We start from the raw sequence: 56,595 nt of genomic DNA, 5'->3' as shown, positions 1-56,595 counted from the left end.
GCCCTCGTCAACATGGGCGGGCTGGCGCTCGGCCCGCTCGTCGGCGGGGTGTTCGCCGTGACGGTGCGCGAGCCCCTGGTCGTCCCGTACGCCGTGTTCCTCGTCCTCCTGGTCGTCCTCGGGATCGGCGTCGCGCTCGTCCCCGAGACGGTCGAGCGGCGCGAGGTCCTCCCGGCCTACCGTCCGCAGCGCCTGGCCGTGCCGGCCGCCTCCCGCGGCGTCTTCCTCTCGGCCGCGGTCGGCGCGTTCGCCGGGTTCGCCGTGTTCGGCCTCTTCACCTCGCTGGCGCCGACCTTCCTCGCCGGGCGCTTCGGCGAGACCTCCCACCTCGAGGCGGGCGCGGTCTCCTTCGGGGTCTTCGCCGCCGGAGCCGTCGCGCAGCTGGTCTCGATCCGACTGTCCTCGCGGACGGCGCTCCGCCTCGCGGCCGTGGCGCTGACGGCCGGGCTGCTGCTGGTCGCGACCGGCGCCGTGATCGTCTCGGTGCCCGCCTTCATCGTCGGCGGGGTGCTCGCGGGAGCGGGCGTGGGCCTGCTCTTCCGCCTGGCGCTCGGAGTCGCCGGCTCGCTCGCCACCGACGAGACCCGCGGCGAGGTGCTCGCGGCCGTGTTCCTCGCCGCCTACCTCGGCCTCGCGGTGCCGGTCCTGGCGATCGGTGCCGCGCTCGCGCTCCTGCCGGCCGTCCCGGTCCTGCTCGGCTTCGTCGCCGTCGTGCTCGTCCTGGTGCTCGCGGCGATCGCGCGGATGCGGCGCACCGCCTGACGCGAGCGGGGGAGGGGCCGCGCGCTGGACAATGGAGGCATGAAGCTCTTCCCGTTCGGACGCGGCGACGCGAACCCCCTCCCCTCCGACGACCGCGGCTCGGGCAAGCTCGACGACTACGACTACGAGCTGCGCCCGAAGTCTCGGCGCGGCGACACCCTCCTCCGCCTCGCCGACTCCCGGCCGCATCAGGACGAGATCGCGCGGGTGCTCGCCCTCGGCGAGGACGAGGTCACGGCCGTGATCCCGCGCCGCACCGCGGAGGAGGAGCGCGTGGACGCTCCGATGCCGGTCCGCCTGTTCGCGGCCCAGCGCCCCTCGGGGCTCGTCGGCCAGGTGCCGCGCGGTCTCGAGAACGTGGTCGAGGCCGCCCTCGCCCGGCTCTCGGAGGCGGGGAGGTCGCCCCGCGTGCCGGCCCGCATCGTGACGGTGAGGGGCGGGCTGCGCGTCGAGCTGCTGATGCACGAGACGCGGGGCTGACGGGCGGAGGGCCCGCCGGGTCGGCGCGGTCCATGGAGGAACCGCACCGCGGCTGATAGCATGAACCGGTTCCGAATCCGAAAGCGACCGCCGGTCGACCCAGGATTCGAGCCACGGAGCAGGCCGGCAGGAAGCTGGTCCTCGGTGGTGGAGTCCCGGACAGCGGCAGCGTGCGACAGAGCACGGGCCGCCGCGGCACGAGTCGCAGGCGGCACGTCCCGCTCGCGGCACAGGTCGCGACAGCCCGGAGCTCTTCTACTGGTGGCCAGCACGAACGCCCTCCACACGACGGCACGGCGCGAAGCCCTGCCGTGGGATCGTCTCGATTCCTGACCGGACCGCTGCTCCGACGAACGCCGGCGCCCAGAAGGGGCGCCGCTGCAGACGTTAAGGAGACAGACCTCTTGGAAGGTCCTGAAATCACATTCGCCGAAGCCGTTCTCGACAACGGCTCGTACGGCACCCGCACCGTCCGCTTCGAGACCGGCCGCCTCGCGCAGCAGGCTCAGGGCGCCGTCGCCGCCTACCTCGACGAGGACACCATGCTCCTCTCGGCCACGTCGGCCTCGAAGAACCCGAAGGACAACTTCGACTTCTTCCCGCTGACCGTCGACGTCGAGGAGCGCTCCTACGCCGCCGGCAAGATCCCCGGCTCGTTCTTCCGCCGCGAGGGCCGCCCCTCCACCGAGGCGATCCTGGTCTGCCGTCTGATCGACCGGCCGCTGCGCCCCTCGTTCGTCGAGGGCCTGCGCAACGAGGTCCAGATCGTCATCACGGTCCTCAGCATCGCGCCGGACGAGTTCTACGACGCCCTCGCGATCAACGCCGCGAGCGCGTCCACGCAGATCTCCGGCCTGCCGTTCTCCGGCCCGGTCGCCGGCGTCCGCCTCGCGCTCATGTCCGACGGCTCCGGCAACGACCAGTGGGTCGCCTTCCCCAAGGCCTCCCAGCTGGAGAACGCCGTCTTCGACCTCACCGTCGCGGGCCGCGTCGTCACCAACGAGGACGGCTCCTCGGACGTCGCCATCATGATGGTCGAGGCCGAGGCCACGGAGTCCTCCTGGAACCTCATCAAGGCGGGTGCGACCAAGCCCAGCGAGGACGTCGTCGCCGAGGGCCTCGAGGCCGCCAAGCCCTTCCTCCGCGCACTCGTCGAGGCGCAGGCGAAGCTCGCCGCCGAGACCGCGAAGCCCGTCAAGGACTACCCGGTGTTCCTGCCCTACGCGCAGGAGACCTACGACAACGTCGCCGAGCTCAGCTACGACGAGCTCGTCCGCGTGTACCAGATCGCCGACAAGGTCGAGCGTCAGGACGCCGACGACGCCCTCAAGGCGCGCGTCAAGGAGCAGATCGCCGAGCGCATCGCCTCGGGCCAGCTCTCCGCCGAGGCCTACAACCAGGTCGGAGCGGCGTACAAGTCCGTCACGAAGGTGGTCGTCCGCGGCCGCATCCTCCGCGACGGCGTGCGCATCGACGGACGCGGCCTGGCCGACATCCGCCCGCTCGACGCCGAGGTGCAGGTCATCCCGCGCGTCCACGGCTCGGCCATCTTCCAGCGCGGCGAGACCCAGATCCTGGGCGTCACCACGCTGAACATGCTCAAGATGGAGCAGCAGATCGACTCGCTGTCGCCCGTCACCAAGAAGCGGTACCTGCACCACTACAACTTCCCGCCCTACTCGACCGGTGAGACCGGCCGCGTCGGATCGCCGAAGCGTCGCGAGATCGGGCACGGCTTCCTCGCCGAGCGCGCCCTCGTGCCGGTGCTGCCGAGCCGCGAGGAGTTCCCCTACGCGATCCGCCAGGTCTCCGAGGCGCTGAGCTCCAACGGCTCGACCTCGATGGGCTCGGTCTGCGCGTCGACCCTGTCGCTCCTCAACGCCGGAGTGCCGCTGCGCGCCCCGGTCGCGGGCATCGCGATGGGCCTCGTGTCCGACGTCGTCGACGGCCAGACCCGCTACGCGGCGCTGACCGACATCCTGGGCGCCGAGGACGCGCTCGGCGACATGGACTTCAAGGTCGCCGGAACCGCCGAGTTCGTCACGGCCATCCAGCTCGACACGAAGCTCGACGGCATCCCGTCGTCGGTGCTCGACGCCGCGCTCAAGCAGGCCAAGGACGCCCGCACCACGATCCTCGCGGTGCTCACGGCGGCCATCGACCAGCCCGACGAGATGGCCCCGACCGCGCCCCGCGTGATCTCGGTGCAGATCCCCGTCGACAAGATCGGCGAGCTGATCGGCCCCAAGGGCAAGACGATCAACGCGATCCAGGACGAGACCGGCGCCGACATCTCCATCGAGGAGGACGGCACCGTCTACATCGGAGCCGTCGACGGTCCGTCGGCCGAGGCCGCGCGTGCGCAGGTCAACGCCATCGCGAACCCGACCAACCCCGAGGTCGGCGAGCAGTTCCTCGGAACCGTCGTCAAGCTCGCGACCTTCGGCGCGTTCGTCTCGCTCCTCCCCGGCAAGGACGGACTGCTGCACATCAGCGAGGTCCGCAAGCTCGCCGGCGGCAAGCGCGTCGAGAACGTCGAGGACGTCCTCGGAGTCGGCCAGAAGCTGCTCGTCCAGATCACCAAGATCGACGACCGCGGCAAGCTGTCCCTCGCGCCCGTCGTGGCCGAGGAGGCCGAGGTCGAGGCTCCCGCCGAGAGCTGATCCCTCCTGCACGACCGTGACGCCCGTTCCACTCCGGTGGGGCGGGCGTCCGTCGTCGGCGGGGGCATGGGGTACGGTGGCGGGACCGCGCCGCACCGCCCCGACCGGAGGACTCCGTGACCGACCCGACGCCCCTGGCCACCGAGCCGGAGACGCCCCTCCTCTCACGCACCCTGGGTCGGACCGGCCTCCCCGTGCATCCTCTCGCCCTCGACGGCTCCGTCTTCGGCTGGGCCGCCGGGATCGACGACACCACCGAGGTGCTCGACGCGTTCGGCCGTCTCGGCGGCACCCTGATCTCGACCGCGGACCACTACGCGACCGGTCGGAGCGAGTACATGATCGGCCGCTGGCTCGAGCAGAGCGGGCTGCGCGAGCGGATGCTGGTCGCGACGAAGGTCGGCCGGCACCCGGACGCGCCGGGCCTCGCCCCGGAGGACGTCCGCATCGCGATCGAGGGGAGCCTCGAGCGGCTCGGCACCCGGATCGACCTGCTCTCGTTCGACAGCGAGGACCCCGGGATCCCCATCGCCGACAGCCTGGCGGCGGTCGCGCCGTTCCTGGCGGACGGCTCGGTCGGCGCCCTGGGCGCCGCGCACTTCAGCGGAGCCGCGATCACGGCGCTGCACGAGACGGCGACCGCGTTCGCGCTGCCGTCGCTCTCGGCCGTCGTGTCGGAGTACAGCCTGATGGAGCGCCGGACGTACGAGACCGACGTCGCCCCCGAGGTGGTGCGACTCGAGCTCGGCACCCTCGCGCGGCTGCCCCTGGCGAGCGGCTACCTCACCGGCGCCCTGCGCAGCCGCACGGACGAGCCGGAGTCGGCCCTGTTCGAGGCGGGCCTGGACTACGTCGGCCGCCACGGCTCCCGCGTGCTCGCTGCCCTCGACGAGATCGCCGGCGCCCACGGCACGGAGCCCGGCGTGGTGGCGCTCGCCTGGGTGCTCTCGCACCAGGAGGTCTCGGCGGCGATCGTCCGGGCCCGGAACGCCGCGGAGCTCGAGTCGCTGTTCGCGGCGGCCGCGCTCCCACTGACCCGGAGCGATATCGCCCAGCTGGACCGCGTCTCCGCCTGAGGCTCTCGCCCGCTGGTCCGCCGCCGTCGAGCGCCGCGCCCCGCGCCGGGCTCGGAGCGGGGCGCGGCGAGGTTCAGCGGCGCAGGATGCGCGCCTCCCACGGGCCGAGCGTCGACCCGGTCGCACCGGCGACGTTGCCGAGGACCGTCTCGGCAGCCGCCCACTCCTCGAGCAGCGGCACCTCGAGCGGCTCACCGGACACGTTCCCGACGACGAGCAGCTCGCCCGGTCCGGTGCGCGTGAAGGCGAAGAGCGCGGGGTGCTCGGGCTCCAGCAGCGCGAAGCGGCCCAGCTGCACCGTCTCGTCGGCGTGCCGCAGCGCGATCAGCGCCCGGTAGTACTCGAAGACCGACCGCTCGGCGGCCCGGTCAGCGGCGACGTTCACCTCGGCGGCGTTCGGGTTGACCGCGATCCACGGCTCGCCGGTCGTGAAGCCGGCCTGGGGGCCGTCGTCCCACTGCACCGGCGTGCGGGCGTTGTCGCGGCTCTGCGCGCGCAGCCCGGCGAGCACGGTCGCCGGGTCCTCGCCGCGCTCGTCGACGGCCTCGGTCCAGTAGTTCAGGGACTCGACGTCGCGGAAGTCCTCGATGCCGGCGAACGGGACGTTCGTCATCCCGATCTCGTCGCCCTGGTAGATGTACGGCGTGCCGCGCTGGAGGTGGAGGAGCGTCGCCCAGAGGGTCGCGGACTCGTAGCGGTGCGCGCCGTCGTCCCCGAAGCGCGAGACGAGACGCGGCTGGTCGTGGTTGCCGAGGTACAGGCTGTTCCAGCCGCGCTCGGCCAAGCCGTCCTGCCAGCGCGCGAGGTTGGCCTTCAAGGCGACCAGGTCCAGCGGCACCGGGTGGAACTTGTCGACTCCGTGGTCGATGCCGACGTGCTCGAACTGGAAGACCATGTCGAGCTCACGCCGCTCGGGATCGGTCACGAGCACCGCCTCCTCGAGGGTGACCCCGGGCATCTCGCCGACGGTGAGGAAGGAGCCCTCGCGGTGCGCGAACACGGCCTCGTGCATCTCGCGGAGGTACTCGTGGAGCCGCGGACCCACCCCTCCGACGATGCCCGCGCCGCCCTGCTCGCCGTCGACGGCTCCGACGTCCTTCGAGACGAGGTTGATCACGTCCATCCGGAAGCCGTCCACTCCGCGGTCGAGCCAGCGGTTCATCATCGCGTGCACCGCGTGCCGCACCTCGGGGTTCTCCCAGTTGAGGTCCGGCTGCTGCACCGCGAAGAGGTGGAGGAAGTACTCGTCCGTCGCCGGGTCGAGCGTCCAGGCCGGGCCGGAGAAGTAGGAGCGCCAGCCGTTCGGCTCGGCGACGTCGAGGCCGGCGCCGGCGGCCGCCTCGAGCTCGCGGCCGGGCTCGGCCGAGCGGCGCCCGCGGCGCCACCAGTACCAGTCGCGCTTCGGGTCCTCCTGCGAGGAGCGGGACTCGACGAACCAGGCGTGCTCGTCGCTCGTGTGGTTGACCACGAGGTCCATCACGATGCGGATGCCGCGCTCGTGGGCCTCCGCGAGGAGCAGGTCGAACTCCTCCAGCGTCCCGAACCGCGGGTCGATGTCCTCGTAGTCCGAGATGTCGTAGCCGTTGTCGTGCTGCGGCGACGGGTAGACCGGCGAGAGCCAGATCACGTCGACCCCCAGGTCGGCGAGGTGGTCGAGCTTCGAGCGGATGCCGCCCAGGTCGCCGATGCCGTCGCCGTTCGAGTCCGCGAACGAGCGCGGGTAGATCTGGTAGACGACGGCGCTCGTCCACCAGGGCGCGGACGTCTCCCGCTCGGGGGAGTCGGAGGTCGGGGCAGCGGTCTCGGAGGGGGTCGGGGCGGCGGAGTCCATGGTCGTGAATCTAGCCCGGACGGCCGACACGGAGGGGCCCGCCGCACCGCTCGCCGGCGCGAGTCGACCCCACCGCCGGCGCCCGTGTAACGATCTGGTGAACCGGGCGCGACCCGGCGGAGTGGCGGCTCCGGCGCTCGGATACTCTCTCCCCTGGCGGGACCCGAGCCGCCGCAGGGAGAGTGGTGGCGTGCCCAGGGACAGGACCGGCGCCGTCGTGCGGGCTCCCCGTCACAGTGCCGTCCCGCTCCCGCCCGCGGCCTCCCGCGCAGCCTCCTCGAGCGACGTCCTCGCCGAGACCGGCCCCGTCGAGCCGACCGCCGTCGCACCCTCGCACCGCCGGCCGATGGGCGACTCCGGCCACGACCTCTTCCCCTTCGTGCTCGACGCGGCGGCGCTCGGACGCGAAGACGGTGCCGCGCTGCTCGAGCGCTACGCGGCGTGGGGCGGCAACGGCGTCGTCGTCACCGACTCGAGCCTCGCGGAGGGCGTCGGCGGCTGGCCCGCCGGACACCGCGACCGGGACCGCTTCCTCCTGATCGGCCGCTTCGCCGCTCCGGTCGGCGCGCCCGCGACGCCGCGTGCGCTCGTGGACCGTGTCGAGGGGGCGCTGCGCCGCCTCCGCACCGATCGCCTCGACGTGCTGGCGGTCCGCCCCGACGGGGCCGGGCGCCTCGACGAGCTCCTCAGCGCTGTCGACGTGCTGCTGGCGCGCGGGCTGGTGCGGTCGGTGGTCGCCTCCGGGTTCTCCCCGGAGGAGCTGTTCGAGGCGCGCGTCCTGGCCGCCCACGGGCTGCCCCGCCTCGCCGGCGCGGAGGTCCGCTGGAACCTGCTCGAGCGGCCCGGCTCGGAGGGCGATCTCGGCCTCGTCGCCGCCGGCCAGGGACTCGCCCTGCTCGCGACCGTCCCCCTCGCCCACGGGTTCCTCCGCGGCGCCGAGCGCACCCGCCGCGAGCTCGGCCGCCTGCCCGACGGGGCACTCGCCGCCGCCCACCTCGGGCGCCGCGGACGCCGGGTCCTCGCCGTCCTCGACGCGATCGGTGCCGAGCTCTCGGCCGCTCCCGCCGCCGTCGCCCTGGCCTGGCTGCTCGGCCGGCCGCGGCTGACCGCCGCGACGGTCGCCCCGCGCTCACCCGCCGACGTGGACGCGCTGGTGCGCGCGGTCTCGCTCGAGCTCGACCCCGGACACCTGGCCGCGCTGGAGCGCGCGCGCCGCTGACCGCGCCCGTCCGCGACGCCCCGGGCACCTCTCCCGCCTCGGCGCGACAGCCCGGCTCGGGCCGCCGTCGCGGTGGCCTAGGGTGGGCACGATGAACCACGGAGTCGCACTGCCCCTCGACCAGCCGGAGACGTCAGTCCGGGCCGCAGGCGGGTCCACCGTCCGCCGCTCCGTCCTCCCGAGCGGTGTCCGCATCCTCAGCGAATCGGTGCCCGGTGCCCGCAGCGCCACGATCGGCTTCTGGGTCGCTGCGGGTTCTCGCGACGAGCGGCCCGGCCGCCCCGCGACCGCGGGCGAGCCCGCCGTGCCCTCCAACGTCGGCTCGACGCACTTCCTCGAGCACCTGCTGTTCAAGGGGACGCAGAAGCGGTCCGCCCTCGACATCGCCGTGTCCTTCGACTCCGTGGGCGGGGAGCACAACGCTCTCACCGCCAAGGAGTACACCTGCTACTACGCCAAGATCCAGGACCGCGACCTCCCGATGGCGGTCGAGGTGATCGCCGACATGGTGACCTCGAGCCTGATCGATCCGGACGAGTTCGAGACCGAGCGCGGGGTCATCCTCGAGGAGCTCGCGATGGCGGACGACGATCCGGCCGACGTGGCGGGCGAGAAGCTGTTCGAGGCCGTGTTCGGCGACCACCCGCTGGGCCGCCCGATCGGGGGCACCGCCGCGACCATCGGCGAGGCCACCCGGGACGCGGTCTGGGCGCACTACCGCGCCGCCTACCGCCCGCGCGACGTGGTGATCACCGTCGCCGGCGCCGTCGACCACGAGGCGCTCGTCGCTCTGCTCCAGCGGGTCCTCGTCGCCGACGGCTGGGACCTCGGCACGGCGGCCCCGCCCGTCGAGCGGCGCGTCGGCGGCCGTGCGTCCTACACCCGCGGCAGGGCCCTGTCGGTGGTGCACCGCCCCACCGAGCAGGCGAACCTGCTGGTCGGCTTCCCCGGTCTCGCCGCGGGCGACGAGCGGCGGATGACGATGGGCGTCCTCAACTCGATCCTCGGCGGCGGCATGTCCTCGCGGCTGTTCCAGGAGGTGCGCGAGAAGCGCGGCCTGGCCTACTCCGTCTACTCCTTCGCCCCGTCCTACTCGGACGCGGGCCTCTTCGGGCTCTACGCCGCGTGCACCCCGGCGAAGGCGGGGACGGTCGCCGAGCTCCTGCTCACCGAGTTCCACCGCCTCGCCGAGGACGGCGTCACCGACGACGAGCTCGCGCGCGCCCGCGGCCAGCTCTCGGGAGCGGCGGCGCTCGCGCTGGAGGACTCCGACACCCGGATGTCGCGCCTCGGACGCGCCGAGCTGACCTTCGGCGAGTTCGTCGACCTCGACGAGAGCCTGCGCCGACTCGCCCTCGTCGGCGCGGAGGACGTCCAGGCACTCGCGGCAGACTTGGCCCGGGGGCCGTCGTCGATCTCGGCCGTCGGCGCGGTCGACGAGTCGGCCTTCGCCGGGATCGCCGGGATCGAGAGCGCCTCCGCGATCTGATCCGATCGTCGAACGCCCGCTGACCGCGCACCGCCGCGCCGCACCAGGGAGGACCCCGTGTCCCACTACATCTACCTCGTCCGCCACGGCGAGCAGCAGGACGCCGAGCACGGCATGCCGGACGGCCCGCTCTCGGCCCGTGGCGAGCGCCAGGCGAGGCTCATCGCCGAGAGGCTCGGCGGAGTCCCCTTCACCGGAGCGTGGCACTCGCCGCTGCGCCGGGCCGAGGAGACGGCCGCGCGCTTCCAGACGCTCCTGCCGAGCCTGCCGCTCCAGCCGTCCTCGCTGCTGTTCGACTGCATCCCCTCGGGGCCGACCCCGGACATGCCCAAGGCGTTCGAGCCCTTCTTCGGCAGCGTGACCGCGGCCGAGATCGAGGCGGGGCACGCGCAGATGCAGGACGCGGTGGCCGAGTTCCTGGCACCGTCGCGCGAGGACCGCCACGACCTCCTCATCACCCACAACTTCGTGATCGGCTGGTTCGTCCGCCACGTGTTCGACGCTCCGGACTGGCGGTGGCTGGGCCTCAACCAGGCCAACTGCGGGCTGACGATCATCCGCGTCCGCTCCCGCAAGCCGCCGGTGCTCGTCGTGCACAACGACCTCTCGCACCTGCCCGTGGAGCTGCGCACCGGCCTGCCCGAGGCCCAGCCGTACTGAGCTGCGGGCTACGCTGAGTCGGTGACTACCTCCGTCGCCGTGGTCGGCGCGTCCGGCCGACTCGGCTCGTTCACCTGCTCGCTCATCGAGGCGTCGAGCGAGTTCTCGCTCGTCGGGCGGCTCGGCTCGCGGAGCGATCCCGCCGAGATGCTCGCGGCCGACGTCGTCGTCGACATGACCGTGCCGGCCGTCAGCCAGCAGATCGTCGACTTCGCCGTGGCCAACGGGAGGAAGGTGCTCGTCGGCACCTCCGGCTGGACCGGCGACCGGATCGCGGCCCTCCGGCGCAGCGTCGCCGAGCAGCCCGAGGCCGGCGTTGTGATCATCCCCAACTTCTCGCTGGGCTCGGTGCTCGCGACCGCGCTGGCCACCGTGGCCGCGCGCTTCTTCGACGCCGCCGAGATCGTCGAGACCCACGGCGCCCGCAAGGTCGATTCGCCCTCCGGGACCGCGGTCCGCACGGCCGAGCTGCTGCTGCGCGCCCGGGCCGAGCTCGGTCCGGTGCAGGCTCCGCACACCGACCAGCGGGCCCGCGGCCAGCAGGTCGCGAGCGTCCCGGTCCACAGCCTCCGCCTGCCCGGAGTGGAGGCGCGCCAGGAGGTCGTCTTCGGCGGCACCGGCGAGACGGTCACCATCAGGCACGACACCACCTCGCAGGCGTCCTACGAGCAGGGCGTCCTGCGCGCTCTCGACGCGGTCCGGACGACCACGGGCGTGGTGGTGGGCCTCGACGCGCTGATCGACCTGCGCGCCGCCTTCGACGCCGCGCCTCTCGACGAGCGGCCGGTCGACGAGCAGCCCGTCATCGACCGGGCTCCGTCCGGCCAGGCCGCCGCAGCGACGAGCACCCCGTGAGGACCCGCATCGGCGTCGTCCTGATGGCGGTCCTGCTCGCCCTCTACCTGTTCGTCTGCCTGCAGTACTCCGTCGTCGCCTTCGCCGCGGCGACGGTGCCCGGCATCGTGATGGGCGTCTGCCTGCTGATCCTCGGCGCCGTCGGCGTCTGGGGGCTCGTGCGCGAGCTGCTGTTCGGGCTCCGCGCCGAGAAGCTGGCCCGTCGTCTGGAGGGCGAGAACGCGCTGCCGCAGGAGGTCCTCGACTCGCGGGCCAGCGGGCGTCCGCTCCGGGAGGAGGCGGACGCGCTGTTCCCGCAGTACGCGGAGGAGGTCGACGCGCAGCCCGGGAGCTGGCGCGCCTGGTACCGCCTCGGCCTCGCCTACGACGCCAGCGGCGACCGCAAGCGCGCCCGAGGCGCCATCCGCCGGGCCATCGCGCTGGAGCACGAAGCTCCGGCCTGACCGCTCGGCCGCGACTCGAGCGCGGCTCTCCGGGCGAGGACCGCTCGGGCGGCCGGGATCAGGCGAGCACCCACTCCAGCGCCGCGCCGACCGTGCGGTGGCGGAACTCGAAGCCGTCGTCGAGCAGCCGCTGGGGGACCAGGCGCTGGCTCGAGAGCAGGAGCTCGTGCCCGGCGTCGCGCAGCGCGAGCTCGATGATCTTCTCGGGGACGGCCAGCTTGAACGGGCGGTGCAGCTGCTCGGCGAGGGTGCGCATCACGTCGTTCGCGGTCGCCGGCACCGGTCCGGCGAGGTTCACCGGGCCCGAGAGCGAGGACGTGAGCAGGTGGCGGATCGCCGCGGCCTCGTCGTAGAGGCTGATCCAGGGCCAGGCCTGATTGCCGCTGCCGAGGGGTCCGCTGAGACCGAGCTTCGTCAGGGGCAGGAGCGGCTTGAGCGCGCCGCCGTCGCCGAGGACGAGCCCGGTGCGAGCGGTGACCACCCGCGTGGCCTCGGGCGCGAGGTGGGCGGCCTTCTCCCAGCGGTCGACGACGTCGGCGAGGAATCCGTCGCCACGCGAGGACTGCTCGGTGAGCTCCTCGCCCGGGCGGTCTCCGTAGTAGCCGACCGCGGAGGCGTTGATCAGCGTCGTCGGCGGGGTCGAGGACATCCGCATCGCGTCGGTGAGGGTCTGCGTGGACTGGATCCGCGAGTCGAGGATCTCCCGCTTGTAGGACGCGGTCCACGGCAGGCGGCTGATCGAGGCGCCGGAGAGGTTGATCACGGCGTCGACGCGGTCGAGCACGCTGAAGTCGAGCATGTGCGAGGTGGGCGCCCAGTGGAACTCGTCCGGGCTCGACGGCGCGTGGCGCACCAGGCGCAGGATCTCGTGCCCCTCGGCGCGCAGCTGGCGGGTCAGCTCGGAGCCGATCATCCCGCTGGCGCCCGAGATCAGGACGCGGAGCCGGGGAGCGGACGCGTCCGGCCGGGCCGAGGGCAGCTCGGACGGCGTCGACACGTGCTCGCCCGGCGTGCGCGCGGCGCGTCGCGGCGAGCCGGAGTCCGTGGTCCCGTCGTGGTCGGAGTGCCGTGCGGATGAGTCGCTCATGGTGCCTCCCGGAGCCGGTCGCGGGCCGCCCGCGAAGCGGACCCAGCCTAGAGCCTCACGCCCGGGAGCCGGCCGAGCGCGTCGCGGGAGCAGCACTCGCCCGGAGGAGGCGGGAACCGGGGGAGAGGCTGCCGAGAGGAAGAGGGCACGAGGCCGGTGGTCTAGGCTTCGATGCCGTGACCGAGCAGACGAGCCCACGCCCCGAGCCGACGAGCAGCGGATCCGACGAGAACGCGCCCGTCTTCCGCAGCGATGTCGTCGTCGAGCTGGTCCGCGCGAGCGCCCACGACTCCGACGTGCTGTTCGCGGCCCGCGTCTCGACCCAGGGCGAGAAGACGCTCGCCGAGGCGCTCGACGGCGAGGAGTCCGACGCCGAGCTGCAGCGCAAGCGCGACCGCGGCCTGATCAACTACCTCATGCGCGACCGCCACGGCTCGCCGTTCGAGCACAACTCGATGACCTTCTACGTGCAGGCGCCGATCTTCGTCTTCCGCGAGTTCATGCGGCACCGCATCGCCTCCTACAACGAGGAGTCGGGCCGCTACCGCGAGCTCCGCCCGGTCTTCTACGTGCCCGGCCCCCGCCGCAACCTCGTGCAGGTCGGCAAGCCCGGCGCCTATTCCTTCGAGCCCGGCACCGCGGAGCAGGCCGAGCTCGTCGCCGAGGAGACGCGCCGCGTCAGCACGCAGGCCTACGAGTCGTACCGGCGGATGCTCGGCGAGGGCGTCGCCCGCGAGGTCGCCCGGATCGTCCTCCCGCTGAACATCTACTCGTCGATGTACGTCACGCTCAACGCCCGCTCGCTGATGAACTTCCTCTCCCTGCGCACCAAGCGCGAGGACTCGACGTTCCCCTCCTTCCCGCAGCGCGAGATCGAGATGGCGGCCGAGCAGATGGAGACGCACTTCCAGGAGCTGATGCCCCTCACGGCCGCCGCCTTCACGGCGAACGGCCGCGTCGCCCCGTAGCCCGCCGCCCGGCGAGGACGAGCGGGCCGTCCCGCCCGATCCGCCTGCTGCCGTCCGCGCGGGCGGCTCCGGGAACCTCCTCCCGGCGGCGCGGCGGCGACCCGCTACCCTGGCAGCGTGTCAACTCCGGAGAATCCCTTCGGCCAGGTCCTGGTCGCCCTGGTCACCCCGTTCACCGCCGACGGCGAGGTCGACTGGCCCGGTGTCGAGAAGCACATCGACGACTGCATCGCAGCGGGCGCGGACGGCATCGTGGTCACCGGGACCACGGGCGAGACCAGCACCCTGACCGACCCGGAGAAGATCCGCCTCGTCGAGGTCGGCCGCTCGGTCGCCGGGGGCCGCGCGAAGATCATCACGGGAGGCGGCTCGAACGAGACCGCCCACGCCATGCAGCTCGCCCGTCAGAGCGAGAAGGCCGGCGCCGACGGCAACATGATCGTCACCCCGTACTACAACAAGCCCACGCAGGCGGGCGTGCTCACCCACTTCCGGATGATCGCGGATGCGACGGACCTGCCGGTGATCCTCTACGACATCCCCGGCCGCACCGGCGTGCCGATCCGCTACGAGACGATCCTGCGGGCGGCCAAGCACCCGAACATCCTGGCCGTGAAGGACGCGAAGGGCGATCTCTCCGAGGTCAGCCGCGTGCTCAACCAGACCGACCTGATGTACTTCTGCGGCGACGACGCGAACGTGCTGCCCGAGCTCGCCATCGGCGCCACGGGGCTCATCGGCGTCACCGCGAACATCGCCGCCGCGCCGTACCGCACGATCGTCGACGCCGTGAACGCGGGCGACCTCCACGCGGCCACCCGCGCGCACCAGCAGCTCGAGCCGCTCGTGCGCGCCGTGATGACGCACGTCCCCGGGACCGTCGCCGCGAAGTACATCCTGCACGGCCTCGGCCGCATCTCCTCGCCGCGCGTGCGGCTGCCCCTGGTCGGCCCGGAGGAGTCGGAGGCGGCGCTCATCGAGGACGAGCTCGGCCTGGTCCGCGACATCCCGGGCGTCGACTTCCGCAACTTCCGGCCCGACCGCAACGCCGCGGCCGGCGGCGCCCTCCCGAAGGTCGCCGGCACCACCCGCTGAGCCCGAGCGGCACGTCCCGAGAAAGCACCGCTGGAGAAGGAGGGCGCATGCCCGGTCCCGTGATCATCCCCGCCCCGCTCGCTCCGGGAACGCTCCGGATCATCCCCCTCGGCGGCCTCGGCGAGATCGGCCGCAACATGACCGTCTTCGAGATCGACGGCAGGCTCCTGGTCGTCGACTGCGGCGTGCTCTTCCCGGAGGAGGACCAGCCGGGCGTCGACCTGATCCTCCCGGACTTCACGCCCATCCGGGACAGGCTCGACGACATCGTCGGAGTGGTCCTCACCCACGGCCACGAGGACCACATCGGCGCCGTCCCCTACCTGCTCCGCCTGAAGCGCGACATCCCGCTGATCGGCTCCACCCTCACGCTCGCCCTCGTCGAGGCGAAGCTCAAGGAGCACCGGATCACGCCGTACACGCTCACGGTGAAGGAGGGCGACGTCGAGAACCTCGGGCCCTTCGAGCTCGAGTTCGTCGCCGTGAACCACTCGATCCCGGACGCGCTGGCCGTGTCGATCGTCACCGACGCGGGCTCGGTGCTGCACACCGGCGACTTCAAGATGGACCAGCTGCCGCTCGACGGCCGGATCACCGACCTGCGCGCCTTCGCCCGCCTCGGCGAGGAGGGCGTCGACCTGTTCATGGTCGACTCCACCAACGCCGACGTCCCCGGCTTCACGCCGAGCGAGCGCGACATCGGCCCGGTCATCGAGAGCGTCATGGCCAGGGCGACCCGCCGCGTCATCGTCGCGAGCTTCTCCAGCCACGTGCACCGGGTGCAGCAGGTGCTCGACGCGGCCCACGCCACGGGCCGCCGCGTGGCGCTGCTCGGCCGCTCCATGGTCCGCAACATGCGCATCGCCGCGGATCTCGGCTACCTGCACGTCCCTCCGGGAGTCCTGGTCGACATGAAGAAGTCGGGCGACGTCCCCGAGGACAGGATCGTCTACATGTCCACCGGGTCGCAGGGCGAGCCGATGGCCGTCCTCAGCCGGATGGCCAACCTCGATCACCAGATCGAGCCGGGGGAGGGCGACACCGTGATCCTCGCCTCCAGCCTCATCCCCGGCAACGAGAACGCGGTGTACCGGGTCATCAACGGGCTCACCCGGCTCGGAGCGACCGTCGTGCACAAGGGCAACGCGAAGGTGCACGTGTCCGGGCACGCCGCGGCCGGCGAGCTCCTCTACTGCTACAACATCCTCAAGCCGCTGAACGTCATGCCGGTGCACGGCGAGTACCGGCACCTGGTCGCGAACGCGCAGCTCGCGCGCGAGACCGGGATCGCGGAGGAGAACACGATCATCGCCGAGGACGGCACCGTGATCGACCTGCTCGACGGCAGGGCGACCGTCGTCGGACGGCTCGACCTGGGGTTCGTCTACGTCGACGGATCGTCGGTGGGCGAGATCACCGACGCCGACCTCAAGGACCGGCGGATCCTCGGCGAGGAGGGCTTCATCTCGATCATCGTGGTGGTGGAGGCGGGCACGGGGCGGATCGTCGTCGGCCCCGAGATCCACGCGAAGGGCTTCGCGGAGGACGACAGCGTCTTCGACGAGGTCAAGCCGCGGATCGCGGCCGCGCTCGAGGAGGCGGTGCGGAACGGGGCGAGCGATCAGCACGCGCTCTCGCAGGCCGTCCGTCGCGTCGTCGGCCGCTGGGTCAACACCTCCTACCGCCGCCGGCCCATGATCGTGCCGCTCGTCATCGAGGCCTGAGCCTCCCGGCCGGCGGCGGATCGGCGCCGGCCGTCCCGGCGCGGGTCACCGGCCCTGACGGGGGCGGCGGGTACGGTGGCCTCATGGCGACCAGTACCAAGACGACCTCGCGCGGGCGCGGCAGCGCGACTCCGCGCTCCGGCGCGCCGCGATCCGGCCGGGGCTCGGGCAAGGCGGCCGCTGAGACGAAGACGGTGGCCTTCGAGTCCGCCCCGCGCACCAACCCCGCCGTGCGGCTCTGGATGGCGCTGGCCCACCTCGCAGGCGGCGCCGCGCGCGCCCTCGGTCCCGAGCGGCTGGCGAAGGAGGAGCGCCGCGACGGCGTCCCCTTCCTGCTGCTGCTGCTGGCCGTCGCGGGCGCGGTCGTCGAGTGGTTCCTCGCGACCGACCCGGTCGCCCTGGTGCTCGACGCGTGGAGCTTCGGCGGCTTCTTCGGCCGGGTCGCCTACGTGCTGCCGGTCGTCCTTCTCCTCTTCTCCCTCTGGCTCTTCCGGCACCCCCGGTCCGTCGACGACAACGGGCGGATCGGCGTGGGCGTCATCACGCTGCTCGTCGCCTCCGCCGGCATCTGCCACGCGCACCTCGGCCTGCCGCAGCCCGGCCAGGGAATCGAGACCATGGCGGCCGCCGGAGGCGTCCTCGGCTGGCTGGTGGGCGCCCCGCTCGCGGCGATCGCCACCGTCCCCGGCGCGACCGTGCTGCTGTCGCTCGTGATCCTGCTGTCGCTGTTCATCATCACCAAGACCCCGCCGAACCGCATCGGCGCGCGCTCGCGGGAGCTCTACGGCTACCTCTTCGGCGCCCCCGTGCTCGACGACGAGGAGCGCGCCCGCCTCAAGGCCGAGCGGGCCGCCGCCAAGGCCGCGGCGAAGGCGGAGGCCGAGCAGGAGGAGGACGCGCAGCAGGACGGCGGAGAGCTGCCCTGGTGGCGGCGCACCGAGTCCGGGCGCGAGGACGAGCCGACCGTGCAGACCGAGCTCCCGATCGACTCCTTCACCGAGGTGCTCGAGGGCGCCGCGCCCGCTCGCGGCCGCGCGAAGGGCTTCGACACCGCGCTCGAGGAGCGCGACGACGAGGCCCACCCGCCGACCCGCTCCTACGCCACCGAGGTGCTGGCCGAGGCCGAGACCGCCGAGGCGGCGCTCGCCCGCTTCGAGCAGACGGGCGCTCCCCGCGGCGCGACCGGTGTGGTCGACGACGACGCGACCGAGGTCATCCGGCTCGACCGCCTCGACGTGGCGCCCGCCGTCCCGATCCCGCCCGTCATCGAGACCGGCCCGATCGCGCCCCTCGCCGAGGAGGACCCGACCGCCGGCTTCGACTCCTCGTTCGAGGACGACGCGCCGTACCGCCTCCCCTCGGCGGCCGCCCTCTCGACGGGCACGCCCTCCAAAGCGCGCTCGGCGGCCAACGACGAGATGGTCCGCGCCATCACCGAGGTGTTGCAGCAGTTCAACGTGGACGCGACGGTCACCGGCTTCTCCCGCGGCCCGACCGTCACCCGCTACGAGATCGAGCTCGGCCCCGGCGTCAAGGTCGAGCGCGTCACCGCGCTCAGCAAGAACCTCTCCTATGCCGTCGCCAGCAACGAGGTCCGGATCCTCTCCCCGATCCCGGGCAAGAGCGCGATCGGCGTCGAGATCCCCAACACGGACCGCGAGATCGTCTCGCTGGGCGACGTCCTCCGCTCGCCGGCCTCGACGACGTCCACGCACCCGATGACCATCGGCGTCGGCAAGGACGTCGAGGGCGGCTACGTCGTGGCGAACCTCGCCAAGATGCCGCATCTCCTGGTCGCCGGCTCCACCGGCTCCGGCAAGTCCAGCTTCGTCAACTCGATGATCACGAGCCTGCTGATGCGCGCGCGCCCGCAGGACGTGCGCATGGTCCTGATCGACCCCAAGCGCGTGGAGCTCACCATCTACGGCGGAGTGCCGCACCTGATCACTCCGATCATCACGAACCCCAAGAAGGCCGCCGAGGCGCTGCAGTGGGTCGTGAAGGAGATGGACATGCGCTACGACGACCTGGCGTCGTTCGGGTTCCGTCACATCGACGACTTCAACGCGGCCGTCCGCGCGGACGAGATCAAGCTCCCGGCGGGCAGCAGCCGCGTCCTCAAGCCGTACCCGTACCTCCTCGTGGTGGTCGACGAGCTCGCCGACCTGATGATGGTCGCCCCGCGCGACGTCGAGGACTCGATCGTGCGCATCACCCAGCTCGCGCGCGCCTCGGGCATCCACCTCGTGCTGGCCACGCAGCGGCCGAGCGTCGACGTGGTGACCGGCCTCATCAAGGCGAACGTGCCCAGCCGCCTCGCCTTCGCGGTGACCAGCGTGACCGACTCGCGGGTCATCCTCGACCAGCCGGGAGCCGACAAGCTCATCGGGCAGGGCGACGGCCTCTTCCTCCCCATGGGCACCAACAAGCCGATGCGCGTCCAGGGCGCCTGGGTCCGCGAGGACGAGATCGCGAAGGTCGTCGAGCACGTCACCCGTCAGGCGCAGCCCGAGTACCGCCAGGACATCACCGTGCAGGCGCAGCGCAAGGAGATCGACTCCGACATCGGGGACGACCTCGAGCTGCTGGTCGCGGCGGCCGAGCTCGTCGTCAGCACGCAGTTCGGCTCGACCTCGATGCTGCAGCGCAAGCTCCGCGTCGGCTTCGCCAAGGCCGGCCGGCTGATGGACCTGCTTGAGTCGCGCGAGGTCGTCGGCCCCTCCGAGGGGTCGAAGGCCCGCGACGTGCTGGTCACCGCCGAGCAGCTGCCGGGCGTCCTCGCGCGGATGCGCGGCGAGGACCCGGGCGAGGGGCCGGCCGCGCCGTCCTCGGTCGCCCCGGACCCGTACGCGGATCCGCTGGCCGAGCCGACGGGGCCCGCCGCCACCGACTACCACGACGACGACGAGGGGTCCGGCGAGGACGCCTGGACGCTGACGGGACGCGAGTGACCGTCCCGGTCGCCCGCACTGCGAGGAACGGCGGAGCACGATGACCCACCCCACTGCACCGGCTCCGGCCGCGTCGGGCAACTGGAACCTGCCGAACGCGATCACGGTCGTCCGGATCCTGCTGGCGCCCGTCTTCTTCTGGCTCCTGCTGGCCGACGGGGGGCAGGACGGCGGAATCCGGATCGCCGCGGCGCTCCTCTTCATCGTCGCGATCGCCACGGACGGCATCGACGGGCACATCGCCCGGAGCCGGGGCCTCGTGACCGATCTCGGCAAGCTCCTGGATCCGATCGCCGACAAGGTGCTGACCGGCGCGGCGCTCGTCGGGCTCTCGATCCTCGCGGAGCTGCCGTGGTGGGTGACGATCGTCATCCTGGTGCGCGAGATCGGCATCACCGTCTTCCGGATGGCCGTGCTCTCGGACCGGGTGATCCCCGCGTCGCGGGGCGGCAAGCTCAAGACGATCGTGCAGTCGATCGCGATCTCCCTCGCTCTGCTGCCGCTCTGGGCCGTCCTCGGCGAGTGGGTCCACTGGCTGAACGGCATCACGATGACGGCCGCGGTGGTGCTCACGGTCGCCACCGGGATCGACTACCTCGCCGACGCCGCCCGCCAGAGCCGGGCCGCCCGGTCGACGCGGTGACGGCCGCGCAGCTGATCGCCGAGCTCCGGCGGCGGGGTGTCGACCTCGCCGTCGCGGAGTCGCTCACCGGCGGCGCGCTCAGCTCCGCCCTCGTGGAGGTGCCCGGCGCCTCCGCCGTGTACCGCGGGGGAGTGGTGAGCTATGCCACCGACCTCAAGGACCGGCTCCTCGGGGTCGACGCGCGCGTCCTCGGCGAGCGGGGTCCCGTCGATCCCGGAGTCGCCGTGCAGATGGCGCGCGGAGCGTCCTCGCGGCTCGCAGCCGACGGGCGTCCGACGCTCGGCCTGGCGACGACGGGGGTCGCCGGTCCGGATCCGCAGGGGGATGCGGCCGTCGGCACCGTCTTCGTGGCGGCCGTCCTCGGCGAGGACGAGCTCGTCCGTGAGCACCGGTTCGACGGAGACCGCGCCGCGATCCGCGCCGCCTCGGTCGACGCGGCTCTCGCCCTCGGCGCGGAGCTGATCTCCCGCGGCGCATGAGGCGGATACCCAGCCGGGGCCCTTCGGGAATCGGAATGCGCCGCATTGCGGCCCGGTTACAACTGGTGTCGCTCACACGCAAAGTCCAGTCATCCGGTATTAGAGTCGACACCATACGAACCGGGTAGTGAACAGCTATCCGGTTCTCTCGTCCCAGCCCCCCGATCACCCGCTCCGGAATCTCCGGCGCTCGTGCTCGCGGTGCAGGTGGACGACATGCGGTTGACGTGGAGAAGGAGGGTCCAGTGGTTCTAGTTCGTCAGGAGATCGGCGATGTCCTCAGGGACTTTCGCCTGCAGAAAGGTCGTACGCTCCGTCAGGTGGCGAGCAAGGCGAGCGTTGCGCTCGGCTACCTGAGCGAGGTCGAACGCGGTCAGAAGGAGGCCTCCTCGGAGATCCTCGCCTCTGTCGCCGACGCCCTCGACACCCCCATCTCGGTGATCATGCGCGAGGTCGGCGATCGTCTCGCCGTCATCGAGGGCATCGACACCATCCCCGACACCATCCCGGCCGACATGGTCGCCGGCTTCGACGCGGACCTCGTCACGCAGTAGTCGGATCCCGTCCCCTCCACTCACCGCACCCGTTCCACGCGAAGGGCGCCCAGGCTTCGGCCGGGCGCCCTTCGGCGTTCCCGGGGGAGTGCGGCCTCCGGGCAGCGGCTACCGTGGACGCATGCGCTTGAGCGAGTTCCGGCAGCTGGTGGACGACGAGTTCGGCGGCGCCTACGCCCGTGTCCTGGTCTCGGACCTCGTGCTGACCGAGCTCGGGGGCCGCACCGCCGAGCTCGCCCTCGCGGACGGAGCGGAGCCGCGCGAGGTCTGGCTCGCGCTCTGCCGCGCCAACGACGTCCCGGAGGCCCGGTGGCACGGCGTGGATCCGCGGAAGCGCCACCGTTGACGCTCCCGGCGCCGAAGCCGTGTTCGACACGCCGACGGCTCGTGCTCGAATCCGTGTTCGAACGGGTCTAGGCTCCTCCACAGAAGCAGGAACGGCCCCGTCTCCACGGAGTCGCTCTCGCTCGGCCCCGATGTCGGTGGTCGGGCGTACCGTCGGAGACACCTGAACGGACCTGCTTCACCGCCTTGTCGCAGCCGGCCGGCACTGTCACTCCGACAGCCACCGGCATGTCGCGACAGCCTGTAGGCGACACCACCACGAACACGAGAGCGAGACGGCCATGCCCAGTTCCTCCGACCGCGAGAAGTCCCTCGAGACCGCACTCGCCCAGATCGACCGCCAGTTCGGCAAAGGCGCCGTCATGCGCCTCGGAAGCGACGACCGCGCTCCCGTCGAGGTGATCCAGACCGGTTCGATCGCGCTCGACGTCGCGCTCGGGATCGGCGGGCTCCCCCGCGGCCGCATCGTCGAGATCTACGGCCCCGAGTCCTCCGGAAAGACCACCCTCACGCTGCACGCGATCGCGAACGCGCAGCGCAACGGCGGCATCGCCGCCTTCATCGACGCGGAGCACGCGCTCGACCCCGAGTACGCCAAGAAGCTCGGCGTCGACATCGACTCCCTCCTCGTGTCGCAGCCCGACACCGGAGAGCAGGCGCTCGAGATCGCCGACATGCTCGTGCGCTCGGGCTCGATCGACCTCATCGTGATCGACTCCGTCGCGGCCCTCGTGCCGCGTGCCGAGATCGAGGGCGAGATGGGCGACTCCCACGTCGGCCTGCAGGCCCGCCTCATGTCTCAGGCGCTGCGCAAGCTGACCGGCGGACTGAACACCACGAACACCACGATGATCTTCATCAACCAGCTGCGCGAGAAGATCGGCGTCTTCTTCGGAAGCCCCGAGACCACGGCGGGCGGCAAGGCGCTCAAGTTCTACGCGTCGGTCCGCCTCGACATCCGCCGCATCGAGACGCTGAAGGACGGCACCGACGCGGTCGGCAACCGCACCCGCGTCAAGGTCGTGAAGAACAAGATGGCGCCGCCCTTCAAGCAGGCCGAGTTCGACATCCTCTACGGCGTCGGCATCTCCCGCGAGGGCAGCCTGATCGACTTCGGTGTCGAGCACGAGATCGTCCGCAAGTCGGGCGCCTGGTACACCTACGACGGCGACCAGCTCGGCCAGGGCAAGGAGAAGGCGCGCCAGTTCCTCATCGACAACCCCGATGTGGCCGCCGAGATCGAGAAGCGCATCCTGGTCAAGCTCGGCGTGATCGTCGACCCGAACGCGGCCGTCGAGGCCGCGCCGGTCGCGATCGAGACCAAGCAGCCCGTGCGCAAGGGCGCCTAGCCCGTGGCGGAGAAGGCCGCGGAGGGGGCGAAGGGCCGCCCCGTGGCCTTCCTGCCCTGGGTCGACCGGGGTGCGGCGGGCGATGAGGGCTGGGCTCCGGTGGCGCCGGACGCCGACGGGGCCGGGTCGCTTCCGGAGCCGTCCGGAGCCGGGACCCCCCGTACCAGTGCTCCCGGGGCGGCCGCAGGCGGGTCGCGAGGCTCCGCCGTCGGCGGCGCCGCGTCTCCGGCCTCCGAGCGGATCGCCGAGCTCTCGGCTCATGTCGCCCGGCGCGCGCCGGCGTTCGTCGAGAAAGCGGACGACGAGGACGACGACGACGCGATCGAGATCCCGGAGGAGATCGATCCCGAGCAGGTCGCGGATCGGATCGTACGGGGGCTCTCCCGCAAGAGCCTCTCGGTCGCCGAGGTCGAGGCGCGCCTCTACACGGAGGGCGTCGCCGAGAAGGACGCCCTCGAGATCCTCGAGCGCTTCACGCGCTTCGGCTACCTCGACGACCTCCGCATGGCGGAGCAGCTGGTCGTCTCGCTCCGTGACCGCAAGAAGCTCGGCCGCTCCTCCATCCAGCAGGAGCTGCGCGCGCGGAAGATCGACCCCGAGGCGATCGCGTCAGCGCTCGACGAGCTGGACGGCGACGACGAGTACCGCACGGCGCTCGAGCTCGCGCGCAAGCGCCTGCCGAGCCTGCGCTCGCTCTCCGACGAGGTCGCCGAGCGCCGGCTCACGGGGTTCCTCGCGCGCCGCGGCTACGCCGGCGGACTCGTGCAGCGCGTCGTCCGCGAGACGATCCGCAAGCCGGGGTCGAGCGTCCGCTTCCGCTGACACGGCCGGCCGAGGGCGGTCCGACCGGAGCGTAGAATCCCACACCATGAGCACGCTCGGTACCGCCCCGTCGCCCGTCGCCGAGACCCGGCCGAGGACCTACGAGGTCCGTACGTTCGGGTGCCAGATGAACGTGCACGACTCCGAGCGGCTGAGCGGTTCGCTCGAGGCGGCGGGCTACGTGTCCGCCGATGGAGCCGAGGCCGACGTCGTCGTGATCAACACCTGCGCGGTGCGCGAGAACGCCGACAACAAGCTCTACGGCAACCTCGGCCACCTCGCGTCGGTGAAGCGCCGACACGAGGGGATGCAGATCGCGGTCGGCGGCTGTCTCGCGCAGAAGGACAAGAACGTCATCCTCGACCGTGCCCCGTGGGTCGACGTGGTCTTCGGCACGCACAACATGGGCGCCCTCCCGAGCCTGCTCGAGCGCGCCCGCCACAACGACGAGGCGCAGCTCGAGATCCTCGAGTCGCTCGATGTCTTCCCCTCCACGCTCCCCACGAAGCGCGACTCGACCTACAGCGGCTGGGTCTCGATCTCGGTCGGCTGCAACAACACCTGCACCTTCTGCATCGTCCCCTCGCTCCGCGGCAAGGAGAAGGACCGGCGTCCCGGCGACGTGCTCGCCGAGATCCAGGCGCTCGTGGACGACGGCGCGATCGAGGTCACCCTTCTCGGCCAGAACGTGAACTCCTACGGCGTCGAGTTCGGCGATCGCCAGGCGTTCTCGAAGCTGCTCCGCGCGGCGGGCACCATCGACGGGCTCGAGCGGATCCGCTTCACGAGCCCCCATCCCGCGGCCTTCACCGACGACGTGATCGACGCCATGGCCGAGACGCCGGCGGTGATGCCGCAGCTGCACATGCCGCTCCAGTCCGGCTCCGACCGCGTCCTCAAAGCGATGCGCCGCTCCTACCGCTCCGAGAAGTTCCTCGGGATCCTCGACCGGGTCCGCGATCGCATCCCGCACGCGGCGATCAGCACCGACATCATCGTGGGCTTCCCCGGCGAGACGGAGGCCGACTTCCAGGAGACCCTGCGGGTGGTCGAGGCGGCCCGCTTCGCCTCCGCCTTCACCTTCCAGTACTCCATCCGGCCCGGCACCCCGGCCGCGACGCTGCCCGACCAGATCCCCAAGGCGGTCGTCCAGGAGCGCTACGAGCGGCTCGTCGCCCTGCAGGACGCGATCAGCGAGCAGGAGAACCGCACGGTCGTCGGCCGAGAGGTCGAGGTCCTCGTCGCGACCGGCGAGGGCCGCCGCGACACGGAGACGCACCGGCTGAGCGGACGCGCCGAGGACAGCCGTCTGGTGCACTTCGACGTGCCCGAGGGCTCCGAGCAGCCGCGTCCCGGAGACGTGGTCTCCGTCCGGGTCACCCGTGCCGCCCCCTTCTACCTCCTGGCGGATTCGCCCGACGGCGCGCCGCTCCGCATCCGCCGCACCCGCGCGGGCGACGCCTGGGACCGGGCGCAGACCGAGTCCTGCGGAGTTCCGGCCGCCCCGGGCGCGAGCGGGGCGCCCCGGGTCTCGCTGGGCCTGCCGTCGCTGCGAGTGCGCGACGCCGGCACGCTGACGACGCCGATCTACGACGCCCTCGATGGCGAGCGCTGAGACCGGAGCCCCCGATACCGCGCCGGAGCTGATCGCGGTCGTCGGCGCGACCGGCACGGGCAAGTCCGACCTCTCGCTCGATCTCGCCGAGGCGATCCGGCAGGACGGCGGCGCCGCTGAGATCGTGAACGCCGACGCGATGCAGCTCTACCGCGGGATGGACATCGGCACCGCGAAGCTGCCCGCCGACGAGCGGCGGGGCGTCCCGCACCAGCTGCTCGACGTCCTCGACGTGACGGAGGAGGCGTCGGTCGCCCGCTACCAGAGCGAGGCGCGGCGCGTGATCGAGAGCGTGCTGGCGCGCGGGGCGACGCCGATCCTGGTCGGAGGCTCCGGCCTGTACGTCTCCAGCGTCGTCTTCGAGTTCTCGTTCGCGGGCACCGACCCGGCCGTCCGGCGCCGGCTCGAGGAGACCGCCGAGCGGGAGGGCCTGGGCGCCCTCGTCGAGCGGCTGCGCCGGATCGACGCCGGAGTGGCCGAGCGGATCGGTCCGCACAACGCCCGGCGCATCGTCCGCGCGCTCGAGATCGCGGAGCTGAACGGCGGGAGCACGCACAGCGCGCTGATGTCCGACGAGCCGGTTCCGTGGCGCCCCGCCTCCATCCTGTTCCTCGAGGCTCCGCGGGAGGAGCTGGTGCAGCGCCTCGACCGGCGGGTGGAGCGGATGTGGGCGGCCGGGATGCTCGACGAGGTCGAGCGGCTCGTCCCCCTCGGCCTGGAGCGCGGCGTCACCGCCGGGCGGGCCATCGGGTACGCCCAGGCGCTCGCCCAGCGTGCCGGCGTCCTCCGCGAGGACGAGGCGATCGCGGCGACGCAGGCGCTCACGCGCCGCTACGCACGCCGGCAGAACAGCTGGTTCCGGCGTTACGCCGGCGCCCACCGGCTCCCGTACGACGCGCCGGACCTGGTGTCGCGGGCGCACGCCGCCGCCCAGGCCGCCTCTCCCGCTCCTCGCTAGGCTGTGCGCCATGACGATCGAGCTGCACTTCACCAAGGGCCAGGGCACCGGCAACGACTTCGTGCTCTTCAGCGACCCGGACGGTGAGGTCGACCTCTCGCCCGCGCAGATCGCGATGATCTGCGACCGCCACTTCGGCGTCGGCGCCGACGGCGTCATCCGTGCCGTCCGCTCGCGCGCGATCCCGGAGGGCGCCGCGGCCCTGGCCGAGGAGAGCGAGGCGGAGTGGTTCATGGACTACCGCAACGCCGACGGCTCGATCGCCGAGATGTGCGGCAACGGCATCCGCGTCTACGCCGCGTTCCTGCTCGCGGGCGGCCTCGCGGCGCTCGAGCCCGGCGACACCCTGCCGATCGGCACCCGCGCCGGCGTCCGCGACGTCACCCGCAGCGGTGCCGGGTTCCAGGTCGACCTCGGCCGCTGGGAACTGGCGGGCGGCGAGCCCCTGGTGCGGGCGAAGGAGCTCAAGGTCGCGCGCCCCGGTCTCGGGATCGACCTCGGCAATCCGCACGTGGTCGTCGCCCTCAGCAACGACGAGGAGCTCGACTCCGCCGACCTCTCCTACATCCCGCAGCTCGACCCAGAGCCCGAGGACGGCGCGAACGTCGAGTTCGTGGTTCCCGGCGAGCCCCTGGTCCACGACGGGATCGGGCGGATCCGGATGCGCGTGCACGAGCGCGGCAGCGGCGAGACCCTGAGCTGCGGCACGGGTGCCGCGGCGGCGGCACTGGCGGTGCGCTACTGGGCGGGAGCCCGCGCTCCGCAGGCCTGGCGCGTGGAGGTCCCGGGCGGCACGCTCGGCGTGACGATGTTCGCGGCGGAGGAGGGCGAGCACGTCGGGCTCTCCGGCCCGGCCGACCTCGTCTTCACCGGGACGATCCGGATCGACTGAGGACCCGGTCAGGCCAGGCGGGTCGTCCGGAGCACGCGGAAGCCCTTCGCCGAGGAGACGCGCTCCACGTCGAGCTGCCCGGCGAACGCGGCGCCGAGCCAGGTCTGGAGCGAGTCGGAGCCGAGGTTGCGCTGCACGACGAGCCAGGCGTCCGCGCCCTCCTCGAGCCGCGGCAGCCAGCGCTCGAGCAGGAGGTGCAGCTCCTCCTTGCCGATGCGGATCGGCGGGTTCGACCACACCGTGCGGAAGCGGACGTCGTCGGGAACATCCTCGGGCAGCACGGCGTTGACATTGAGGACGCCGAGTTCCTCGCAGTTGCGACGGACCAGCTCGAGCGCCCGCTGGTTGACGTCGACCGCCCACACCCGGGCGTCGGGGGAGGCGAGGGCGAGCGCGAGGGCGATCGGGCCCCAGCCGCAGCCGAGGTCCAGCAGGTCCCCGTCAGCGGGGGCGTCGGGCACCGCGTCCAGCAGGACGCGCGTGCCGAGATCGATGTGACCGGGGCTGAACACCCCTCCTGCCGTCGTGACCTCGAGGTCGCGGCCGGCCAGGCGGGCCTGGATCCTGCGGGGCCGGAGGTCGCCGTCGGGAGTACTCGAGAAGTAGTGCTCGGCGGCCATGAGAAGTGAACCTATCAAGACCTGAGGAGTTAGTGTTATCCGGATGACGGAAGACCTGAACGAGACCGACACGACCGAGGCCGTGGACGTCGTCTCGAGGGTCCTGGCGAACGCGCAGTCGCGTTCGGCGGGGTACTCGCGCTTCGTCGCTGGTGGAGCCCAGGCGCTGCAGAGCGCCGGCCACGAGGGCGAGAACAGCGACGGCGAGCAGTTCGACCGCGACGATCGGCAGGCGCTGCGACGCGTCGCCGGCCTCTCGACCGAGCTCGAGGACGTCACGGAGGTCGAGTACCGCCAGCTGCGCCTCGAGAACGTCGTGCTCATCGGCGTGTACTCGCAGAACTCGCTGGAGGACGCGGAGAACTCGCTGCACGAGCTCGCAGCGCTCGCGGAGACGGCGGGAGCGACGGTCCTCGACGGCCTGCTCCAGCGCCGCCCGCACCCCGATCCGAGCACCTACCTCGGCAAGGGCAAGGCTCAGGAGCTCGCCGGGCTCGTCGCGGCCCTCGGCGCGGACACGGTCGTCGCCGACACCGAGCTCGCACCGAGCCAGCGGCGTGCGCTGGAGGACGTGGTGAAGGTCAAGGTGATCGACCGCACCGCGGTGATCCTCGACATCTTCAGCCAGCACGCGAAGAGCCGCGAGGGCAAGGCGCAGGTCGAGCTCGCGCAGCTCGAGTACCTGCTCCCGCGACTGCGCGGCTGGGGCGAGTCGATGTCCCGCCAGGCCGGCGGTCAGGTGGGCGCGGGGGCCGGGATGGGTTCGCGCGGTCCGGGTGAGACGAAGATCGAGCTCGATCGTCGCCGCATCCACACCCGCATGGCGCGCCTGCGCAAGCAGATCACGGCGATGAAGCCCGCCCGCGAGGCCAAGCGCGCCAACCGCAAGCGCAACGCCGTCCCCTCGGTGGCGATCGCGGGGTACACGAACGCCGGCAAGTCGAGCCTGCTGAACCGGATGACGCACGCGGGCGTCCTCGTCGAGAACTCGCTCTTCGCGACCCTCGACGCCACCGTCCGCAAGGCCCAGACGAAGGACGGGCGCCTCTACACGCTCGCCGACACGGTCGGCTTCGTGCGAGCGCTTCCGCACCAGCTCGTCGAGGCCTTCCGGTCGACGCTCGAGGAGGTCGCGGACTCCGATGTGATCGTCCACGTCGTGGACGCCTCCCACCCCGATCCGGCCGGGCAGATCGCCACCGTGCGCGACGTGATCGGCGAGGTGGGCGCCCGCAGCATCCCCGAGATCATCGCTTTCAACAAGGCTGATCTGGTGGACGAGGGCACGCGGCTGGTGCTGCGCGGTCTCGCTCCCGACGCGGTCTTCGTGTCGGCGCGCAGCGGCGAGGGCATCGACGAGCTGGAGGCGCGGATCGCCGAGATCCTGCCCGAGCCGGACGTCGAGATCGACCTGCTCGTGCCGTACGACCGGGGCGACGTGATCTCGCACCTGCACCGCAGCGGCCGGATCCTGTCGACGCAGTACGTCGAGGGCGGCACCCACGTGGTCGCCCTCGTGCACGCCGATCTGGCGGGCTCGCTCACCGAGTTCGCGGTTCCGCGCGCGGCCGTCCAGGCCTGATCGCCACCACCCGAGCGCCCGTTTCCCCGTCCGGGAGGCGGGCGCTCGGCGCATCCGGGAGGGGATGCGGCGTCCCGCACCACCGACCGGCGGCGGCGGCCGGAGGGTTCGGCGACGGGGTGTCGGCGGCCCTCCTCCGCCTTCCCGTGACCGCGACGGAGGGGCGCGCGCCCCGATCGCCGGTGCCCGTCGAATGCAAGAGGGGCCCGGCCGGCCGCACGCCGGTCGGGCCCCTCCAGCATGCCCGGAGTCAGACCGAGCGGAGGACCGCCACGATCTTCCCGAGCACCTCTGCCTCGTCGCCGAGGATCGGCTCGAAGTTGGAGTTGCGGGGCAGCAGCCAGGTGTGGCCGTCGCGCTGGCGCAGCACCTTGACGGTGGCCTCGCCGTCGAGCATGGCCGCCACGATCTCGCCGTTCTCGGCGGTGCGCTGCGAGCGGACCACGACCCAGTCGCCGTCGCAGATCGCGGCGTCGATCATCGACTCGCCGACGACCTTGAGCATGAAGAGCTCGCCCTTGCCGACGAGCTGCCGGGGAAGCGGGAACACCTCGTCGATCTGCTGGTCGGCCATGATCGGCACGCCCGCCGCGATCCGGCCGACGAGGGGGACCATCGCCGCGTCGCCGACCGTCGCGGTCGACTCGGACGACCCGTCGTCCTCCGTCGAGCTGGGGACGTCGATGAGGATCTCGAGGGCGCGGGGCCGGTTCGGGTCGCGGCGCAGGTAGCCGCTGAGCTCGAGCTGGTTGAGCTGGTGGGTGACGCTCGACAGCGAGGCGAGGCCGACCGCGTCGCCGATCTCGCGCATGCTCGGCGGGTAGCCGCGGCTCGACACCGAGCGCTGGATCGCGTCGAGGATCGCGAGCTGCTTGGCGCTCAGGCTCTTCCGGCGCCGGCCCGCGGCCGCCTTCGTCTTGGCGGCCGGGGTCCCGGCCCTCTGCGCGTCGCTCACGATGCTCCCTCTTCCCGGTGCGCACGCCGCGTGCGCGCCCGCCCGGTCGCGACCCGACAAGGAATGTCGGTGGTCGCTGCTGTACTACGACCAGGCTCTCGAAACTGTATCCGCCGGAACTCCCGACTCGGAACATTCGTTCGAGTGTGTCGCGCGCGGGTCCGCCCGCGGATCAGCCGGAACGGTCCCTTGACCGCTCCGTCGTTCGAAGATATGTTCGGTACAGGCGTTCGGGGCGGCCCTCCCGGCCGAGGGCCTCCCCGAATCCCTGTTGAAAGGAGCGATCCCATGACCGCACAGCTCACCTCCCGCCCGCTCCAGCGCTCGTCCGCGGCTCGGCCCGTCGAGGTACTGCCGTCCGCTCCCGAGCCGATGAGCGCGTTCGGCGAAGCGCGGATCGTCCGCACCCGGCTGCGCCTCACGCGCCGCGGCCGCGCCGTGGTGGCCGCTCTGGGGGCCCTGCCGATCGTGGCGGGCGCCTTCGCCTTCGGGCTCAACGGCGGTGGAGCGGTCGCATCGAGCGACGCCGCTGCGGTCGAGTTCCAGTACGTCACCGTCCACGCGGGCGAGTCGCTCTGGTCGCTCGCCGAGGAGCTCGCCCCGCAGGCGGACCCGCGCGACGTGGTCGACGACATCCTCTCCCTCAACCAGCTCTCGAGCGCGGGCGTCGAGCCCGGGCAGCGACTCGCGGTTCCGGCCGAGTACGACACCGCTCGCTGAGCCGGGCTGCCCGGTCGTCCGCGACGTGCGCTTCGCTACCATTCCCTGGTGACGACTCTCGACGACCTGCCCCTCCGCGACGACCTCCGAGGCAAGCACCCGTACGGCGCACCCCAGGCGGTCGTGCCCGTCGCCCTCAACGTCAACGAGAACACCCACCCGGTCCCGGACGACGTGATCGCCGACATCGTCGGGCGGGTCTCGGAGGCGCTGCGCACCGTCAACCGGTACCCCGACCGCGAGTTCCGAGAGCTGCGAGACTCCCTCGCCGGCTACCTCGGTCACGGGCTCACCGCGGACGGCGTGTGGGCTGCGAACGGATCGAACGAGGTGCTCCAGCACGTCCTTCAGGCGTTCGGCGGCCCCGGGCGCTCGCTGCTGGGCTTCGCGCCCACCTACTCGATGTACTCGATCCTCGCGTCGGGGAGCGGGACGGAGTGGATTGCCGCTCCGCGCGAGGCGGAGTTCGAGGTCGGAGCCGAGTACGCCGCCGAGCAGGTGCGCCGGGCCCGGCCCGACATCGTCTTCCTCTGCGCTCCGAACAATCCGACCGGGACGCCGCTCGACCTCGCCGTGATCGAGGCGGTCTACGACGCGACCGGCGGCATCGTCGTCGTCGACGAGGCGTACGCCGAGTTCGCCGGCAGGGGCGCTCCCACCGCGCTGAGCCTCCTCCCCGGGCGACCGCGCCTGCTCGTGTCCCGCACCATGAGCAAGGCCTTCGCCTTCGCCGGCGTCCGCCTGGGCTACCTCGCCGCCGACCCCGCGGTGATCGACGCGCTCCGTCTCGTCCGCCTCCCGTACCATCTGTCGGCCCTCACCCAGGCCGCCGCGACCGCCGCCCTCGCTCACGCCGACGAGATGCTCTCCATGGTCGGCGAGATCATCGTGCAGCGCGACCGGATGATCGACGGCCTGCGCGCCCTCGGCTACCGCCCGTACGCGACCGGCAGCAACTTCGTCCTCTTCGGCGGCGTCGCGGATCCGGCCGCCGTGTTCGAGGGCCTGCTCGCCCGCGGTGTCCTCATCCGCGACGTCGGCATCCCGAACCACCTCCGCGTCAGCGCCGGCACCGAGGAGGAGACGACCGCGTTCCTCGAGGCGCTCGCCTCCCTCCCCGCCCCCTCAGCCGACCCCGCGGTGGCGCTCTCGCGCGAGTGAGCTCCGCCCGGGGCGGTGACGCGGCGCGAATAGACTGGGAGGCATGACCTCCCCGAGCGCCGCACCCGGGCGCACCGCCTCCCTCAGCCGTGCCACCAGCGAGTCGAGCATCGAGCTCTCCCTCGACCTCGACGGCACGGGCGTCGCCGATCTGGAGACCGGCGTGCCCTTCTTCGACCACCTGCTGACGGCGTTCGCGAAGCACTCGCTCACGGATCTGCGCGTCCGGGCCCGCGGCGACATCGAGATCGACATCCACCACACCGCGGAGGACATCGGCATCGTCCTCGGCACGGCCATCCGTCAGGCGCTCGGCGACAAGGCCGGGATCTCCCGCTTCGGCGACGCGCTCGTCCCCCTCGACGAGGCGCTCGTGCAGGCCGTCGTCGACATCTCGGGGCGCCCCTACCTCGTGCACACCGGCGAGCCGGAGGGCTTCGCGCTGCACCTGATCGGCGGCCACTTCACCGGGTCGATGGTGCGCCACGTCTTCGAGGCGATCGCCTTCAACGCCGGCCTCACCGTGCACGTCACGGTGCTCGGCGGCAGGGACCCGCACCACATCGCCGAAGCGGAGTTCAAGGCGTTCGCCCGCGCCTTCCGTCAGGCCAAGACCCTCGATCCGCTCGTCTCCGGCGTGCCGTCGACGAAGGGCGCGCTGTGAGCTCGGCCCGCCCCTCCGTCGTGGTCTACGACTACGGCTCGGGGAACGTGCACTCCGCCGTCAAGGCGCTCGAGCTCGCCGGGGCCGACGTCGAGCTGACGGGGGACCGGCAGCGGGCGCTGGAGGCGGACGGCCTCCTCGTGCCCGGCGTCGGCGCCTTCGATGCCGTGATGTCGGCGCTGACCCGCGCCCGCGGCGGCGAGATCATCGAGAAGCGCCTCGCCGGCGGGCGCCCCGTCCTGGGCATCTGCGTCGGGATGCAGGTGCTCTTCGAGCGCGGCGTCGAGCGCGGGGTCGAGAGCGAGGGCCTGGGCGAGTGGCCGGGGACGGTCGACCTCCTCCCGGCCGAGGTCGTCCCGCACATGGGCTGGAACACCGTCTCCGCTCCCGAGGGCTCGGTGCTCTTCGACGGCATCGCCGAGGAGCGCTTCTACTTCGTGCACTCCTACGGCGCGCGCGAGTGGTCGCTCGACGTGATGCCCCCGTTCCCGCGTCCTGCGGTCACCTGGGCCGATCACGGAGGCCCCTTCATCGCCGCGGTCGAGAACGGGCCGCTCTCGGCCACTCAGTTCCACCCCGAGAAGTCGGGGGCCGCCGGGCTCCGGCTGCTGGCCAATTGGCTGGGCACCCTCCGCACGAACTAGGATCGGCCGGTGGTCGGCGCCTCCAGGGGCCGGCACCGGCTCCGAGACTGAGGATGACGATGAGCGAGTTCACCAAGGCACCGGGCCTGGTCCTCCTGCCCGCGATCGACGTGGCGGGCGGCAGGGCCGTGCGGCTCACGCAGGGCGAGGCCGGGACCGAGACCAACTACGGCGACCCGATCGACGCCGCGGGGGACTGGGCCGACCAGGGCGCGGAGTGGATCCACCTCGTCGACCTCGACGCCGCCTTCGGCCGCGGCGACAACCACGGCATCATGAAGAAGGTCATCCGGCAGGTGAAGGGCGTCAACGTCGAGCTCTCCGGCGGGATCCGCGACGACCGCAGCCTCGAGTCCGCGCTGAGCGCCGGCGCGAAGCGCATCAACCTCGGAACCGCGGCGCTCGAGAACCCCGAGTGGGCCGCGAGCGTCATCGCGCAGTACGGCGACCAGATCGCCGTCGGGCTCGACGTCCGGGGCACCACGCTCGCCGCGCGCGGCTGGACCAAGGAGGGAGGCGACCTCTGGCAGGTCCTCGACCGCCTGGAGGAGGCCGGCTGCACCCGCTACGTCGTCACCGACGTCACCAAGGACGGCACGCTCAAGGGCCCGAACCTCGAGCTCCTCGAGCAGGTCATGGCCCGCACCCACCGCCCCGTGATCGCCTCGGGCGGCATCTCGAACCTCGACGACATCGCCGCTCTGCGCGACCTCGTGCCCCAGGGGCTCGAGGGCGCGATCGTCGGCAAGGCGCTGTACGCGGGCGCGTTCACGCTCGCGGAGGCCCTGGATGTCGCATCCGAGTGAGCCCCGCCCGCTCCCGGCGCATCTGACCGACTCGGCCGGCACCCCCTGGGCGGGCCGGCACTTCGAGCCGAGCGCAGCACCGGAGGACGACGGGAGCGCCCCGGAGGCGCTGGTCGCCGCGCTCGAGTCCTTCACCCGCGGCACTCGCGGCCCGGAGGCCGTGGTCGACGCGATCCGCACGTCCCGCCTGCTCATCCCGCTGGTCGCCCGCCTCGGCGAGGAGGCCGAGGGGGTCGGGAGACTCCGGGCGGACAAGACGCAGGAGCTCGCGATCGTCACGGTCGCCGGACCCGACGGCCGCACGGTGCTCCCCGTCTTCAGCGGCGTCGAGAGCATGCGCCGATGGGACCCGGCCGCCCGTCCCGTCCCTGTCGACGGGCGCCGCGCGGCCCTGGCGGCCGTCGCGGAGGGCACCGAGGTGATGGTCCTCGATCCCGCGTCCGAGCGGGAGTTCGCGGTCCGGCGCCCGGCCCTCTGGGCGATCGCGGAGGGCGGCGACTGGCGGCCGGCCCCCGCCGATGCGGAGGTGCTCCTGGCTCTGCGCGCGGCTGCGGACGGGGAGCGGGCGGTCGCCTCGCTCGAGGTGCGCGCGGGAGATCCGGAGCAGCGCCTCGCGGGCCCCGAGCTCGTGGTGGTCCTGAGCCTGCGCCCGGGGCTCGATCAGGACGCGCTCGGCGCCCTCGTCGCGCGATTGGGGGAGCGGTGGGCGGCCGACGAGACCGTCGCGCAGCGCGTCGACTCGATGACGCTGCAGCTCGCCGCCGCCCGCTGACTCCCGATCAGGTGACCGGGCCGGTCCACTTCTCGCCCGGGCCCTTGCCGATCGGGTCGGCGATGGGGGACGCCTCGCGGAACGCGAGCTGGAGGGTGCGGAGGCCGTCGCGCAGGCTCCGGGCGTGCATGTCGCTGATGTCGGGCGCCCCGGCCGTGACCAGGCCCGCGAGCGCGTTGATGAGCTTGCGCGCCTCGTCGAGGTCGACCTGCGCTCCGGGCTCGTCGGCGAGCCCGCACTTGACGGCGGCCGCGCTCATCAGGTGCACGGCCGCGGTGGTGATGATCTCCACCGCCGGGACCTCCGCGATGTCGCGGGCGGCCTCCACGTCGGAGGCTCCGCCGTGCTCGCCGAATCGTCGCGTGTAGTCGTCGTCGTACTGGGCCATGGGTCCTTCGTTCGTCGTCCGTGGTGGAGGGGCGGCCGCCGGAGCAGAGGATCGAGGGGCGGACGGATCCGCTCTGTCGGGCGGGCCGCCGGTCTGCTATGGTAGTCCGGGCTCCGAGGCATGTCCTCGGTTCGAAAGTGGAGATTCTCCCACCCGCGCTTGACCGCTTCACAAGGTTACCGGGTCAGAAGCACTCCGCCCCCGACGGTCGTCAGACCACCGGAGGCAGGGCTGCGGCTCTCGAGGTCCGCCTCGGGAACCGCGTCACAGGGTGCGAGCGCCGTGCTGCAGGCACGACGTGGACGGGACGATCACCTCTCTCGGGTGCGCTGGAGAAGACTCCGGCAGCGCAGCTGCACTCACCGAGATCAGAGGAGAAACGCAATCAGCGATCCCCGTACCAACGACCGTATCCGCGTCCCCGAGGTCCGCCTCGTGGGTCCCGCAGGAGAACAGGTCGGCGTCGTCAAGATCGAGGTCGCCCTGCGACTCGCGCAGGACGCAGACCTGGACCTGGTCGAGGTCGCCCCCAACTCCAAGCCGCCCGTGGCCAAGATCATGGACTACGGGAAGTTCAAGTACGAGCAGGCTCAGAAGCTCAAGGAAGCCCGTCGCAACCAGGCGAACACGATCCTCAAGGAGGTCCGTTTCCGCCTGAAGATCGACAAGCACGACTACGAGACCAAGCGCAAGCGCGCCGAGGGCTTCCTGAAGGCCGGCGACAAGGTCAAGGCGATGATCCTCTTCCGCGGTCGCGAGCAGTCGCGCCCCGAGATGGGCGTCCGTCTGCTCCAGCGCTTCGCGGAGGACGTCGCCGAGTTCGGCCAGGTCGAGTCCACCCCGACCATCGACGGTCGCAACATGGTGATGGTCATCGGCCCGCTGAAGAACAAGTCCGAGGCGAAGGCCGAGGCCAATGCGGTCCGCGCCGCTCGTCGCGAGGCCAACACCCCCGAGGACACGGCCGAGGCCGAGTCCGTCTAGTACTTCGCCGCCCCGGCCTCGGGGCCGGTGGACGCCCCGCTCGCGGGGCACCGGTTTCGCCCCGCCGAGCGCGGAGTGACGTTCACAAGGAGAGAACATGCCCAAGATGAAGACCCACTCGGGTGCCAAGAAGCGCTTCAAGGTGACCGGCTCCGGCAAGGTCATGAAGCAGCAGGCCGGCATGCGTCACAACCTGGAGTCCAAGTCCAGCGTTCGCACGCGCCGCCTCAACCAGGACCAGGTCCTCGCCCCGCAGGACGCCAAGGTCGCCAAGAAGCTTCTCGGTCTGTAGCCCACCGCCGGCGCAGCCCGCTGCGCCGCGTGGTCGCTACTCAGCCGACACGGATCGATAGGAAGAAACAGCAATGGCAAGAGTGAAGAGGGCCGTCAACGCCCACAAGAAGCGTCGCGTCATCCTCGAGCGCGCCTCGGGCTACCGCGGCCAGCGGTCGCGCCTCTACCGCAAGGCGAAGGAGCAGGTCACCCACTCCCTCGTCTACTCGTACCGCGACCGCCGCGCCAAGAAGGGCGAGTTCCGTCGTCTCTGGATCCAGCGCATCAACGCCGCGTCCCGCGCGAACGGCCTGACCTACAACCGCTTCATCCAGGGCCTCGCCCTGGCCGGCGTCCAGGTCGACCGCCGCATCCTCGCGGACCTCGCGATCACCGAGCCGGCCACGTTCGCCTCGCTCGTCGCGACCGCGAAGAGCGCGCTGCCCGCCGACACCTCGGCGCCCAAGGCCGCAGCGTAGTCAGCACGGCTTCCCGGAGGGGGTCGCGACCGAGAGGTCGCGGCCCCCTCCGTCGTTCGCGGGCCCTCCCGCGCCGTGTCTGCGGGGGCGGCGATCACCGCGCCGATAGGCTCGCCGCATGCTCGACAACCCCCGCTCTCCCCGTGTCCGCTCCGTGGCGAAGCTCACCCGCCGCCCGGCCCGGCTCGAGACGGGGCTCTTCCTCCTCGAGGGCCCGCAGGCACTCTCCGAGGCGCTGCAGTACCGCCCGGAGCTGATCGTCGAGTCGTTCGCGACTCCGACCGCTCTGGAGCGCCACCCCGAGATCGTCGCCGCCGCCGCCGAGGCGGAGGTGGAGATCGAGTACGTGACCGAGGACGTCCTCGACGCGATGGCCGACACCGTCACTCCGCAGGGCTTCGTCGCGGTCTGCCGTCAGTTCCCCACGTCGCTCAAGGACGTCGTCGCCTCCGAGCCGCGCCTCGTGGCGGTGCTCGAGGAGGTCCGCGATCCGGGCAACCTCGGCACGATCATCCGTGCCGCCGACGCCGCCGGTGCTGACGCGGTCGTGCTGTCCGGCCGCTCGGTCGACCTCTACAACCCCAAGGTCGTGCGCTCCACGACCGGCTCGCTCTTCCACCTCCCGGTCGCGGTCGGCGCCGACCTCGCCGACGTGCTGGGCCGGCTCCGCGGGGTGGGCCTCCGCTCCGTCGCGGCCGACGTGAAGGGGGAGGACCTGCTCGACGTCCGCGCCCGCGGGGACCTCGCCCAGCCGACCGTCTGGGTCTTCGGCAACGAGGCGCGCGGCCTCGAGGACGAGTCGCTCGCTCTCGTCGACGGCGTGGTCGCGGTGCCCATCTACGGGGCGGCGGAGTCGCTCAACCTCGCGACCGCGGCCTCCGTCTGCCTGTACGAGAGCGCCTTCGCGCTGCGTTCCTGAGAGGAACCGGGCCGTAGGGACCGCGAACCTGGAGAACAGGGCGCGTTGTTACCCTTCGGTTAAGAATTCCCTCATGATTTGACCGGCCCATCCCCGTGTGCTTCTCTGACGACATGGTCACAGCCCCGCAAGACGAGCGCGCCGCCGCTCCCGCCGGTGAACCCCTCGTCGTCCTCTCCGGGGTGCAGAAGCACTACGGCGACTTCCAGGCTCTGAAGGACATCGATCTGACGGTGCACCGGGGCGAGGTCGTCGTGGTCCTCGGCCCCTCCGGATCCGGCAAGTCGACGCTCTGCCGCACGGTCAACCGGCTCGAGACGATCTCGGGCGGCACCATCACCATCGACGGGCAGAAGCTCCCGGAGGAGGGCAAGGGCCTCGCCGCGCTCCGCGCCGACGTCGGGATGGTCTTCCAGTCGTTCAACCTCTTCGCGCACAAGACGATCCTCGAGAACGTCACCCTCGGCCCGATCAAGGTCCGCGGGCTCTCCCGCAAGGACGCGGAGGCCCAGGCCACGGCGCTGCTCGACCGGGTCGGCGTCGGCCACCAGGCCGCCAAGACCCCGGCCCAGCTCTCCGGCGGGCAGCAGCAGCGCGTCGCGATCGCGCGGGCGCTGGCGATGAGGCCCAAGGTGATGCTCTTCGACGAGCCGACCTCGGCGCTCGATCCCGAGATGATCAACGAGGTCCTGGACGTGATGGTCGGGCTCGCCAAGGACGGGATGACGATGATCGTCGTCACCCACGAGATGGGATTCGCCCGGAAGGCCGCCGACCGCGTCGTGTTCATGGCCGACGGCGAGATCCTCGAGGACACCGACCCGGAGTCGTTCTTCACCGCGCCCCGCACCGACCGGGCCAAGGACTTCCTCTCCAAGCTCATCACGCACTAGAAGCGCGATCAGCAGCCACCAGGCAGGTCGGACCCGTGACTCGGAAGCCGACCCGACATCGCCCGCTCCGGCGGGCCGAACCCCAGGAAGGACGATCATGCGCACCAGGCTCATGTTCATGACCGCGGGACTCGCAGCAGCGACCCTCGCCCTCGCCGGCTGCTCCGGCGACTCCGGAACCGCCGGCGGCGGCGCCGGTGGAGGCTCCGAGGGAGGGACCTCCGCGTACGAGGTCGCCTCCGACGTCACTCTCGAGGGCAGCCCGACCTTCGACGCGATGACCGCGGACGGCAAGGTCGTCATCGGCGTCAAGGAGGACCAGCCCGGGCTGGGCTACCTGGACGCGGCGACCGGCGAGCGCTCCGGGTTCGACATCGAGATCGCGAAGTGGACCGCCGCCTCGCTCGGCTTCGCGGCCGACGCCATCGAGTTCAAGGCGATCCCGTCGGCCAACCGCGAGGCGTCGATCGTGAACGGCGACATCGACTACTACGTCGGCACCTACTCGATCACCGACAAGCGCAAGGAGCAGGTCGGCTTCGCCGGACCCTACTTCGAGACCGGCCAGCAGCTGCTCGTCGCGGCCGACAACGACACGATCACCGGGCCGGACGACCTCACCGCCGACACCACCGTGTGCTCGGCCACCGGCTCCACCCCGATCCAGAACATCCGCACCAACTACCCCGAGGTGAAGACCGAGGAGTTCGACACGTACTCGCAGTGCGTGGACGCCCTCTCCGACGGCACCGTCGACGCCGTCACCACCGACGGCGCGATCCTGATCGGCTACGCCGCTCAGAAGCCCGACGAGCTCAAGGTCGTCGGCGAGCCCTTCAGCACCGAGCTGTACGGCATCGGCCTGCCGAAGGACGACGACGCCCTGCGACACTTCGTCAACGGCATGCTGACCGACGGCGGCGAGACCTGGAGCGCCATCTACGACGAGACGCTCGGCCAGTCCGGCACGACCGTCACCCAGCCGGCGGTGAACGACTACTAGGAGGCGCCCCGGGCGGCCCGACCGCCGCCTGGGGGTCCCCTCTCCTCGACCACCACCACCGCTCCGACAGAAGGGCCAGCCGCATGGATGTCCTGTTGAACAACCTCGACGTCTACGTCCCGGCCTTCGGCAACACCCTGATCCTCTTCAGCGTCTCGCTCGTGTTCGCCCTGCTGATCGGCACGGTGGTCGGTGCGATGCGCGTCTCGCCCGTCCCGATCGCCCGCGCGGTCGGCACGGTGTACGTGAACACCATCCGGAACACCCCGCTCACGCTGGTGATGTTCTTCTTCGCCTTCGGCTACCCCAAGCTCGACCTGCCGCAGGTGGACTACACGAACCTGGCGATCTGCGCCCTCAGCCTCTACACCGCGACCTACGTCGCGGAGGTGCTGCGGTCGGGCATCAACACCGTGCCGATCGGCCAGGCCGAGGCGGCCCGTGCGATCGGCCTCGACTTCGGCCTCACGATGACGCAGGTCGTCCTGCCCCAGGCCTTCCGCTCCGTGATCCCGCCGCTCATGAGCGTCCTGATCGCGCTGCTGAAGAACACCACCGTCGCCGCCGGCTTCTCGGTCGCGGAGGCGGGCACCATCGTCCGCGTGCTCAACGAGCGCGGCGAGAACAGCCTCATCGTCGTCCTCTGGGTGGCCTTGGTCTTCGTGGTCCTGGTCACCCTGCTCTCGCTCGTCCAACGTCAGCTCGAGAAGAAGTGGAGGGTCGCCCGATGAGCTCCGTCCTCTTCGACAACCCGGGCCCCCGGGCCGTCGTGCGCAACCGCGTCATCGGCGTCGTCGTCGTCCTGCTGATCGCGGCGTTCCTCGGCTTCGTGGTCTGGCGGTTCGCGGAGTCCGGCCAGTTCGACGCCTCCAAGTGGCGCGCGTTCGGCTACCCGCTGGTCTGGCAGAGCATCGGCGGCGCCCTCGGCCGCACGCTCGCGGCCTTCGCCACGGCGGGCGTCGCCAGCCTCGTCCTCGGCCTCCTCCTGGCGATCGGCCGGCTCTCGGACCGGCGCTGGATCAACGTCCCCGTCACGCTCTTCATCGAGCTGTTCCGGGCGATCCCCGTCCTGATCCTGATGATGCTGATGTACTACGGCCTGCCGTTCGCGGGCCTCAAGCTCAGCCCCTACCTCGCCGTCGTCATCGCCCTGACCCTCTACAACGGCTCCGTCTTCTCCGAGATCTTCCGCGCCGGCATCGAAGCCCTCCCGCGAGGACAGAAGGAGGCGGGCTACGCGATCGGCCTGCGCAAGTCCGGCGTGATGCGGCTCATCCTGTTCCCCCAGGCGATCCGCTCGATGCTGCCCGTGATCATCGCCCAGCTCGTCGTCGCCCTCAAGGACACGGCGCTCGGCTCGATAATCACCTACAACGAGCTGCTGTACTACGCGCGCTACCTGGGCAACCAGTCGAGCCTCGACAGCCCGATCATCCCGGCGGCGATCGTCATCGGAGCGATCTACATCGGCATCTGCCTCCTCCTCTCGGGGCTGGCGAAGTGGATCGAGATCCGCACGAAGAGCGGCGGACGCGGCGGCCGCACCATCGGCGGCCACCCAGCAGCCCGCGCGCAGACGGACACGCAGCTGATCGCTGTGCAGGATTGAACGGTGAGGATCGCCCGAGGGCGATCCTCACCGCGGTCGGCTTCCCGACGGGTCGGGTTCCGCAGAGCGTCCTGCGTCCGGCTAGGAGGAATCGCTCGCGCGCGATTCCTCCGTTCGCCTCGAGGGTCCGGCGATCGCTCAGCGCATCGAGCGGTGGTGCTCCGCTCCGGCGTCGTGGACGCGGAGGCGGTGGTGATCGGGGAGTCGCGATCGATCCGGGCGTCTTCCCGTCCGGCGGCGCCCCGCCTCCTGCCGGTCGAGCAGCCTCCGACCCCGGCGTAGCGAGAACCCCGCCCCTGCTGGTCGAGCAGCGCCGGCGGCGAGGCTTCGAGGGCCGTCGGCGCAGACGGTGGCCTGGCCGCGGGCGAGCGCGACGAGCACCGCGCGCGGGCGGCGGGAGGGGGCGGAGGCCCTCGCCTACACTGGGGGATCGTGTCAGACAGCAACCCGATCACCGATGAGGCCGTCTCCGCGGCGGTCGCCGACGCCCTCGCCGCCATCGGCGCGGCGGGCGACTCCGCCGCTCTGAAGTCCGCCCGAGCCGCCCACCTCGGCGAGGGGTCCGCCCTCGCCCGACTCAACGCGCAGATGCGCTCCGTCCCGCCCGAGCACAAGGCGGCGTCCGGCAAGCTCGTCGGCGGTGCCCGCAAGCAGGTGGGCGACGCCTACGCCGCCCGCGAGGCCGGGCTCGTCGAGGCCGAGGACGCGGCCGCGCTCGAGGCCGAGCGCGTGGACGTCACCGCCGGTGCCAGCTTCGTGCGACGCGGCGCCCGCCACCCCCTCTCTCTGCTCCAGGAGTCGATCGCCGACGTGTTCGTCGGGATGGGCTGGGAGATCGCGGAGGGGCCGGAGCTCGAGAACGAGTGGTTCAACTTCGACGCCCTGAACTTCGACGAGGACCACCCGGCCCGCGCCATGCAGGACACCTTCTTCGTCGACCCCGTCGACTCGCACCTGGTGCTGCGCACGCACACCTCGCCGGTGCAGATCCGCTCGATGCTCGAGCGCCCGCTGCCGCTCTACGTGATCGCTCCCGGCCGGGTCTACCGCACCGACGAGCTCGACGCGACGCACACGCCCGTGTTCACGCAGTTCGAGGGTCTCGCCGTCGACCGCGGCCTGACCATGGCGCACCTGCGGGGCACCCTCGAGCACGTCGCGCGGATCCTCTTCGGCGACGACGCGCGCATCCGCCTGCGCCCGAACTACTTCCCCTTCACCGAGCCCAGCGCCGAGCTGGACGTCTGGCACCCGACCTTCGTCGGCGGTGCCCGCTGGATCGAGTGGGGCGGCTGCGGCATGGTCAACCCGAACGTGCTGCGCGCGGCCGGGATCGACCCGGAGGAGTACTCCGGGTTCGCCTTCGGCATGGGGATCGAGCGGACCCTGATGTTCCGCAACGACGTGAAGGACATGCGCGACATGGTCGAGGGCGACGTCCGCTTCAGCGAGCAGTACGGGATGGTGATCTGATGCGCATCCCGCTGAGCTGGCTGGGGGAGTACGTCGACCTCGAGCAGGATGTCACGACGGAGTCCGTGCACGCGGCTTTGGTGTCGGTCGGCCTGGAGGAGGAGGACGTCCACCGCTTCGAGGTGACCGGCCCCGTCGTCGTCGGCGAGGTGCTCGACCTCGCTCCGGAGCCGCAGAAGAACGGCAAGACCATCAACTGGTGCCACGTCCGCGTGGCCCCGGAGGGCGGGCGGGCCGCCGACGGCGGAGAGGACGTCCGCGGCATCGTCTGCGGAGCCCACAACTTCGCGGCCGGCGACAAGGTCGTCGTGTCCCTGCCGGGCGCGGTCCTGCCCGGGCCGTTCCCGATCTCCGCGCGGAAGACCTACGGGCACGTGTCCGACGGGATGATCGCCTCGAGCCGCGAGCTCGGCCTCGGGGACGACCACGACGGCATCCTCCGCCTCGCCTCGCTCGGGCTCGATCCGGAGCCGGGCACGGACGCCGTCGCGCTCCTCGGTCTCGACGACGCCGCGGTCGAGGTCAACGTGACGCCCGACCGCGGCTACGCCTTCTCGATCCGCGGCATCGCCCGCGAGTACGCCCACGCCACCGGAGCCGCCTTCCGCGACCCCGCTCGGGCGCTCCCTCCGCACCGGCGCACGGAGACGGCGCCCGTCTTCCCCGTGTCCGTGGCCGACGAGGCGCCGATCCGCGGCCGTGTCGGCGCCTCCGTGTTCGTCACGCGCGTCGTCCGGGGCGTCGACGTCTCGCGACCGACGCCGCCGTGGATGCTCGCGCGACTGCGCCTGGCCGGCGTCCGCTCGATCTCGCTCGTCGTGGACATCACCAACTACGTGATGTTCGAGCTGGGCCAGCCGCTGCACGGCTACGACCTGGCGACCCTGCAGGGCGGCATCGTGGTGCGCCGCGCCGCACCGGGGGAGACCCTCGAGACGCTCGACGGCCAGACCCGGCGCCTGCACGCGGAGGACCTCGTCATCGCCGACGACGGCGGGGCGATCGGCCTCGCCGGAGTGATGGGGGGCGCGCGCACCGAGATCTCGGACGCCACGTCCGACGTCCTGCTCGAGGCGGCGAACTTCGACCCGGTCTCGATCGCCCGGACGGCTCGCCGGCACAAGCTGCCGAGCGAGGCGTCGCGGCGCTTCGAGCGCGGCGTCGACCCCGAGGTGGCCTCGGTCGCCGCGGCCCGCGCGGTGCAGCTGCTGGTGGAGCTCGCCGGCGGCACGGCGGACGAGCTCGGCTCGGTCCTGGCCGACCCGCGCACGGCGGAGCCGGTCGAGCTGCCGGACGGCTACGTCGCAGGCCTCATCGGCGTGGAGTACACCCCGGAGGAGATCCGCGGCGCGCTCGTCGAGATCGGCGCCTCCGTCGAGGCCGGCGGAGCGGGCCTGCTGGTGACTCCGCCGAGCTGGCGCCCCGACCTCGTCGACCGCGCGTCGCTCGCGGAGGAGGTCGCCCGCATCACCGGGTACGACCGCATCCCGGCGATCCTGCCCGTCGCGCCTCCCGGCCGCGGTCTGACCCCGGGCCAGAGGCTGCGCCGCACCCTCGCCCAGGCGCTCGCCGCCGCGGGTCTGACCGAGGTGCTCTCGTACCCGTTCCTCTCGCGCTCGATCAACGACCGGCTCGGCTCGGTCGACGGGGAGCCGCAGGAGCAGATCACGCTCGCCAACCCGCTCGACGCGACCGCGGGCCAGCTGCGGATCTCTCTGCTGCCGGGTCTCGTGCAGGTCGCGGCCCGCAACCGTTCGCGCGGCCTGACGGATCTCGCGGTCTACGAGCTCGGCTCCGTCTTCCTCCCGGCCGCCGGCCGCCCGTTCGGCTCCGGGGCGCTCCCCGCGGGCGGGGCGCGTCCGTCCGCGGAGGTCGAGGCCGAGCTGAACGCGGGCATCCCGCCGCAGCCGCGGCACCTTGCGGCGCTGCTCACGGGTGCCGCCGTCGTGCGCCAGCCCGGTGTCGCCGGGCGTGACGTCGACTGGCGCGACGCCCTCGACGTGGTCCGCGAGGTCTCCGCGGCGACCGGCACCGAGCTGGTGCTGCGCCAGGGGGCACACGCCGCGCTGCACCCGGGCCGCACCGCCGAGGTCGTGCTCGACGGCGCGGTCATCGGGCACGCGGGAGAGCTGCTCCCGGCGCTCGCCGAGGAGCTCGACCTCCCGCGCCGCGTCGCCGTGGTCGAGCTCGACCTCGAGCCGCTGCTCGCGCGGGCCGGGAGGGTCGTCGTGGCCCGTCCGGTGGGCGCGCTGCCCGCCGCGACCCAGGACCTCTCGCTCGTCGTGCCGATCGGCATCGCGGCAGCCGACGTGCGCGCCGCCGTCGCCGAGGGGGCGGGCGAGCTGCTCGAGGCGATCCGCCTGGTCGACGACTACCGCGGCACCGGGCTCGCCGAGGGGACGAAGTCGCTGACGTTCGCGCTGCGCTTCCGCGCGCCGGACCGCACGCTCACCGCGGCCGAGGCGACGGCCGCGAAGGAGAACGGCGTGGCCGTGGCGGCGGAGCGCTTCGGCGCCCGACTCCGCGAGTGAGGCCGGGGGTCCCGTCCGGCTCGGCCGGGCGGGGCCCCGCACCCGCACCGGCTAGGCTCTCGGGCATGACTTTCTCCGTGGCGGTGGCCGGTGCGAGCGGCTACGCGGGCGGCGAGCTGCTGCGACTGCTCGCCGACCACCCCGAGTTCGAGGTGCGCACGGTGACGGCGCACGCCAACGCGGGTCAGCCCCTCATCGCCGTGCACCCGCACCTCCGCTCGCTCCGCGACCTCGTCCTCGTCGACACGACGACCGGGAACCTCGCCGGGCACGACGTCGTCTTCCTCGCCCTCCCGCACGGGAAGTCGGGCGAGATCACCGCGACCCTCCCCGAGGACGTCCTCGTCGTCGACTGCGGCGCCGACCACCGCTTGACCGACCCGCAGGACTGGGCCGACTTCTACGGGGGCGACTTCGCCGGGGCCTGGCCCTACGGGCTCCCGGAGCTGCTGATCGGCGGCGGCGGACGCAAGCAGCGCGAGGCGCTCGCCGGAGTGCGGCGCATCGCCGTCCCCGGCTGCAACGTCACGGCGATCACGCTCGGCCTGGCCCCCGGCCTGCACGCCGGAGTGATCGAGTCGTCGGACCTCGTCGCGGTCCTCGCCGTCGGACCCTCGGGTGCGGGCAAGAGCCTGCGGACCGATCTCCTCGCCAGCGAGCTCCTCGGCTCCGCGCACGCCTACGGCCTCGGCGGAGCGCACCGCCACAATCCCGAGATCCGGCAGAACCTCCTGCTCGCCGGAGCCGGACCCGTCTCGATCTCGTTCACCCCGGTCCTCGTGCCGATGTCCCGGGGAATCCTGGCGACCTCGACCGCGCGCCTCGCCCCCGGCGTCTCCGCACTGGACGTGCGCGCCGCGTGGGAGACCGCCTACGGCGACGAGACCTTCGTCCAGCTGCTCCCGGAGGGCTCCTTCCCCCGGACGGCCGACGTGGTGGGGGCGAACACCGCTCTGATCGGACTCGCCGTGGACGAGCGGGCCCGCCGCGTCGTGGTCGTCTCGGCCATCGACAACCTCGTCAAGGGCACCGCGGGCGCAGCCGTCCAGTCCACCAACATCGCCCTGGGACTCCCGGAGTCCCTCGGCCTGAGCGTGAACGGAGTCGCGCCGTGAGCGTCACCGCAGCAGCAGGGTTCCGGGCGGCGGGAGTCGTCGCCGGGCTGAAGTCGACCGGAGCGCGCGACGTCGCGCTCGTGCAGAACCTCGGCCCGCTGCAGAGCGCCGCCGCGGTCTTCACGAGCAACCGCTGCAAGGCGAACCCCGTCCTCTGGAGCGAGCAGGTGATGCGCGACGGCGTGGTCTCGGCGATCGTCCTCAACTCCGGCGGCGCCAACTGCTACACGGGTGCTCAGGGCTTCCAGGTCACCCACCGCACCGCGGAGCTCGTGGGCGAGAGCCTCGAGGTGTCCGCCGGCGACGTGCTGGTGTGCTCCACCGGGCTGATCGGCGACCAACTCGACCTCGCGAAGCTCGCCACCGGCGTGACCGGCGCCTCCGCCGAGCTCGCCGGGGGACCCGTGGCGGGCGAGGCGGCCGCCCGCGCGATCATGACCACCGACACGGTCCCGAAGCAGGCGGTTATCCGCTCCGAGCAGGGCTGGAGCATCGGCGGCATGGCCAAGGGCGCCGGGATGCTCGCGCCGGGTCTGGCGACGATGCTGGTCGTGATCACGACCGACGCGGCCCTCGAGTCCGCCGCTCTCGACACCGCCCTGCGTGCCGCGACCCGCGTCACCTTCGACCGCCTCGACTCGGACGGCTGCATGTCGACGAACGACACCGTCGCACTGCTCGCGAGCGGCGCCAGCGGTGTCGAGGCCGACGCCGACGAGTTCACCGAGGCCCTGACCGCGGTCTGCCGCGACCTCACCCTGCAGCTGCAGGCCGACGCGGAGGGCGCCGCCCACGACGTCGCGATCCGCGTGCTGAACGCCGCGACCGAGGACGAGGCCGTGGTCGTCGCCCGCGCCGTCTCCCGCAGCAACCTGTTCAAGGCCGCGATCTTCGGCAAGGACCCCAACTGGGGCCGCGTCCTCGCCGCCGTGGGCACGACCGATGCGCAGTTCGACCCGTACGGCATCGACGTCGCGATGAACGGGGTGCAGGTCTGCCTCGCGGGCGAGCCGCACGAGAGCCGCGACCTCGTCGACCTCGCCCCTCGGCAGGTCGCCGTCGACATCGACCTGCACGCCGGCGACGCGACGGCCACGATCTGGACCAACGACCTCACGCACGACTACGTGCACGAGAACTCCGCGTACTCGAGCTGAGGCGGCCATGAGCGACGACACCACCCTGTCGGCCGAGAGCCGCGCCGAGCGCGACGCCGCGCCCGGGAAGGCCGCGACGCTCATCGAGTCGCTGCCCTGGCTGCAGAGCTTCCACGGGCGCACGATGGTGATCAAGTTCGGCGGCAACGCGATGGTGTCGGAGGAGCTGCAGCGCTCCTTCGCCCAGGACATGGTCTACCTGCGCTACGCCGGGATCCGCCCCGTGGTCGTCCACGGCGGCGGGCCCCAGATCTCGCGGATGCTCGACCGGCTCGGAATCGAGAGCGAGTTCCGCGGCGGCTACCGGGTCACGAGCCCCGAGGCGATGGAGGTGGTGCGGATGGTGCTCACCGGCAGCATCAGCCGCGACATCGTCCGCCGGATCAACGAGCACGGCCCCCTCGCCGCCGGCATCTCCGGTGAGGACGCGGGCCTGTTCGTCGGCCGCCGCCGCGGTGTCGTGATCGACGGCGAGGAGCACGACCTCGGACTCGTCGGAGACGTGATCGCCGTGGACCCTGCCGCCGTCCTCGCTCAGCTCGAGGCCGGCCGGATCCCGGTCGTGTCCTCGATCGCCCCGGACTCGGACGACCCCACGCAGTCGCTGAACGTCAACGCCGACGCCGCCGCCGCCGCGCTGGCCGTCGCGCTCGGCGCCGAGAAGCTCGTCGTCCTCACCGACGTGGCCGGCCTCTACTCCGACTGGCCCGACCGCGAGTCGCTCGTCTCGCACATCCGCTCGGACGATCTCGCGGCTCTGCTGCCCTCGCTCGAATCGGGCATGATCCCCAAGATGACCGCCTGCCTCGACGCCGTGCGCGGGGGAGTGCCCAAGGCCGCCATCATCGACGGCCGCATCCCGCACTCGATCCTGCTCGAGGTGTTCACCTCGGAGGGCATCGGCACCGAGGTCGTCGCCTCGCTCGACCCCCGCGACCGGGAGCGAATGTCGGGCCGCTGATCCTCAGCGGCCCCGGCTCCGAGCGCCCGTCCCGTCCGGGACGCGCGCACCGTCGGCCCTCGCGGCCGGACCGCTCCGATCGAAAGGCCACCATGTCCATCCCCACGACCGCGTCCCGCACCGGCTCGGCGCGCGACCGCTACTCCGCCGCGATGATGCAGACCTTCGCGCCGCCGCTCGCCGTGCTCGAGCGCGGCGAGGGCTGCCGGGTCTGGGACGTCGACGGGCGGGAGTACCTCGACTTCCTCGGCGGCATCGCCGTCAACTCGCTCGGCCATGCGCATCCCGTGTTCGTCGAGGCCGTGACGCGCCAGGCCGGTGCGCTCGCCCACGTCTCCAACTACTTCGCGACCGCCCCGCAGATCGAGCTCGCCGAGACCCTGCGCCGCCTCACCGGGGCCGGGGAGACGGGCCGCGTCTACTTCGCCAACTCGGGCACCGAGGCCAACGAGGCGGCCTTCAAGCTGGCGCGGCTGAACGCGGCCGGCGGCCGGCACCGCGTCCTGGCGCTGCAGAACGCGTTCCACGGGCGGACGATGGGCGCGCTCGCGCTGACCGGCAAGGCGGCCATGCGGGCGCCGTTCGAGCCGATGCCGGGAGGGGTCGAGCACCTCGAGGCGAGCATCGAGGCCCTCGAGGCGGCTCTCGACGAGTCCGTCGCCGCGCTGATCGTCGAGCCCATCCAGGGGGAGGCGGGCGTCATCCCCCTGCCGGGCGGCTACCTCGAGCGCGCGCGCGAGCTCACTCGCGAGCACGGCGCGCTGCTCATCGTCGACGAGATCCAGACCGGGGTCGGGCGGACCGGACGCTGGTTCGCCTACCAGGAGGCGGGGATCCTGCCCGACGCCGTCACCCTGGCCAAGGGGCTCGGCGGAGGCTTCCCCGTCGGAGCGCTGGTGACCTTCGGCGAGGCGTCCGACCTCCTGCAGAAGGGCCACCACGGCAGCACGTTCGGCGGCAATCCGCTCGCGACCGCCGTGGCCGGAGCCGTGCTCGCCGAGATCGAGCGCGCCGACCTTCTCGGCAACGCGCGGGAGCGCGGGGCGCAGATCGTCGACGCGCTGACCGCTCTCGACTCGCCCCTGATCGGAGGGGTCCGCGGCGCGGGCCTCCTCCTGGGCATCGCCCTGACCCGGCCGGTCGCCGCCGAGCTCGCCGCCGCCTGCCTCGACGCCGGCCTGATCGTGAACGCGGCGAACGACTCGAGCATCCGGCTCGCGCCTCCGCTCGTGGTGACCGCCGCCGACGTCGCCGAGTTCGCCGAGCGCTTCGGCCGCGCACTGCAGACCCTCTGACCCCGTACCTCCACCGAAAGCGACCAGCACCGTGACCCGCCACTTCCTCCGCGACGACGACATCACTCCCGCCGAGCAGGCCGAGATCCTCGACCTCGCCCTCGAGCTCAAGCGCGACCGCTTCTCCCGGAAGCCCCTCGCCGGGCCGCAGACCGTCGCCGTGATCTTCGACAAGTCCTCCACGCGCACCCGCGTCTCCTTCGCGGTCGGCATCGCCGATCTCGGCGGCAGCCCCCTGATCATCTCGACCGCGAGCAGCCAGCTCGGCGGCAAGGAGACCGCCTCCGACACGGCGCGGGTCCTGGAGCGCCAGGTCGCCGCCATCGTATGGCGCACCTATGCGCAGTCGGGCCTGGAGGAGATGGCGCGCAGCACGCGCGTGCCGGTCGTCAACGCGCTCTCGGACGAGTTCCACCCGTGCCAGCTCCTCGCCGACCTGCTGACCATCCGCGAGCACCGCGGTCACCTCGCGGGACTCACGCTCACGTTCTTCGGCGACGGAGCGAGCAACATGGCGCACTCGTACCTCCTGGCGGGGGCCACGGCCGGCATGCACGTCCGCATCGTCTCCCCGGAGTCGTACTCGCCGGACGCGGCGGTCCTGGCCGATGCGCAGCGCATCGCCGCGACCACCGGCGGATCGGCGATCACCACGACCGACCCCGACGAGGGCGCGGCCGGCTCCGACATCGTGATCACGGACACGTGGGTGTCGATGGGCAAGGAGGACGAGAAGGCGGCGCGCGTCGCGACCTTCGGCGCCTACCGGGTAGACGCCGCCACGATGGCCGCTGCCGCTCCCGACGCGCTGTTCCTGCACTGCCTGCCCGCGGATCGCGGCTACGAGGTGACCGCCGACGTGATCGACGGCCCGCAGAGCGTGATCTGGGACGAGGCGGAGAACCGCCTGCACGCGCAGAAGGCCCTGCTCGTGTGGCTCCTGGAGCGCGCCGGCACCGCCGACGCCGCTCAGTAGACTCGACAGCCGAACCCGAGGAGAACCATGACGGAACGACCCTCCGCCCGCGCGGGCGAGGCCGGAGCCCTCTGGGGCGGCCGCTTCGCCGGCGGCCCCTCGCCCGAGCTCGCCGCGCTCTCGAGGTCGACCCACTTCGACTGGCAGCTCGCCCCCTACGACCTCGCCGGCTCCCGCGCCCACGCCCGGGCGCTCGCCGGAGCGGGCTACCTCGACGACGCCGAGCTCACCGCGATGCTCGCGGCGCTCGACCGGCTCGAGGCTGCCGTCGCCGACGGGAGCTTCGCCGCCGACGAGTCCGACGAGGACGTGCACGGCGCCCTCGAGCGCGGCCTGATGCTCGAAGCCGGTCCCGAGCTCGGCGGCAAGCTCCGCGCGGGGCGCTCGCGCAACGACCAGATCGCCACCTTCGTCCGGATGTACCTCCGCGACCACGCGGCGCTCGTCTCGGAGCTGGTGGTGCAGCTCATCGACGCCCTCGCCGCGCAGGCGTCGGCGCACCCGACGGCGATCATGCCCGGGCGCACCCACCTCCAGCACGCTCAGCCCGTGCTCCTCGCGCACCACCTGCTCGCCCACGGCTGGGCGCTGCTGCGCGATCTGGAGCGCCTGCGGGACTGGGCCGTGCGGGCGGACGTCTCGCCCTACGGCTCGGGCGCTCTCGCCGGCTCGACCCTCGGCCTGGACGCCGAGGCGGTCGCCCGCGATCTCGGCTTCGCGTCGAGCGTGCCGAACTCGATCGACGGGACGGCCAGCCGCGACCTCGTCGCCGAGTTCGCCTTCGTCAGCGCCATGATCGGGATCGACGTCTCGCGCATCGCGGAGGAGGTCATCCTCTGGAACACGCGGGAGTTCGCCTTCGTCACGCTCGACGACGGCTACTCGACCGGGTCCTCGATCATGCCGCAGAAGAAGAACCCCGACATCGCCGAGCTCGCCCGGGGGAAGTCCGGCCGGCTGATCGGCAACCTCACCGGGCTGCTCGCGACCCTCAAGGCGCTGCCGCTCGCCTACAACCGCGACCTGCAGGAGGACAAGGAGCCGGTCTTCGACTCGGTGACGACCCTCGAGGTCCTGCTGCCCGCGTTCAGCGGCATGATCGCGACCCTCACCTTCCACACCGACCGGATGGCGGAGCTCGCGCCCCAGGGCTTCTCCCTCGCGACCGACGTGGCCGAGTGGCTCGTGAAGAAGCACGTGCCCTTCCGGGACGCCCACGAGATCACCGGCGAGCTGGTCAAGCTGGCGGAGTCGCAGGGGAGGGGGCTCGAGGATCTCGACGACGCCGCGCTCGCCTCGGTGTCGCCGCTGCTCACGCCCGACGTGCGGTCCGTCCTCAGCATCGAGGGATCGGTGGCGAGCCGGGACGGTGTCGGCGGCACGGCTCCCGACCGCGTCGCGGAGCAGCTCGCCCGGCTGACCGAGCGCGTCCGGGTCGTGCGCGGATCCCTCCGAGGGGAGCGCCCGTGACCCTTCGAGGAGCGCCGGGCGACGACGGCCGTCCGCCGCTGCGCCCCTGGCAGCAGCGGACTCTTGTGCTCGTCGCCGCAGTCGTCATCGTCGCGGTGATCGTGATCACCCTCGTGTCGGGCCAGAGCTTCTTCTGAGCGCCGACCTCCCCGACCTCGCGCGCTCGGCCCTCGAGGTGGCACCGGAGCTGCTCGGCCGCGTCCTCCTGCACCGCACGCCGGAGGGCGTGGTCGGCGTCCGGCTGACCGAGGTCGAGGCGTACCTCGGAACCGGTGAGGATCCGGGCTCGCATGCGCACCGCGGACCGACACCCCGGACGGCTCCCATGTTCGGTCCGCCCGGGTCCGTGTACGCGTACTTCACGTACGGGATGCACACCTGCGTGAACATCGTCTGCTCCCCGGCGGGCACGGCGTCGGCGGTGCTGCTGCGCGCCGGCGAGGTCGTATCGGGGGAGGATCTCGCGATGATCCGGCGCGGACCCGTTCGCAGCCGGGATCTGGCCCGCGGACCCGCACGGCTGGCGAAGGCCCTCGGAGTCCGTCTCACCGAGTCGGGCGACCCGCTCGAGGCGGCGTTCGAGCTGCTGCCGGGGGAGAGGCCGTCCTCCGTGGCGGCGGGCCCGCGCACCGGCGTCTCGGGCCCGGGCGGCGGGGACGACTTCCCGTGGCGCTTCAGCATCCCGGGCGACCCCACCGTCTCGCCCTACCGGAGAGCAGTGCCCCGGCGGCGGCCCGGAGCTCAGCCCGCGAGGTAGAGCCGGGCGAGCACGCCGAGGGCCGCCGACCAGGCGAGGCTCGCCAGCGTGCCGATGATGAACCGCTCGCGCGCCTCCGGGGAGGCGAGCTCGCTGAAGCGGCCGACGCCCTTGATCGCCACCACGACCGCGATCCCCTCGGGGAGACCGCTCATCAGTGCGCCGGCCGTCGCGATCCGCTCGAGGACCCCGATCGTCGTCCCTCCGCGGAGCACCTCGATCGGCTGGCCGATCGCCGAGGGCGCGCTCCCGGCGGCGGGGCGGGAGGATCCGGCGACCATGATGCCGCCGTGGCTGCCGCTGCGGGAATCGACCGTCGCGAGCCGGAGGGTGAGCAGCACGACCGGCCCGCCGCCCGCGACCGCCAGCGCGAAGGCCAGCACCGCCACCAGGACGGAGTGGATCGGGGGCGCGGACGGTCCGGCGACCGCCGTGAGGAGGAAGGCGGCGGCCGCCGCCGCGAGGGGGATCCAGGCGAGCTGCGGACGGCGCAGGCGCACGGCCAGCACCGCACCGGCGAGTCCGGCGAGCAGCACGAGCACCACGCCCGTCCACGAGGCGGACTGCAGCGCGGACGCGAGGAGCAGGGCGGGGGATCCGGGGGGTGCCGTCATCGGGGTGTCCTCTCGTCGGTGGGGTCGAGCGTACGGTCGACCACCGTCAGCAGGCGCGCGAGCGCGTCACGGGCGGGAGCGTCGACTCGAGCGCTAGCCGCGCGGACCCGGAGGCTGACCGCCTGCGGGCTGACGGCGAGGCGCTCGGCCGCATCCTTCTGGGAGAGGCCGCTCTCGAGCAGGTCGACGATCTGCCAGCCGGCCTCGGAGCGCGCGTCGCGCAGCAGGAGGAGCGGATCGATCAGCGCCTGGACGTCCGCCGGTGCCGGCGCCGCCGTTGCCGGTGCGTCCGGATCGAGGGAGAAGCGCGTCGGCCTGCCCTTCGCCGCCTCGACCGCCCGGCGCGCCGCGAAGTACGCCTCGCCGGTCGCCGCTCTCGTGGTCGCTGGGAGCGGCCGGTCGACGGGACCGATCCCGAGGCCGATGCTCCAGCGGCCGGTCCGGTGCAGCTCGAGCACGAGCGCGACGACGGCATCGGCCCGGTCGAGCACGCACTGGAACTCGTCGCCCGCCGTCCGCTCCGGGGGCAGGACGAACGACGCCCGACCGTCGACCATCAGGCTCGCGATCGCCTGGTCCACGCGGTCGTGGTCATGCCTGCTGTCGCGCTGATCCGCGGTGACGACGAACATCGGACCTCCCCGATCAAGTATCCGCACTTGATCGCCCGAGATCAAGCCTGTGCGCTTGACTGGCGGAGACCGGCTCCTTCCCGCCACGGTAGCCTGGTCGGGTGATCGACCAGCACCTCCCCGGGTCCGCGACGAGCCCGCAGCTCGACCCCGCCTTCGACTCCGTGTGGGACGAGCTGGTCTGGCGAGGCTCGGTGCACGTGTCGACCGATGCGGGAGCGCTGCGCGAGCTGCTGTCGGGGGAGCCGATCACCTACTACTGCGGGTTCGACCCGACCGCGCCCAGCCTCCACCTCGGGAACCTGGTGCAGCTGATCGTCATGCGCCGGCTCCAGCTGGCCGGGCATCGGCCGCTCGGGCTCGTCGGCGGCTCGACCGGGCTGATCGGGGATCCGCGTCCGACGGCCGAGCGGACGCTGAACTCGCGCGAGACGGTGACGGCGTGGGTCGAGCGCCTCCAGGCGCAGGTGTCCCGGTTCGTTCCCGCGGGCGGCGACAACGGGCTGCGTCTGGTCAACAACCTCGACTGGACCGCTCCGCTGTCGGCGATCGACTTCCTGCGGGAGATCGGGAAGCACTTCCGCGTGGGGACGATGCTCAAGAAGGACGCGGTCAGCGCCCGCCTCAACTCCGATGCGGGGATCAGCTACACCGAGTTCAGCTACCAGATCCTGCAGGGACTCGACTATCTGGAGCTCTACCGGCAGCACGGGTGCGTCCTGCAGACCGGCGGCAGCGACCAGTGGGGCAACCTGACGAGCGGGACCGACCTGATCCACCGCACGGAGGGCGTGTCGGTCCACGCGATCGGCACACCCCTGGTGATGAACTCCGACGGCACCAAGTTCGGCAAGAGCGAGGGCAACGCCGTCTGGCTCGACTCCGAGCTCACCAGCCCGTACACGTTCTACCAGTTCTGGGTCAACACGGACGACCGTGACGTCGCCGACCGCCTGCGGATCTTCACCTTCCTGCCGCGCACGGAGATCGAGCGCCTCGAGAAGGCCGCTGCCGACGAGCCGTTCCGCCGGGAGGCGCAGCGCGCGCTCGCCTGGGAGGTCACGTCGCTGGTGCACGGAGCGGAGGCGACGCGTTCGGTGATCGACGCGTCGGCCGCGCTCTTCGGCAAGGGCTCGCTCGAGGGGATCGACCCGGTCATCCTCCGCGGCGCGCTCGAGGCGGTGCCCTCGATGGAGGCGACCCCGGAGACGCCGGCGCTGCAGGCGTTCGTCGAGACCGGACTCGTCGCCAGCACGGGGGAGGCGCGACGGGCTCTCGCTCAGGGAGGGCTCTCGGTGAACAACACCGCCCTCCCGTCCGAGACCGTCACGCTCGGCGAGCTCCCGTTGATCGATGGGATCGCCGTCCTCCGTCGCGGCAAGAAGAGCTTCGCCGGGGCCTTCGTCCGCTGACCGCGTGCCCGCTCTCCTCGAGCGGACGCGGGCGATGACGGCATCGGCGGTCTCATCAGCTCGGTGTCCGGTGTCCGGTAGCCGGTAGCCGGTAGCCGGTAGCCGGTGTCCGGTGTCCGGTGTCCGGTGTCCGGTGTCCGGTGTCCGGTGTCCGGTGTCCGGTGTCCGGTGTCCGGTACCGAGTCGGACATTCAGCGACGCAAGACCCCTGAATCCCGACACGCCCGGGACGCAGGCGATTTGCCGCTCGGCCGAGGCCCGACGTAATGTAACTCCTCGTCACCCCAAAGGAGCGGCAAGCGGGAGTCAGGCGCAGAGCGTCGAGACCAGCTGGCCCACCTCAAGCGGGGACCATCCCCTCGCTCCCAGGCCTGTTAGAGATTCGTCTCTTGAAGACTGCGGGATCGCGAGCGTAAGATGCAAAGCCTCCACGGGACACGGTCCCGGCTTCGTTGCAAGGCCTCACGGCCGAGCCCGGTGCAGCGGTGCGGTCCTCGACCGTGCAGCGAACACCACGGAGAAGCCGGACTTGACACGGCCTGCGGATGTGCTAAGTTAGTCGAGTTGCCACGGAGGCGATCGGGACTTCGGTTCTGACAAGCCTAACCGGTCTCGGCAAGCAAGACAAATCGAGTGGCTAACGCCCTCGTACAGCAAACTTCGATCACTCTCGTTGTGAAGCACCGTTCTGGTGTGGAGGCGGGATGTGTCCGATTCTTGAGAACTCAACAGCGTGCACTATGTTCAATGCCAATTTTATACCCCGGCCT

General features: G+C 72.2%; 55 protein-coding genes (1 of these 55 only partly in view). 48 read left to right on the top strand and 7 right to left on the bottom strand.

What is annotated here, in order from left to right; translation table 11 throughout:
• The 4 genes from C5C59_RS02185 to C5C59_RS02170 form a co-directional block, all read left to right on the top strand.
• Positions 1-762 carry the 3' portion of an MFS transporter gene (locus C5C59_RS02185; protein ID WP_258062532.1) on the top strand. It extends 459 nt beyond the left edge of the window, so only the last 762 of its 1,221 coding nucleotides appear in the window; its start codon lies beyond the left edge, outside the window; the stop codon is at positions 760-762.
• A gap of 39 nt (positions 763-801) precedes the next feature.
• The gene (locus C5C59_RS02180; protein WP_104226292.1) at positions 802-1,242 is read left to right on the top strand and encodes a hypothetical protein; all 441 of its coding nucleotides are present in this window, start codon (positions 802-804) and stop codon (positions 1,240-1,242) included.
• Between the two features lie 404 nt (positions 1,243-1,646).
• Complete coding sequence (locus C5C59_RS02175) at positions 1,647-3,905, top strand: polyribonucleotide nucleotidyltransferase (protein ID WP_104224806.1); 2,259 nt, start codon at positions 1,647-1,649, stop codon at positions 3,903-3,905.
• A gap of 116 nt (positions 3,906-4,021) precedes the next feature.
• Entirely contained in the window at positions 4,022-4,981 is a 960-nt protein-coding gene (locus C5C59_RS02170; RefSeq protein ID WP_104233259.1) for an aldo/keto reductase, read from the top strand.
• Between the two features lie 73 nt (positions 4,982-5,054).
• Here C5C59_RS02170 and C5C59_RS02165 read toward each other — a convergent pair whose 3' ends face one another.
• Positions 5,055-6,812 carry an alpha-glucosidase gene (locus C5C59_RS02165; RefSeq protein WP_104239044.1) on the bottom strand — a complete coding sequence of 586 codons (1,758 nt, stop codon included), beginning with the start codon at positions 6,810-6,812 and terminating at the stop codon, positions 5,055-5,057.
• A gap of 190 nt (positions 6,813-7,002) precedes the next feature.
• Between C5C59_RS02165 and C5C59_RS02160 the strand changes: the two genes are divergently transcribed.
• The 5 genes from C5C59_RS02160 to C5C59_RS02140 all read left to right on the top strand — a co-directional run bounded on the left by C5C59_RS02160 (position 7,003) and on the right by C5C59_RS02140 (position 11,478).
• Positions 7,003-8,031, top strand: coding sequence for an aldo/keto reductase (locus C5C59_RS02160; RefSeq protein ID WP_181134804.1), 1,029 nt, complete (start codon positions 7,003-7,005; stop codon positions 8,029-8,031).
• A 91-nt stretch (positions 8,032-8,122) separates the two neighbouring features.
• The gene (locus tag C5C59_RS02155; protein WP_104239048.1) at positions 8,123-9,520 is read left to right on the top strand and encodes a pitrilysin family protein; all 1,398 of its coding nucleotides are present in this window, start codon (positions 8,123-8,125) and stop codon (positions 9,518-9,520) included.
• Between the two features lie 57 nt (positions 9,521-9,577).
• Positions 9,578-10,180, top strand: a complete 603-nt coding sequence (locus C5C59_RS02150) for a histidine phosphatase family protein (RefSeq protein ID WP_104224462.1) — start codon at positions 9,578-9,580, stop codon at positions 10,178-10,180.
• A 21-nt stretch (positions 10,181-10,201) separates the two neighbouring features.
• On the top strand, positions 10,202-11,035 hold the full coding sequence (gene dapB / locus C5C59_RS02145) for a 4-hydroxy-tetrahydrodipicolinate reductase (protein ID WP_104239046.1): 834 nt from the start codon (positions 10,202-10,204) through the stop codon (positions 11,033-11,035).
• Positions 11,032-11,478, top strand: a complete 447-nt coding sequence (locus tag C5C59_RS02140; protein WP_104251211.1) for a hypothetical protein — start codon at positions 11,032-11,034, stop codon at positions 11,476-11,478. The genes dapB and C5C59_RS02140 overlap by 4 nt, the downstream gene beginning before the upstream one ends.
• A gap of 58 nt (positions 11,479-11,536) precedes the next feature.
• On the opposite strand, the gene C5C59_RS02135 is transcribed toward C5C59_RS02140, so the two are convergent.
• On the bottom strand, positions 11,537-12,565 hold the full coding sequence (locus tag C5C59_RS02135; protein WP_104238626.1) for a TIGR01777 family oxidoreductase: 1,029 nt from the start codon (positions 12,563-12,565) through the stop codon (positions 11,537-11,539).
• A gap of 266 nt (positions 12,566-12,831) precedes the next feature.
• Here C5C59_RS02135 and thyX point away from each other — a divergent pair, with 266 nt between their 5' ends.
• The 13 genes from thyX (at position 12,832) to dapF (ending at position 26,960) form a co-directional block, all read left to right on the top strand.
• Complete coding sequence (gene thyX / locus C5C59_RS02130) at positions 12,832-13,533, top strand: FAD-dependent thymidylate synthase (RefSeq protein WP_258060561.1); 702 nt, start codon at positions 12,832-12,834, stop codon at positions 13,531-13,533.
• A gap of 117 nt (positions 13,534-13,650) precedes the next feature.
• Positions 13,651-14,628, top strand: coding sequence for a 4-hydroxy-tetrahydrodipicolinate synthase (dapA, locus tag C5C59_RS02125; protein WP_104224469.1), 978 nt, complete (start codon positions 13,651-13,653; stop codon positions 14,626-14,628).
• Between the two features lie 47 nt (positions 14,629-14,675).
• Entirely contained in the window at positions 14,676-16,352 is a 1,677-nt protein-coding gene (locus tag C5C59_RS02120) for a ribonuclease J (protein WP_104224470.1), read from the top strand.
• An 83-nt stretch (positions 16,353-16,435) separates the two neighbouring features.
• Complete coding sequence (locus C5C59_RS02115; RefSeq protein WP_104238628.1) at positions 16,436-19,303, top strand: DNA translocase FtsK; 2,868 nt, start codon at positions 16,436-16,438, stop codon at positions 19,301-19,303.
• Between the two features lie 40 nt (positions 19,304-19,343).
• A complete protein-coding gene (gene pgsA, locus C5C59_RS02110; RefSeq protein ID WP_104226303.1) occupies positions 19,344-19,946 on the top strand; it encodes a CDP-diacylglycerol--glycerol-3-phosphate 3-phosphatidyltransferase in 603 nt (200 codons plus the stop codon).
• Positions 19,943-20,425 (top strand): CinA family protein, encoded by a 483-nt coding sequence (locus tag C5C59_RS02105; protein WP_104224473.1) that lies wholly within the window; start codon positions 19,943-19,945, stop codon positions 20,423-20,425. Before pgsA ends, C5C59_RS02105 begins: the two co-directional genes overlap by 4 nt.
• 245 nt (positions 20,426-20,670) lie before the next feature.
• Positions 20,671-20,979, top strand: a complete 309-nt coding sequence (locus C5C59_RS02100) for a helix-turn-helix domain-containing protein (RefSeq protein ID WP_068207524.1) — start codon at positions 20,671-20,673, stop codon at positions 20,977-20,979.
• A gap of 121 nt (positions 20,980-21,100) precedes the next feature.
• Complete coding sequence (locus tag C5C59_RS02095) at positions 21,101-21,325, top strand: DUF3046 domain-containing protein (protein ID WP_104238629.1); 225 nt, start codon at positions 21,101-21,103, stop codon at positions 21,323-21,325.
• 280 nt (positions 21,326-21,605) lie between these two features.
• Positions 21,606-22,673: a recombinase RecA gene (recA, locus tag C5C59_RS02090; RefSeq protein WP_104224475.1), complete on the top strand. Its 1,068-nt coding sequence runs from the start codon at positions 21,606-21,608 to the stop codon at positions 22,671-22,673.
• 42 nt (positions 22,674-22,715) lie between these two features.
• A complete protein-coding gene (locus C5C59_RS02085; protein ID WP_146082834.1) occupies positions 22,716-23,495 on the top strand; it encodes a regulatory protein RecX in 780 nt (259 codons plus the stop codon).
• Between the two features lie 46 nt (positions 23,496-23,541).
• Positions 23,542-25,110: a tRNA (N6-isopentenyl adenosine(37)-C2)-methylthiotransferase MiaB gene (gene miaB, locus C5C59_RS02080; protein ID WP_104238631.1), complete on the top strand. Its 1,569-nt coding sequence runs from the start codon at positions 23,542-23,544 to the stop codon at positions 25,108-25,110.
• A complete protein-coding gene (miaA, locus tag C5C59_RS02075; RefSeq protein ID WP_104238632.1) occupies positions 25,097-26,068 on the top strand; it encodes a tRNA (adenosine(37)-N6)-dimethylallyltransferase MiaA in 972 nt (323 codons plus the stop codon). The genes miaB and miaA overlap by 14 nt, the downstream gene beginning before the upstream one ends.
• Positions 26,069-26,078: 10 nt before the next feature.
• On the top strand, positions 26,079-26,960 hold the full coding sequence (gene dapF / locus C5C59_RS02070; protein WP_104226308.1) for a diaminopimelate epimerase: 882 nt from the start codon (positions 26,079-26,081) through the stop codon (positions 26,958-26,960).
• A gap of 8 nt (positions 26,961-26,968) precedes the next feature.
• Here the strand turns inward: dapF and C5C59_RS02065 are convergent, their stop codons facing one another.
• Positions 26,969-27,580, bottom strand: a complete 612-nt coding sequence (locus C5C59_RS02065; RefSeq protein WP_104238633.1) for a class I SAM-dependent methyltransferase — start codon at positions 27,578-27,580, stop codon at positions 26,969-26,971.
• A 43-nt stretch (positions 27,581-27,623) separates the two neighbouring features.
• On the opposite strand from C5C59_RS02065, the gene hflX reads away from it, so the two are divergent.
• Complete coding sequence (gene hflX / locus C5C59_RS02060; RefSeq protein WP_104224481.1) at positions 27,624-29,162, top strand: GTPase HflX; 1,539 nt, start codon at positions 27,624-27,626, stop codon at positions 29,160-29,162.
• Positions 29,163-29,412: 250 nt separating this feature from the next.
• On the opposite strand, the gene lexA is transcribed toward hflX, so the two are convergent.
• Complete coding sequence (gene lexA / locus C5C59_RS02055; protein ID WP_104238634.1) at positions 29,413-30,117, bottom strand: transcriptional repressor LexA; 705 nt, start codon at positions 30,115-30,117, stop codon at positions 29,413-29,415.
• A gap of 288 nt (positions 30,118-30,405) precedes the next feature.
• Between lexA and C5C59_RS02050 the strand changes: the two genes are divergently transcribed.
• From C5C59_RS02050 to C5C59_RS02025, 6 genes are read left to right on the top strand one after another with little or no spacing between them, the layout of a single operon-like run.
• A complete protein-coding gene (locus C5C59_RS02050; RefSeq protein WP_308470716.1) occupies positions 30,406-30,837 on the top strand; it encodes a LysM peptidoglycan-binding domain-containing protein in 432 nt (143 codons plus the stop codon).
• Positions 30,838-30,882: 45 nt separating this feature from the next.
• On the top strand, positions 30,883-31,998 hold the full coding sequence (locus C5C59_RS02045) for a histidinol-phosphate transaminase (protein WP_104238635.1): 1,116 nt from the start codon (positions 30,883-30,885) through the stop codon (positions 31,996-31,998).
• Positions 31,999-32,041: 43 nt separating this feature from the next.
• Positions 32,042-32,662, top strand: coding sequence for an imidazoleglycerol-phosphate dehydratase HisB (gene hisB / locus C5C59_RS02040; RefSeq protein WP_104238636.1), 621 nt, complete (start codon positions 32,042-32,044; stop codon positions 32,660-32,662).
• The gene (hisH, locus tag C5C59_RS02035; RefSeq protein ID WP_104224485.1) at positions 32,659-33,306 is read left to right on the top strand and encodes an imidazole glycerol phosphate synthase subunit HisH; all 648 of its coding nucleotides are present in this window, start codon (positions 32,659-32,661) and stop codon (positions 33,304-33,306) included. Before hisB ends, hisH begins: the two co-directional genes overlap by 4 nt.
• A 59-nt stretch (positions 33,307-33,365) precedes the next feature.
• On the top strand, positions 33,366-34,112 hold the full coding sequence (priA, locus tag C5C59_RS02030) for a bifunctional 1-(5-phosphoribosyl)-5-((5-phosphoribosylamino)methylideneamino)imidazole-4-carboxamide isomerase/phosphoribosylanthranilate isomerase PriA (protein WP_104224506.1): 747 nt from the start codon (positions 33,366-33,368) through the stop codon (positions 34,110-34,112).
• Positions 34,096-34,884, top strand: coding sequence for an SseB family protein (locus C5C59_RS02025; protein ID WP_104238637.1), 789 nt, complete (start codon positions 34,096-34,098; stop codon positions 34,882-34,884). The genes priA and C5C59_RS02025 overlap by 17 nt, the downstream gene beginning before the upstream one ends.
• Positions 34,885-34,891: 7 nt before the next feature.
• Here the strand turns inward: C5C59_RS02025 and C5C59_RS02020 are convergent, their stop codons facing one another.
• Positions 34,892-35,272, bottom strand: a complete 381-nt coding sequence (locus C5C59_RS02020; RefSeq protein ID WP_219812451.1) for a DUF1844 domain-containing protein — start codon at positions 35,270-35,272, stop codon at positions 34,892-34,894.
• A 435-nt stretch (positions 35,273-35,707) separates the two neighbouring features.
• Here C5C59_RS02020 and infC point away from each other — a divergent pair, with 435 nt between their 5' ends.
• The 18 genes from infC to C5C59_RS01935 all read left to right on the top strand — a co-directional run bounded on the left by infC (position 35,708) and on the right by C5C59_RS01935 (position 53,167).
• Positions 35,708-36,256, top strand: coding sequence for a translation initiation factor IF-3 (infC, locus tag C5C59_RS02015; protein WP_374952931.1), 549 nt, complete (start codon positions 35,708-35,710; stop codon positions 36,254-36,256).
• A gap of 97 nt (positions 36,257-36,353) precedes the next feature.
• A complete protein-coding gene (gene rpmI / locus C5C59_RS02010) occupies positions 36,354-36,548 on the top strand; it encodes a 50S ribosomal protein L35 (RefSeq protein ID WP_055793295.1) in 195 nt (64 codons plus the stop codon).
• Positions 36,549-36,621: 73 nt separating this feature from the next.
• Complete coding sequence (gene rplT, locus C5C59_RS02005; RefSeq protein ID WP_104224487.1) at positions 36,622-37,008, top strand: 50S ribosomal protein L20; 387 nt, start codon at positions 36,622-36,624, stop codon at positions 37,006-37,008.
• 118 nt (positions 37,009-37,126) lie between these two features.
• Complete coding sequence (locus C5C59_RS02000; RefSeq protein WP_104224488.1) at positions 37,127-37,927, top strand: RNA methyltransferase; 801 nt, start codon at positions 37,127-37,129, stop codon at positions 37,925-37,927.
• 113 nt (positions 37,928-38,040) lie between these two features.
• Positions 38,041-38,820 carry an amino acid ABC transporter ATP-binding protein gene (locus tag C5C59_RS01995; protein ID WP_104238638.1) on the top strand — a complete coding sequence of 260 codons (780 nt, stop codon included), beginning with the start codon at positions 38,041-38,043 and terminating at the stop codon, positions 38,818-38,820.
• A gap of 97 nt (positions 38,821-38,917) precedes the next feature.
• Entirely contained in the window at positions 38,918-39,823 is a 906-nt protein-coding gene (locus C5C59_RS01990; protein WP_159913628.1) for a glutamate ABC transporter substrate-binding protein, read from the top strand.
• An 83-nt stretch (positions 39,824-39,906) separates the two neighbouring features.
• Complete coding sequence (locus C5C59_RS01985) at positions 39,907-40,554, top strand: amino acid ABC transporter permease (protein WP_104224491.1); 648 nt, start codon at positions 39,907-39,909, stop codon at positions 40,552-40,554.
• Positions 40,551-41,432, top strand: a complete 882-nt coding sequence (locus C5C59_RS01980) for an amino acid ABC transporter permease (RefSeq protein ID WP_104224492.1) — start codon at positions 40,551-40,553, stop codon at positions 41,430-41,432. The genes C5C59_RS01985 and C5C59_RS01980 overlap by 4 nt, the downstream gene beginning before the upstream one ends.
• Before the next feature lie 432 nt (positions 41,433-41,864).
• A complete protein-coding gene (gene pheS / locus C5C59_RS01975) occupies positions 41,865-42,905 on the top strand; it encodes a phenylalanine--tRNA ligase subunit alpha (protein ID WP_104238640.1) in 1,041 nt (346 codons plus the stop codon).
• Positions 42,905-45,436, top strand: coding sequence for a phenylalanine--tRNA ligase subunit beta (pheT, locus tag C5C59_RS01970; protein ID WP_104238641.1), 2,532 nt, complete (start codon positions 42,905-42,907; stop codon positions 45,434-45,436). The genes pheS and pheT overlap by 1 nt, the downstream gene beginning before the upstream one ends.
• Positions 45,437-45,501: 65 nt before the next feature.
• Positions 45,502-46,551: an N-acetyl-gamma-glutamyl-phosphate reductase gene (gene argC / locus C5C59_RS01965; RefSeq protein ID WP_104238642.1), complete on the top strand. Its 1,050-nt coding sequence runs from the start codon at positions 45,502-45,504 to the stop codon at positions 46,549-46,551.
• Positions 46,548-47,708: a bifunctional glutamate N-acetyltransferase/amino-acid acetyltransferase ArgJ gene (argJ, locus tag C5C59_RS01960; protein WP_104238643.1), complete on the top strand. Its 1,161-nt coding sequence runs from the start codon at positions 46,548-46,550 to the stop codon at positions 47,706-47,708. The genes argC and argJ overlap by 4 nt, the downstream gene beginning before the upstream one ends.
• A 7-nt stretch (positions 47,709-47,715) precedes the next feature.
• Positions 47,716-48,669 carry an acetylglutamate kinase gene (gene argB / locus C5C59_RS01955; RefSeq protein WP_104224497.1) on the top strand — a complete coding sequence of 318 codons (954 nt, stop codon included), beginning with the start codon at positions 47,716-47,718 and terminating at the stop codon, positions 48,667-48,669.
• Between the two features lie 92 nt (positions 48,670-48,761).
• Entirely contained in the window at positions 48,762-49,964 is a 1,203-nt protein-coding gene (locus C5C59_RS01950) for an acetylornithine transaminase (protein WP_104238644.1), read from the top strand.
• A 31-nt stretch (positions 49,965-49,995) separates the two neighbouring features.
• Positions 49,996-50,940, top strand: a complete 945-nt coding sequence (gene argF, locus C5C59_RS01945) for an ornithine carbamoyltransferase (protein WP_104238645.1) — start codon at positions 49,996-49,998, stop codon at positions 50,938-50,940.
• 27 nt (positions 50,941-50,967) lie between these two features.
• Positions 50,968-52,410, top strand: a complete 1,443-nt coding sequence (gene argH, locus C5C59_RS01940) for an argininosuccinate lyase (RefSeq protein WP_104238646.1) — start codon at positions 50,968-50,970, stop codon at positions 52,408-52,410.
• Positions 52,407-52,547 carry a hypothetical protein gene (locus C5C59_RS17150; RefSeq protein ID WP_160034127.1) on the top strand — a complete coding sequence of 47 codons (141 nt, stop codon included), beginning with the start codon at positions 52,407-52,409 and terminating at the stop codon, positions 52,545-52,547. Before argH ends, C5C59_RS17150 begins: the two co-directional genes overlap by 4 nt.
• Entirely contained in the window at positions 52,544-53,167 is a 624-nt protein-coding gene (locus C5C59_RS01935) for a DNA-3-methyladenine glycosylase (RefSeq protein ID WP_104226321.1), read from the top strand. The genes C5C59_RS17150 and C5C59_RS01935 overlap by 4 nt, the downstream gene beginning before the upstream one ends.
• Here C5C59_RS01935 and C5C59_RS01930 read toward each other — a convergent pair.
• Together C5C59_RS01930 and C5C59_RS01925 are read right to left on the bottom strand one after the other, a co-directional pair.
• The gene (locus C5C59_RS01930) at positions 53,152-53,781 is read right to left on the bottom strand and encodes a hypothetical protein (protein ID WP_104238647.1); all 630 of its coding nucleotides are present in this window, start codon (positions 53,779-53,781) and stop codon (positions 53,152-53,154) included. The two genes, C5C59_RS01935 and C5C59_RS01930, sit on opposite strands and share 16 nt — an antisense overlap.
• Positions 53,778-54,413, bottom strand: a complete 636-nt coding sequence (locus tag C5C59_RS01925; protein ID WP_104238648.1) for a DNA-binding protein — start codon at positions 54,411-54,413, stop codon at positions 53,778-53,780. The genes C5C59_RS01930 and C5C59_RS01925 overlap by 4 nt, the downstream gene beginning before the upstream one ends.
• A 101-nt stretch (positions 54,414-54,514) precedes the next feature.
• Here C5C59_RS01925 and tyrS point away from each other — a divergent pair, with 101 nt between their 5' ends.
• Positions 54,515-55,825, top strand: coding sequence for a tyrosine--tRNA ligase (tyrS, locus tag C5C59_RS01920; protein WP_104238649.1), 1,311 nt, complete (start codon positions 54,515-54,517; stop codon positions 55,823-55,825).
• The last annotated feature ends 770 nt before the right edge of the window (positions 55,826-56,595 follow it).

The organism is Rathayibacter sp. AY1F4 (assembly GCF_002931775.1).
GTDB lineage: Bacteria > Actinomycetota > Actinomycetes > Actinomycetales > Microbacteriaceae > Rathayibacter.
The sequence above is the reverse complement of the archived record's forward strand: the minus strand, read 5'-3'. Positions and strand labels throughout refer to the sequence as shown.

What these genes read in the sequence shown, in the direction of transcription:
- C5C59_RS02020 (WP_219812451.1), bottom strand. Translation starts at nt 35,272, where the DNA reads ATGGCCCAGTACGACGACGACTACACGCGACGATTCGGCGAGCACGGC.
- C5C59_RS01930 (WP_104238647.1), bottom strand. Translation starts at nt 53,781, where the DNA reads ATGACGGCACCCCCCGGATCCCCCGCCCTGCTCCTCGCGTCCGCGCTG.
- argB (WP_104224497.1), top strand. Translation starts at nt 47,716, where the DNA reads ATGAGCGACGACACCACCCTGTCGGCCGAGAGCCGCGCCGAGCGCGAC.
- C5C59_RS01980 (WP_104224492.1), top strand. Translation starts at nt 40,551, where the DNA reads ATGAGCTCCGTCCTCTTCGACAACCCGGGCCCCCGGGCCGTCGTGCGC.
- C5C59_RS01950 (WP_104238644.1), top strand. Translation starts at nt 48,762, where the DNA reads ATGTCCATCCCCACGACCGCGTCCCGCACCGGCTCGGCGCGCGACCGC.
- C5C59_RS01985 (WP_104224491.1), top strand. Translation starts at nt 39,907, where the DNA reads ATGGATGTCCTGTTGAACAACCTCGACGTCTACGTCCCGGCCTTCGGC.
- miaA (WP_104238632.1), top strand. Translation starts at nt 25,097, where the DNA reads ATGGCGAGCGCTGAGACCGGAGCCCCCGATACCGCGCCGGAGCTGATC.
- C5C59_RS02155 (WP_104239048.1), top strand. Translation starts at nt 8,123, where the DNA reads ATGAACCACGGAGTCGCACTGCCCCTCGACCAGCCGGAGACGTCAGTC.
- hflX (WP_104224481.1), top strand. Translation starts at nt 27,624, where the DNA reads ATGACGGAAGACCTGAACGAGACCGACACGACCGAGGCCGTGGACGTC.
- C5C59_RS01925 (WP_104238648.1), bottom strand. Translation starts at nt 54,413, where the DNA reads ATGTTCGTCGTCACCGCGGATCAGCGCGACAGCAGGCATGACCACGAC.
- C5C59_RS02095 (WP_104238629.1), top strand. Translation starts at nt 21,101, where the DNA reads ATGCGCTTGAGCGAGTTCCGGCAGCTGGTGGACGACGAGTTCGGCGGC.
- argC (WP_104238642.1), top strand. Translation starts at nt 45,502, where the DNA reads ATGACTTTCTCCGTGGCGGTGGCCGGTGCGAGCGGCTACGCGGGCGGC.
- C5C59_RS02165 (WP_104239044.1), bottom strand. Translation starts at nt 6,812, where the DNA reads ATGGACTCCGCCGCCCCGACCCCCTCCGAGACCGCTGCCCCGACCTCC.
- miaB (WP_104238631.1), top strand. Translation starts at nt 23,542, where the DNA reads ATGAGCACGCTCGGTACCGCCCCGTCGCCCGTCGCCGAGACCCGGCCG.
- C5C59_RS02025 (WP_104238637.1), top strand. Translation starts at nt 34,096, where the DNA reads ATGTCGCATCCGAGTGAGCCCCGCCCGCTCCCGGCGCATCTGACCGAC.
- C5C59_RS02065 (WP_104238633.1), bottom strand. Translation starts at nt 27,580, where the DNA reads ATGGCCGCCGAGCACTACTTCTCGAGTACTCCCGACGGCGACCTCCGG.
- argH (WP_104238646.1), top strand. Translation starts at nt 50,968, where the DNA reads ATGACGGAACGACCCTCCGCCCGCGCGGGCGAGGCCGGAGCCCTCTGG.
- rpmI (WP_055793295.1), top strand. Translation starts at nt 36,354, where the DNA reads ATGCCCAAGATGAAGACCCACTCGGGTGCCAAGAAGCGCTTCAAGGTG.
- pheT (WP_104238641.1), top strand. Translation starts at nt 42,905, where the DNA reads ATGCGCATCCCGCTGAGCTGGCTGGGGGAGTACGTCGACCTCGAGCAG.
- recA (WP_104224475.1), top strand. Translation starts at nt 21,606, where the DNA reads ATGCCCAGTTCCTCCGACCGCGAGAAGTCCCTCGAGACCGCACTCGCC.
- C5C59_RS02135 (WP_104238626.1), bottom strand. Translation starts at nt 12,565, where the DNA reads ATGAGCGACTCATCCGCACGGCACTCCGACCACGACGGGACCACGGAC.
- priA (WP_104224506.1), top strand. Translation starts at nt 33,366, where the DNA reads ATGAGCGAGTTCACCAAGGCACCGGGCCTGGTCCTCCTGCCCGCGATC.
- C5C59_RS02000 (WP_104224488.1), top strand. Translation starts at nt 37,127, where the DNA reads ATGCTCGACAACCCCCGCTCTCCCCGTGTCCGCTCCGTGGCGAAGCTC.
- C5C59_RS02120 (WP_104224470.1), top strand. Translation starts at nt 14,676, where the DNA reads ATGCCCGGTCCCGTGATCATCCCCGCCCCGCTCGCTCCGGGAACGCTC.
- pgsA (WP_104226303.1), top strand. Translation starts at nt 19,344, where the DNA reads ATGACCCACCCCACTGCACCGGCTCCGGCCGCGTCGGGCAACTGGAAC.
- C5C59_RS02050 (WP_308470716.1), top strand. Translation starts at nt 30,406, where the DNA reads ATGACCGCACAGCTCACCTCCCGCCCGCTCCAGCGCTCGTCCGCGGCT.
- C5C59_RS02115 (WP_104238628.1), top strand. Translation starts at nt 16,436, where the DNA reads ATGGCGACCAGTACCAAGACGACCTCGCGCGGGCGCGGCAGCGCGACT.
- C5C59_RS01990 (WP_159913628.1), top strand. Translation starts at nt 38,918, where the DNA reads ATGCGCACCAGGCTCATGTTCATGACCGCGGGACTCGCAGCAGCGACC.
- dapF (WP_104226308.1), top strand. Translation starts at nt 26,079, where the DNA reads ATGACGATCGAGCTGCACTTCACCAAGGGCCAGGGCACCGGCAACGAC.
- rplT (WP_104224487.1), top strand. Translation starts at nt 36,622, where the DNA reads ATGGCAAGAGTGAAGAGGGCCGTCAACGCCCACAAGAAGCGTCGCGTC.
- C5C59_RS02180 (WP_104226292.1), top strand. Translation starts at nt 802, where the DNA reads ATGAAGCTCTTCCCGTTCGGACGCGGCGACGCGAACCCCCTCCCCTCC.
- hisB (WP_104238636.1), top strand. Translation starts at nt 32,042, where the DNA reads ATGACCTCCCCGAGCGCCGCACCCGGGCGCACCGCCTCCCTCAGCCGT.
- C5C59_RS01995 (WP_104238638.1), top strand. Translation starts at nt 38,041, where the DNA reads ATGGTCACAGCCCCGCAAGACGAGCGCGCCGCCGCTCCCGCCGGTGAA.